This is a genomic window from Cohnella sp., from assembly GCF_041641335.1.
Classification (GTDB): Bacteria; Bacillota; Bacilli; order Paenibacillales; family Paenibacillaceae; genus Cohnella.
Genome location: NZ_JBEPYQ010000010.1, coordinates 57,672 through 100,380, shown reverse-complemented (window position 1 = coordinate 100,380; position 42,709 = coordinate 57,672). Strand labels below are relative to the sequence as shown.

The window sequence follows — 42,709 nt, the reverse complement described above, 5'->3', positions numbered from 1 at the left end:
TGATCAGAATGTCCGGTTGGAGCTTGCGCATCTCCTCCATCAATTCCACGCTTTGCAAATCGTCCGCGTTGCGGGGCCATACGCCGTCAAAGAAAAAGTGATCGATCCGCCCGTAGTTGGTCAGCAACTCCTTGACCTGGTTGTGCAAATAGGTTCTGACCGTCTCCCAGCCTTCGGGGTTGATTTGCGGACCTTCGAAATAGGCGGGAAGCCGCCAATCGATCCACGAATAATAGAGTCCGACGCGAAGACCTTCCTTGCGGAAAGCGTCCGCGACCTCGCGAACGAAATCCCGGCCGGCCGCTTGCCGCGCGCTGGAATAGTCGGTATAGGCGCTGTCCCACATGCAGAAGCCGTCGTGATGGCGAGTCGTAAAGCAGACGTATTTGAACCCGGCCTTGCGGGCGGTCTTCGCCCACAATTCGGCGTCGAAATGCTCGGGATTCCACGAGCAGGCCAGCGCTTCGTATTCTTGATGGTTCATGTGTTCCCGGAACAGCACCTGTTCTCCCCGCCCTAGCAGGGAGTAAGGCCCCCAGTGGATGAACAAGCCGTAACGGCTTTCCGTAAACCACTTCCAGCGGTCGGGCACCTGAAACTGCGATTGCGTCATTTCCCCATTCCTCCTGCCGGCCGGTTGCCGGTCAATTCCGTATCGTTTCACCCTGCATCAGTTCGACTGGATGGTCGTCTCCTCCGGCCTATACACCGCAATCAGGGCTCCTGTCCCGTCTGCGGCGAACAGCGCGGACCTCTCCGGCTCCAGGCCGAATCGATAGGTTCGTCCCGTCTCGGGGTCCTTCACCGTGATATCGAGCAGTTCGGAGCTTTCCGAGACGAAAATGAACAATGCGCCCTCGCGAAAACGCAGCTTTCTTCCGAAGACTCCCGGCTTATCCCCTCCGCTCAGCCATTCCAGCTCGGACGTCGGCTGCGCCAACTGAAGCGCAAAGCGGTACAGCGCTTCGACCGGCTCGGAGCGCCCGTTCAGCTCGACCGGCAGCGGACAGTGGATCAACTTGCCGCGTCCGATCTCGGCGACCGTCACCTTGCTGACGCCGTCCTCGGCGCCGGCTTCGACTTCCTTGGCCGCCTCCGCGATGCGCAGATTGCCGAATGCGACCGGGTAACGACGACCGTCCAGCTCCAGCGTCTCCTCTCTGCGCACGTTTGCCGGCCGGAGCCGGCCGCTGCCGTTCAGCCGGTCCGTCCGCCTCCAGTAGGCATCGAGCCCGAGCGGTCCCGTGAACAGCAGCACGCAGCCGCTCCTGGAAACATGGTCGAGCAGCTTCTCCAGCGCGGCATCCTCGAAGTTGTGCGCGCTTGGGACGATAATCAGCTTCAGCTCCCCGAATTCGTCCAGGTCGTCCAGATGATATTCGCCGAGCGCCCTGTACGGCTGTTTCAGGCCGTAGCCGAGAATGCGGGAAGCCGTCGTCGTCGCGTCCATCGCCAGCTTCCGGTTGGAGAAGTCGTTGGAATACGGATAGACGACCGCGACCTCCTCTAGCTTGCGCTCCTCGAACAGATGGCCGATTCGGCCCATGAAAGCTCCGAAATCGTACGAGACGTCGGCCTCCGGCTTCTCCGTTCCGTCCGCTCGAAGCGCTCCGATGTTGGACTCGTTGACGTTGTGCATGTAGAAATTCGTGTTCCAGATCCACTGCACCGCTCCCGCTCCGCCCGTCGCGAAGGCGTATGCGTATTTGCGCTCCAGAATCGCCTTCAGCTCCGTCTCGCTGCGCTTGGCTTTGCCCTCCGGCGTTTCCACGTACATGATCCCCGTCTCCTGGATGAGATTGGGCATGCGAGGCGTCTTCGTGAACACGCTGTCCCAGACGAGATGATCGTTCTGCCACCAGGTATGAACCGTCGTATAGTCTACGGCCTCGGCGTAGAAAAAGGGCGACGGCCGCTGGCTGCAGATGCCTTCGTCCTGACCGACGGTGACGAGCTGCTCCGGCCGGATGGAACGGATCGTCTCCACGAGCTCGCCCGCCCACCGATTGTGCATGGCCATCGTGAACAGCGTATAGTCCAGCCATTTGGCGCTTTTCTTCGGATGAATGCTCGTCGGACGGAAAGCCACCTCGTCCGCCTCCGGCGGAATCGCCGAAGCGAAGTCCGGCAGCTCGTCCGGCGTCATGTTCCACAGCTCCTGGAGCCTGCGGATATCTCCGCCGTGCCGTTTCTCCAGCCATTCGGAGAACAAGCGGCGCTCAAACCGGTCCCGCACCGTTTTCGGTCCCGCGAAGATGCGCTTTGGATCGAGCAGCGACGGCTCGTTGATCAAATCCCAATGCACGTGCGTCGAATTCCGATGACGCGAAACGACGGCCGAGATAAAGCGCTTTTGCGCCTCCACGCTCCGGGGGTCCAAATACGGATTAACGCCTTCCCACGCCTCCGGAGCAAAGGCGAAGAACGTAAAGTTCACTTCCAGCCCGTGCTTCTTCGCCGTCAGGAAAAACGCGTCGATCGCCCGCATCGCTTCTTCGTAGGGGTGGCCGTCCACGAACATCACCTTCCGCCACGCCGTCCAGATGCCGGTGCGCAGCAGGTTGATGCCCGCCCGCGCCATCTGCGCCATATCGCGATCCCAGACGGAGACGTTGGGCAGAAACAGGAATTTACGAGCGACGTCCGAGGTCATGTAAGTCATGCCGACGATCGGCATCGGCTTGCCGTCGCGCCGGAAGTAATCGCGGTCCGCGCCCAGAAAGCCGCCCGAGGACAGCAGCCGCTCGTCGAAGCCCCAGAAGCCTTGACGAAGAATGCGAACCTCTCCGTCCGGGGCCGTGACACGGCATTCCGCCTCGTAGTAGCCCGGCTCAACCGCCAATGGAACGTTAAACCGGACGAAGCCGAGCTCGCGCCCCGCCTCCTCCGTCCGTTCCGTCTCCCATAGCGACCGAGACCCGTCAGGATCGCCTGGACGCTTAACCGATAGCGCCAGGCTCCAGCGTCTCGACGGCGCGGGTGCTCCTGCAGACCCGGCTCGCCGGGCAAGAGACTGCATCTGCAGCGTAAACGCGGGCTGCTCCCCGGGATAATACGTCGCGAAATGCGGCTTCAGCCACATCTCCGTCACGCCCTTGGCGCAGAAGCGGCTCCATTCCGTCAACGCTCCGATGCCGTCCGACGACCACAGTTCCTCTTCCGGAGCAAGGTTAACGAACAGCCAGCGCCCGCCGGCGAAATCCCCTTTCGTATTTTCCAGCAGCACAGCCGGAGCGGCCACTTCGCGCCCCTGCGCGGACACCCCCTTCAGCAGGGCGTGAATATGAGCGTCCATCGGCCCGCTCGGACCGCCTTCGCCGGGATGGTCGTCCGCTTTCGTCGCGTGAAGCACGAAGCCGACGGTCGGCTGCACGCCGAACAGCGTCTCGCGGCCGGACAGCAGCGGAATTTGCTCCGACGCGGCGTACTTGACGATCGGCGACGGGTCAACGGGCAGCGCCTCGTGAATGTTCAGCTTCTGGTGATAGGCGGTCTGCTCGTGCTCGCACCGCCACTCCTCTCCGTCCCGATAGACGGGAATCCGCACGGGCGTACCGCCGATATGCAGCAGGTTGCCCCCGCGTCCCAGAAAGCCGAGCAGCGCCGTCCATGCCGACTTCGGAAAATAGGAGCCGTGCAGGTGGACGAGCGTGTCGGCCGTCTCCAGCGCTTCCGCCAGAGCGTCCGCGTTCACCGTCTTGCCGATGCCGCCCAGCGCTGCCGAAGCTTCGCCCTTCGGCCTGACGCCCGCAAACGGGAAGGAATCGTCGTAAAATACAATCGTTGTCATGCTCTGTCTCCTTTCGGTCCGGCCGCTTCCGCGGAGGCAACGGCGCGAAGCTCGACCTTATTCAGGCTGACCGAGCTGCCGCCGATGCCAATGACGAAGAGGCCGGGCTCCACTTCGCCTTCCTTGTCCGGATGGGTAATCTGGAGTGCCTCCTTCCCTAGCGGGAAGGACACTTCGGCGCTTTCGCCCGGCTCCAGGAACACTTTGCAGAAGCCCTTCAGTTCGCGTTCGGGACGCGTATAAGACGAGACGACGTCAGTTACGTACAGTTGAACGACTTCGGCTCCGGCTCTGTCGCCGGTATTCGTCACGGTCACGGCCGCATGGGTCGTTTCGTCCGCCGCGATGCTTTCAGTGCCGAGACGGACCGGACTGTAGGCGAAAGAAGTGTAGCTGAGCCCGTGGCCGAACGGATATTGAGGCGTCAGATCGTATTCGAGATACCTCTTGCCCCGCGTCCGCTTGTTGTTGTACACGAGAGGCAGCTGCCCTTCATGGCGCGGAATCGTAATCGTCAGCTTACCGGACGGATTGGAGTCTCCGAACAGCAGATCGGCGATGGCGTTACCGCCTTCCTGTCCGGGATACCACGCTTCGAGAATCGCGTCGGCGTGCCCGTCGATCCACGGCTCGACTATGGGGCGCCCGTTGATATACACGACGACAAGCGGCTTGCCAGCCTGCTTCAAATGCTGGGCAAGCTCAAGCTGCACGCCGGACAAGCGGAGCGTTACCCGGTCGATTCCTTCTCCGCAATCCATGTCGCTTTCGGCCGAGTCGCTGACCACGGAAGCGCCGGTCCGAAGATCGATGGTGCCTTCCCCGAAATCCCTGGCGCTGGAGCCGCCGAGGACGAGCACGGTCACATCCGCTTCTTCAGCCGCCGCGCGTGCCCGCTCGAAGCCTTCCCGAGACTGGCCGCGAACGCTGCAGCCCGGCGCGTACAGCACCTCCGACTCCGTCCCCTTCAGCTTCCCGACGATCCCGTCCAATACGGTCGCGACGCTTGCTCTGGCTTGCGGGGACGTATAATCGCCCAACTGATTGTACATTCGGTCGGCGTTCGGGCCGACGACGGCGATTTTGCGAATGACATCCGCGCGCAAGGGCAACGTCCCGCGCTCGTTCTTGAGCAGCACCGTTCCTTCCGTCGCCGCCCGCCGCGCCAGCTCCCGATGCTCCGCCCGGCCGATGATCGCGGCGCTCCCTTCCGGGTCGGCGTAGGGCCGCTCGAACAGACCGAGGCGGAACTTGGCCTTCAGCACGCGCAGAACGGCTTCGTCCAGTTCCTCGGACGACACGAGCCCTTTGTCCAGAGCGCTCTTCAGATGGCGCCCGAACATGCTCCCCGACATCTCCATGTCGATGCCGGCCCGCAGCGCAAGCGCCGAAGCTTTCGCTCCGTCCTCGGCCGATTGGTGTCCGTTCGCCAGCATATCGATGGCCCCGCAATCGGTAATGACAAAGCCGTCGAACCCCCACTGCCGGCGCAGCACATCGGTCAGCAAATAACGGTTCGACGTGCATGGCACGCCGTCGATTTCATTGTAAGCCGGCATGATGGACAAAGCCCCCGCCTGGACGCCCTTGCGAAACGGAGGAAGATCGATCTCGTGCAGCTCGCGCGGGCCGATCCGCGCGGGCGCTCCGTTGCGGCCGCCTTCGGAAGCGCCGTACGCCGCAAAATGCTTCAGCGTGACGCCAAGGCTGCCGGGATCGTCAAGACGCTCTCCCTGCATGGAAGTTACGGCCGCAGCGGCCATTTCGCCCGCCAGATAAGGATCTTCGCCGTAGCATTCCTCCGTTCTGCCCCATCTCGGGTCCCGAACGACGTCCAGCACCGGAGAATAGGTGACCGCTCCTCCCTGAACGCGCGTCTCCAGCGCCACCGCCCGGCAGATTCGCTTGTACAGCTGGACGTCCCACATGCTGCCCATCGACAGAGGAACGGGGAATACCGTTGCGCCGATCGCCATATGTCCGTGAGAGCATTCCTCCCCGAACAGAATCGGAATGCGGAGGCGAGAAGCCTCCATGGCGAATTTTTGAATAACGTTGACCGCTTCCGCGCCTTCTCGGGGCGACAGCCCCGTGCTCAGCGTGACTCCCGTCCACGGGTCCGCACGCAGCGTGCCGTACAGCGAGCCGACGCCCCGGCTGCGAACCTCCTCCTTGAAGGCGTCCGTCAGCTTAACCGGGCCTCCGTCCGGATTTTTATCGTACGTTTTCCAGCCGAACAGCTGAGTCAGCTGGCCGATTTTCTCGTCGACGTTCATGAGCTTGAGCAAGGTCGAGGCCCTGCTCTCCGGAGACAGCCCGCAATCCAAGTGCTCCACTCTACTCTCCCCTTTCGTTCGCTCTCCCTCAGCAAGCAAGGCCGTTCCCCCCTCTGGGAGACCGGCCTTGCTGGCGGACGGCGCTATCTTTTTTATCGGCTTGCCAGCCATTCCTTGAACTGCTTCTCGTACTCGGCGACAACTCTGTCCAGTCCCGCGGCCTTCATGTTGGCCAGCACCTTGTCGAACGCCTGCTCGTAGCTGACGACGCCGAAGCGGAGAGGCTCCACGCTGGTCTTCATCTCGGCTACCGTGTTGGCGTATTCCGCGGCCACGTTCGTCGGATCGAAATTAAAGCCGATCGTGATGCTGTTTAACGTATCCTCGGAAATCGTCGTTCTCCTCTCCAGCCGATCCTTGTCGTAATTGGTCGGATAGCGGTTCATCTCGACATGGCCCAGCAGCCAGTTGGCCAGCTCGTAGGAGGCTCCGCCGTTCTGGTTCTTCTTGAGCGTGTCCTTCAAATTGTCCCCGGTTTCCTTCCAGTGGACGTCTTTGATGCCGTAAGTGACGAGATCGAAGTTTTCCTGTTTGGCGTATACCCAGTTCAGAAATTGGATCGCCGCTTCCGGATGCTTAGTCGTGGACGACACGCCGTTGGAATTGCGGATCGCGTAAGAACGGAACTTCGGACTGTCGGTCAAGTAGTACACCTTGTTCTCCGCGTCCGGAAACCTCGCCTTGACGTCCTCGCTCAGTCCGACGTCGCCTTGACGGAACAAATATCGGCCTGCGATCTCTTCCTGGTTGATGACCTCGCCCGGCACGGTCAAAATATCCGGATGAACGAGCTTGCGCTCATACAGTTGTCGCATGAACGTAACGTCCTTCTTGAACTCCTCGGTCTCCAGCCACGATTTCACGTTGCCTTCCTGATCGACGTAAATCATGTTCTCGACGACCGTGAACGGATACGTCTCGTAGGTTGGATGCAAGTAGTAGGCCGGCTCGCTCAGCATTTTGACGTAGACGCTCTTATTGTCGTCCGGCCAATTTTCCTGGATTTTGGCTGCCGCCTCCAGCAGCTCCTCCGGAGATCTCGGCGGCTGCATCCCGGTGGCGGCAAGCAAATCGGAACGCATCGTCACCATGCCGTCGGAAAACGCGGTATCCGCCCAGAAGTTCGGAACGGAGATCGTCTGGCCTCCGATCTTGACCGAATCCCAAATCCAGTCGGGCATCGACTTTTTCAGATCGGGGCCGTATTTATCCAGCAAATCGTCGATCGGGATAATGCCGCCGTTCCCCGCCAACAGCTGTGGGCCTTTCGAATCATGCATAATGGCGATCAATTCGAATTCCTCGCCGGTCGTCAGCATCAGGTTGGAACGCTGATCCCAGACGTCCCAGGCCAAATAAATCGGCTGATAGACCAGGTTTAGGCCGTCTTCAGCCAGCTTCTTATTAATGGCTTCGACGACCACTGCGAGATCCTCCGGCTCGTTGCCGGGAAGCAGGAAGCGTACGGGAAGCTTCTCTCCGGAAGACTTGCTCTCTTCCGCCGCCCCTCCCGTTGCGCTTGGCGCGGAATTGCCGCCGCCGGACGAACACGCCGCCAGCAACGAGATCACTAACGCGAACGATACCGCCAGCATGGCGTACTTGCGAATTGCTTTCATCTGTTGACCATCTCCCTCTTCGGATTTGACCCAATGGCCGATTCGTCATCGGTCCACCCCAGCGTAACGGGGGAGATTCGGCCCCGTAAACTTCAATAATGGCAATAGCTCGGATTTGAAATCGCGCGGATTGTTCAATCTTCGGACTTCAAATTCGGGTACTCGTCCGTTCGGCTTCGAAATTGGGCAGGCGACAGGCGGTAGCGTTTTTTGAATAATGTGTAAAAATAGGTCGTATTAAAGATGCCCACCTTCTCGCTGATCGTCTGTATGGGAAGCTCGGTTTCCTGCAAAAGCTTGGCGGCCTCCTCGATGCGCACGCCGTTCAGAAAGTCGTTGAACGAGACGCCTTTATAGGATTTGAAAAGCTTGCCCAGGTAGCCCCGCGACAGATTGACCTCTCCGGCCATCCGTTCCAGCGACAGATCGGGATTCGGATAGTTGCGGTAGACGCGGTCGCACACGCTGTCGATCAGCTCCTGATGCTGAAGCTGCGTCGCCTCCTCCGGCTGCTCGCACAGACGGTTTACGATGTCGCGCAGCGCCTCGGCAATCCCCTCCAGCGTTTCGTACGCGGGCAGGCCCTTCATGAATTCCAGCAGCATTTCCGTATGGGCCGCTTCCTTGCGCGAGCCGGTTGCGAATTGCCTGTAGAGTCCCGTCACCAACTGATGCAGATGGAACAGCGATTGATGGTAATCCCCTCCAGAATCGAGCCGACCGACGAATTGCTCCAATTCGTCCGCAGCCTTCCGGCTGTTGCCCGCGCGAATCGCTTCGAGCAGCCGTTTCTCTTCGACCTGCGGGTATTGCGAATCCTCCTCCGGCTTGTCCTCGGCGTCTCCGTATTCGAAGATTTGCCCGCCTCCCCGGAAGAAGCGCAGCGCGGTGCACGCTTTGGCGCTCTGGTACGAAAGCCGAATCTCCTCGGGAGAAGACACGACCCGGCCAATTCCTACCGTAAGCGAGATCCAGAAGTACTTGCGGATATGGCTCTGGATTTCCATCAACAGGCCGATCAGCGACAGCGGGAGATTCGGCTCGTCCAGCTGCAGCAGCAGGCCGATCTCCCCTTCCTCGACGATCACGATCTTGATCTGGGCATGACTTTCCAGCACTTCCTGCGCTACGTTGCAAATCGCGTACTGGATGGCGGATTGCGTCTTGGCGGAATGCTTCAGCTGCATTTCCTTCAGCCCGTCGATTTCGAGAAGGACGACGGAAAAGCGGCTGCTCGCCCAGGAAACCGGAAATTTATGCAGCATATCCACCTGGCTTCCTTTCATATAGCGCAGCAAATCCGCCCTTCGGGCGACGGACAGCGCCGATTCCATGACGGATAGCCGCTCCGTGATCGCGGAGAAGGTCGAGTCGATCAGCTCGAATTCGTTGAGGTTGCCGGGACCTCTCTTGGACTGCTGCGGCGCGGTCATTTTGTCGAGCAGATTGCGCAGCGGATTAAACGTGCGGTTCGTCAGCCATACCGACGCGACGAAACACAATGCGAAAATCGTCAGAGCGATAAACAGCGTCCACTGCCTCAGCTGGGACATGTTCCTGAGAAGCGAATCGTAGCGGCTTGTGCTGATGAACACCCATTTCATGCTGTCCGACTTCACATAGCTGACGATATGCTTCTTTCCGTCGATCGGCGTCGTGAAATATCCGCTGTCCGCATTCGCGTTCAAAATGCTTCGTACGTAAGGCAAATCGGACAGGTTGTCCATAAATTGCGACGGATCGGTGTGCGTCATGACGGTGCCGTTGTCGTTAATAACGTACAGGTTGTCGGCGTTGCCGCTCTTGTAGCCGCCTATCAGTCTCTGCACGTAATCTTCGTCGATATTGATGACGATCATGCTCTTGGAAGGCAGACTCGGATACGCGCCCGGCGTCAGAACGAAAGTCAATACGTTCCGGGAGGCCTTCGATCGGAGAGGATCGCTCACCCTGCGCGGGAAAAAATCGAAATAAAGCCTGTTCCCGCTCTCTATGGCGCCGATCAGTTCAGCTTCATCCTTCGCCGTCAAACCGAGCGTATTGGTGTATTGCTTCGTAAAGCCGTTGTACAAGCCTATAAATTGAACGTAGGGAAACGTGGTCTGGATGCTGCGAAGCCTGGAATAGGCGCGGTATTCCTGCAGTCGATCCTGATCTTTGCCGTACATCGTGCGGATAATATCCGAATCGTTCAGCAGCTCGTCGCCCAGATTGCGGATTTGATCGCGAATGACGACCGACACGAAGCTATTCTGTCTCAGCGTCGATTCGGCGATCCGGCCGACCTCCTTCGCCGTACTGACGGAGAACAAAGCGTAGAGAACGCCGCATGCGACGGCGATGACGACGGCGGTCAGCAGCACGAACGTGAGGAACATTTGACGATATACGGAATAACGGATAATTCTTTGTCTGGCCTTCAACCCCCGCTCCTCCTGTCTTTATCTCGTTTGGATGTTCCCTAATTATATAGAAATTTTGAATTCGCGCAGCGGTCCGATGCTCAAAGTTGAAGTCAGTGCTCAAATTTGAAATGCCGATTGTTCATAATTCACAGCGAATTTCCCATTTTCGTAGTTTACCCCCGAATGCAGCAGCCTCTACACTTGCACTAAGCCCACATATTTATCGAGAGGACGTGCACAGCCATGTCAGACATTCGCAAGCGCAGGGGGGTTCTGGGAGAACTCCTTCAGAATAAGGCCGCTTATTTGCTTGCTCTTCCCGCTGCCGTCTATACGGTCATATTCGGATATTTGACAATGCCTTATCTACTGATCGCCTTCCAGAAGTTCAATTACAAGACCGGATTGTTCAATTCCCCCTGGATCGGCTTCGACAACTTCCGTTTTTTTTTCGCGTCGCCCCGAGCTTGGGAAATTACGTTCAACACGTTGAAGCTGAATACTCTGTTTATCGTTTTTGGCACGATAGCCGCGCTCTTGCTGGCGATTCTGTTCAACGAGCTGAAAAGCCGCCTGTTCTCGAGAATCGCGCAATCCACGATCTTGTTTCCGCACTTTCTGTCGTGGGTCATCGTCAGCTACGTGCTGTACAGTCTGCTGTCCACGGAATACGGCATGGTCAACCGGATACTCGAAGCGATCGGAATGGAGCCGATCAACTGGTATTCGTCGCCGGGATATTGGACTTCGATTCTGGTCGGCACGCATATCTGGAAGGATATCGGCATCTCGCTCGTCATCTATCTCGCCGCGATCGCGGGCATAGACGAAAGCTATTACGAAGCGGGGCGAATCGACGGCGCGACCCGCATGCAGCTTATTCGTTACATTACGCTGCCGCTGCTGCTGCCGACCGTCATTATTCTGTCTCTGCTGGCGCTCGGGAAAATTATGTACGGAGGCTTCGACATGATCTACGCCATCGTCAAGGACAACGGCCTGCTGTACCCGACGACGGAGGTCATCGATACGTACGTGTTCCGTTCCCTGCGCAACATCGGCAATCCCGCGCAAGCGATGGCCATCGGTTTGTATCAGGCTGTGGTCGGCTTCATTCTTGTCTACACGAGCAATAAGGTTGTTCGCAAAATCAATCCCGAGCACGCGTTATTTTAACGGAAGGAGGACTCGCCGCATGAAAAAAGTCACGTTGTTCGGCACGTTGAACACGATGTTTATCGCCTTATTTTCCCTGATTTGCACGATTCCGATGCTGCTTGTCCTGATGGTCTCCTTCACGGACGAAAAAGCCATTCAATTAAACGGCTACCAGCTCTTCCCCGAGAAGCTGTCGCTCGGAGCGTACAAGCTGCTGCTGCTCGGCAGCACGCCGCTGTACCAGAGCTATATGATATCCATTCTGATCACCGTCGCCGGCACGCTGCTCGCCGTCTTCATCACCGCAGCCGCCGGGTACACCCTGTCCAGCCGGCACGTCAAATACCGCAACCATCTGGCGATGTTTTTCTTCGTCACGATGGTGTTCAATACGGGCATCGTTCCGTGGTATTTGATCAGTACGGGACTCGGACTGAGAAACACGATCTGGGCGCTGATCATTCCGTCGATGATCTTCAATCCGTTTAACCTGTTTCTCGTACGGAATTATATGAAGCAGATTCCCGACACGCTGACCGAGGCGGCGCGCATCGACGGGGCCAACGATTTCTACATCGCGCTGAGAATTTTTTTCCCGCTCAGCTTGCCCGTGCTGGCCACCGTTACGCTGTTCTACGGCATCGGCTACTGGAACAACTGGTTCAACGCCATCATGCTTGTCGACAACAAGGATCTGTTCCCGCTGCAATTTCTGCTGTTCAAGCTAAATTCGGAGATCAGCATGATCCAGTCCATGCAGCGGACGATGAGCGAGGTAGCGACGACGCTCCCTGCCGAGTCGGTCAAGATGGCGACGGCCATTCTGACGATCGGACCGATCGTGTTTTTCTATCCCTTCTTGCAAAAGTATTTTATCAAGGGGCTCCTGATCGGTTCGGTGAAGGAGTAACATGGCGGTCCATAAGGGGCATAACGCGTGGGCGGATACCGAACGCGCGGCGATTCGGGGATCGTTGCCCGGCGATCAACCGGTTCGGGCAGGCTATTCGCCCGCCCGGTAGACGTCCTCTCTGGTATGAAAGCCGTCGGCGATAATCGTCTCGTCGATATTAGACCGGTCGACGGCGATCGGCGGAAGCAGTACGGACGGCACCTCGACTTTGCCGTTGTTGATTTTCCGGTCCGCGACCGCCCGCTCGCCCTTGGCGAGCCCGACCGCCAGCTCCGCCGCTTTGTCCGCCAGCGCCTGGATCGGCTTATACACGGTCATCGTCTGCGTGCCTTCGACGATCCGCTGCACGCCCGCGAGCTCCGCATCCTGTCCGGCGACCGGAATGCGGCCGGCCAGCCCCTGCTCGGCCAGCGCCTGGATGACGCTGCCCGCCGTGGCGTCGTTGGCGGCGATCACCGCGTCGATCCGGTTGCCGTTGGCTTCCAGCGCCGCCTTCACATTAGCCAGCGCGTTCGCCGGTGTCCAATCCTTCGTCCATTGGTCGTAGACGACGGTGATGTCGCCCTTATCGATGAGCGGCTGCAGCACATTGAACACGCCTTTCTTGACCAGATGGGCGTTGTTGTCGGTATCCGCTCCCCCAATGTACACGTACTTGCCCTTCGGGACAAGCTTCGTGATCGCTTGCGCCTGAAGCTCGCCGACCTTCTCGTTGTCGAAGGAGACGTACAGGTCGATGTCGGCGTTCTTGATCAAGCGGTCGTAGGACATGACCTTGATGCCTGACGAATGGGCCTTCTTGACGATGGCCGCCATCGCTTCCGCGTCGTGGGGGATCACGACGAGAATGTCGACACCTTGTCCGATCAGCGTCTCGGCCTGTTCGATCTGCTTCGCGTCGTCGCCGTTGGCGGACATCACGCTTACCTCCGCGCCGAGCGCCTCCGCCGCCTGCTTGAATAGATCCCGGTCCTTCTGCCAGCGCTCCTCGTTCAGCGAGTCCATGGAAAAACCGATTTGGATTTTGCGGCCGTCTCCCGATTGTTCGGGGGCAAGACCGCCTCCCGAATCCGCGACGGCCGAGGACGAAGACGACGGCTGCGCGGCATCTCCCGCTCCTCCGTTCCCCGTTCCTTCGCAAGCCGCAACGATGCAAGCCAACGCCAGCATCAGCGCCAATAGCGCTCCGTATGCCCGCCTCACCGACATCATCTCCTTATCCTCTTCGCGCCGGAAGCGTCCTGCGGTATTCCGTCGGCGATACGTCGCACATTTTTTTGAACACCTTGCTGAAGTAGTTCGGATCGTGATACCCGACCTCGTAAGTGATTTCCTTCAGGCTCTTGTCCGGATCGGCCATCAGCTTCTTCGCCTTGTCGATGCGGCACTCGGTCAGGAAATCGATATAGTTGACGCCGAGCTGCTCCTTGAACATTTTGCTGATGTAGAACGGGCTCAGACCGACCCGCTTCCCGATGGCGTCCAGCGTAATGTCTTCGTGCGAATGCTCGGCGATGTACATCTTGATCCGCTGTATCGCGTCCGGCTCCACCCGTTCCTGGTGCTCCGCGTGGGCCTGCCTCATCCGCTCCAGCAGCATTCCCGATTCGCCGCGCAGCTGCCGATAATCGTGGGCCTGGAACGAATAGATCGGCGTGTCCGTCTCGACGCCCATTTCCAGCATGACCCGCGCGGCGATCCAGAGCAGCTCCAGCACGCGCTGCTGCGCCTGCAGCAGATCGACGCCCTCGTTCTCGCAGCCGCGAATGAAATCCGCGACGTCCGCTTCGATCTGATCCCATTGGCCGAGACGGATCCGGTCGAAAAACAGTCTCTCGCGCTGCTTCGCGAGAGACGTGTCGCGCGAGGTTCCGAGCATGGGCACATCTTCGTAGAAACGGTATTTGACCGGAAGGCTCGGGTCCATGGAGGCGATCAGCGCCTCCTGATACGATTGGCGAATGTGGTCCAGCGACTCGCAGACGCCGCCGATGCCGACGAACCAGCCCTCCTCCGCGCCCGGCTTGGCGACGGACAGCAGGTCGCGGGCGAGACCGATCGCCTGGGAACGGAACGAACGGCCCGGTTCGCGGAACGCGACGATCGGAATTTGCCGGCCGTACATCGCTCCCATCCAGCCGCTGCCCACCTGTCTGAGCTTCTCCTTGACCGCGGGATACAGGCTTTCCGAACCGGACGGCAGCAGGACGATCATCGAGAACGTCTCGTTCGTCGTCCTCGCACCGAGCAGCCCGACCAATTCGTCCAGATGAACTTCGTGCACGTGATCGAACAGCAGCTGCGTGACGACGTCGGTCTCGACGAGCGGCAGCGTCTTGCGCAGCGCGTCCCGTTGCAGCCGGCCCGTTTCCCGCGCGGCCCGCTCGTCCTCGATCTCCTTCAGTACCTTGCCGACCGTCGTTACGATCTCCGCGGCTTTGCTCGGCTTGAGCAAATAGTCTTTGACGCCCAGCTTGATCGCCGACCGGGCGTATTCGAACGTATCGTAAGCCGTCACCATCACGAACTTGATGTCCGGATAGTCCGCGCGAATTCGTTCGACCGCTTCCAGTCCGCTCATCCCCGGCATTTTGATGTCCATCAGGATCGCGTCCGGCTGCAGCTCCTCGGCCATTCTGACGGCCGTCTTCCCGTTCTTCGCCTCGGCGATGTCCAGATCGGGAAAGCTTCTTCCCAATATGGCCCGCAGGCCGTCCCGTTCGATCTGTTCGTCATCCACGATCAGAAGCTTGATCTTGCTTTCCGCTCTCCCTTGCTTTCGGTATGCTTAATCTCACTTTCGTCCCGCGCTCCCGGCCGCTCTCGATGGCGATGACGTCATCGCATCCGTAAAACAAACTCAGCCTCCTGACGACGTTGCCCAAGCCGATTCCGGTCGTATGACCGCCTTCCGATTCGACGGGGCGCTCCTCGAGAATTTGCCGGATTCTTTCCTCCGCCATGCCGGGACCGTCGTCTTCGATCTCCACCGTCACCCGATCCGCGCCGTCGACGATGCGAAACCAGATCTCGCCGCCGTCCTCCTCCGGTTCGATCGCGTAGATGACGGCGTTCTCGACGATCGGCTGAAGCGTAAGGCCGGGAAGCTGCACGTACAGGCAGCTTTCGTCGATGTCCGTGTGGAACCGTAAGCGCTCCGTAAACCGGGCTTTCTGAATTTCGATATACTGGCGCAGCACCCGAACTTCGTCGTAGAGCGTGACGGAGCGGTCGAGCCGTTTCAGATTGTAGCGCAGCAGCGCCGCGACGCTCGCCAGCAGATCGCTTGTCTCCTCCGAGCCTTCCAGATAAGCCTTCTTGGAAAGCGTATTCAACGTGTTGAACAGAAAATGCGGATTGATCTGGCTCTGCAGGCTGCGCAGCTGGCTCTCCTGGAGCAGCAGCTTGCTCTGCTGCAGCTCGTGCTCGAGCTGGGCTTTCTGCTGGATTTCCGAAATCAGGTTGTTGATGTTGATGCGCATCCGGTCGAACATCTTGGCGAGGAACGAAATCTCGTCGTTGGACTCCACTTCGATCCGCAGGTCGAACCGGCCTCTGGACAGCTCCTTGGCCGCCTGCGTCAGCTTCAGCACCGGTCTCGTAATGCTGAGCGAGAAGGCGTAAGTAAACAGCAGGAGCAGGAACGTGATCAGCAGCAGCAGCCAGATCCCGAGCTTCTTCAGCTCCGCCGACTGTTCGATGATGCCGCGGTAAAACCGGTCGTACGTCTTCAGCTCCGCGTCGAGCAGCGTAAGCGACATCTCGGAGATGTATTTGGAGATGCGGTCCGCTTCGGAGAAAGCATTGCCGGAAGCCTCGGTCTCCTTCTCGGACTGGAAGGTCAGCGAGCGTTCCGTCGTCTCGACGAGGCTGTCGATCAGGTTCATATAGTTGGTCAGCGCGAACTCGTTGCCCGGGTTGCGCAGTTCGATGACGTCGATTCTTGCCTTGCGAAGCTTCTCCTTGCTCTGCTCCAGCTGCGACAGATTGTCCCGGGACGGCAAGAGCAAATAGTTGTTCAGGGAAGTGACCGTCTGCTGACTCGCGGTCGTCACTTCGTTCATGCGCAAATAGCGCTGCAAAATATCGTTGTACTGGTCTTGGGTTTTCTGATTGTAGTAGGTGAGGGCAATCCAGATTGCCGCCATGATGAAAAGAACGACCGCAGCCAGCGTCCATATTTTCTTCTGGATGCCGTTCATCGCGCGTCGGCCGCTTTCAGCATGCGAATTTCGGTGAAGTATCCGTTGGAGTCGAGGGGAACCGTCTCTCCGCTCAGCCATTCGGTCATCAAGTTCACGCTGATCCTTCCCATCGTCTCGGGAGATTGCTCGATCACGCCGTCGAGCTTGCCTTGCTTAAGCAGCGACATCGAATCGTGACTGTCGTCGAACGAGTAGATATGGTACGGCTCGACCCGGGTACGCCTGCCGATCTCCTGGATCATCGCCTCCGCCGTATTGGCGTTGACGGCGACGAACGCCTGCACGTCCGGCAGCCGGTTCATCAAATCCTGCGTCGCCGAGATGACCTGCTCCCTTGCATCCGTCGTCTCCGCGTATTCCGTCCGAACGTTCGGATACTCCTTCAGCACGTCGTATATGCCGTTAATCCGCTGCTGCTGGTAATATTCCCCGCGACTGTCTCCGAGCAGGACGACTTTGCCCGTCGATCCCATGTCGCTCAGCAATTGCCTGGCGATCAGCTGTCCGGCCAAATATTGATTGGAGCCGACATAAGTCCGCCTAAGACTGTCCGCCATCGGCACGTCGTTGGCCACGGTGACGATCGGAATGCCGTAGAACGCGGCCTTGACCTTCGTCAGCTGCTTGAACTCCTCCGTATCCAGCCCCTGCACGATGATGCCGTCCACCTTGGAGTCGATGGCGATCTCGATTTTCTTCAGGAAATCCTCCCGGTTTTTGCCGTAGCTGCCCCACACCTCGATGCTGGCCCCGACCCGTTCGGCCTCCTCCAGCGCCCCAGCTCCGACCTTGCCCCAGAACGGCGTCTCCAGCTCCTGCGTAATCAGGACAAGACGGTACCGGGCCTGCTTCTCCCCCGGGGATTGCGGCAGCTGCCAATCCGAACGGAACACTTTGCCCGCCGATACGAACGTAAAATAGAAGAGGGCGACTCCTGCGAGTCCGAGCACGAGGATCACTGTTTTGCGCAAGTGGACCGCTCCGTTTCTTCATGAAATGCCGGATAAGGTATTCTGTTTTCGACAACCTCCGGCCATTTCCCTCTTTTCCCGGCGGCGCGCGAAGGCGACGGTCGTGCGCTTCGCGCACGCCGCCGCCTCGTCTATTGCGATTAGTTCGCGTAAATATGCGGAGCGTCCACATACCGGAGATAGTTTGTTTGGCTCTGTTCCAATTGACTCTCGGTTACATTGGACACGTCGTGAAGCGAAAAAGGAGGCAAATAGTCTGCGTTAATATAACGGGCAAGCGCCTCTAACGGCCTTAGAAGCTCGTCAATCGTGAAGCGGTTGGCTCCAGCCGGACTATAGGACGCCGCCGTACCGTAGGTCGATACGGCAGCGCCAATCTCTTTCCCTTGCAGCTTATCGCCGCCGGGTCCGTATGCAAAGCCTGCTTGAAGCACGGTGTCAAACCATTCTTTCAGCAGAGGCGGAGTACTGTACCAGTACAAGGGAAATTGGAAAACGATGCGATCATGCTGCTCCAGCAGCGATTGTTCATGAGCGGCATCGATGTTTCCGGACGGATACGCTTGATATAAGTCGTGTACGGTTACACGACCGTGCCTCTGCAATTCTCGCATCCAAGCCTTGTTAATCCGTGACGAGGCCAGATCAGGGTGCGCTACGATAACCAATATTTTCATTTGAATCTCTCCAATCTGCAGGTAGTTGGTTTACAACTCACATCATAGCCAGTTAACTTTAGAAAAGTAAGTACGCACTTTTTAGGCGAATACTAACGAAATGGAGAGCGAGCAACGACCTGACTATATCCATCTACAAGAAAACGGCAGCTCCGCATGTTGTTCATGCGCAAGGCTGCCGTTTGGCTATCATCCACCGTTGAAGCGAAGAGGGTCTAGCGATCCGCCGAAGACTGGGCGGAGACGGGAGACTCGCTGTCGACGGAAACAGGGATTTGAAATTGCCTCCCCCATTGCTGCAATAGTTGAATAGCCGGCTTTAATTGTTCTCCCAGCTCGGTTAATGCATATTCAACCTTGGGAGGGACGACGGGATAGACCTCTCTGCTAATAATACCCGCATCTTCGAGCTCGCGCAGCTGCTCGGCAAGCATTTTATGATTAATGCCGACGATTAGCTTCTTCAACTCTCCGTACCGTTTCTTTCCCTCCATCAATTTGCAAATAATCGTCGTTTTCCATTTGCCGGAGAAGAGAGAGACTGCCAGCTCGATCGGACACTGGTACTGCTTCCCATTAAATTCATATCGAATGACTCGGGGTTCCATAATGATACTTCCCTTCCGGTAAGTATTAAACAAAAAAGTGCGAACTTATCTTTTGTAAGTATATTTTGTATGATTAGCGCTGTAAATAAAACAGATGTGCCGAGGTGAAAGAAATGCGCAAAACGTTTTTGGTTTACCTAGTTTCAATGGCGGCGTTTTTTGGCCCCTTCACGCAAACCCTCTATTCGCCGTTGCTGCCGGAGTTAGCCAAACAGCTTCAAGCCTCTCAAGATGCCGTGAATTTAACGATTTCCATTTATCCGATTTTTTTCGCCTGTATGCAGCTCGTATACGGTCCGTTAATCGATAGGTACGGCAGGAGAAAAATCTTGTTAATCGGGTTCATGTTCTATGTATGCGCAACGATTGGCGCAGCCATGTCCGAAACGGTAGAGCAGTTGATTTTGTTCCGGGCGCTGCAGGCGATGGGAGTTGCCGTCGGGTCGGTAGCCGCCATTACCATTATCGGGGATTTGTTTGAAGGGGACGGACGCGGACGCTCGATGGGGATCTATCAGATGCTGGTTGCGTTGGGTCCTGGGCTGGGACCTGTCGCAGGAGGCATCATAGGGCAGCATTACGGCGTCGATCGCTTGTTTTGGCTGCTGTTTGCATTCAGTTTGGCGTTCTGGCTGGTGTTGTTCCTCTGTCTGCCGGAGACCAAATCTGCACATGTCCGAAGCGGTCAATTCCGACTTCGGCAGATGACCGCGGTTCTGACTCATCGAGTCGGACTAGCCATTGTCGCACTGGGCTCCATTCAATATGCCGTGTTCTATACTTTGCTTGTTCTGCTTCCGAGCATCGTTGTCGATGTATACGCACTGACGCCAAGCCGCATCGGGTGGATGTTTCTTCCCATATCAGCCTGCATCGTTATCGGCAGCATCATTGGCGGACGGTTGCAGGAACATCTTGAAGCCAAAAAGCTGTTGCTGCTGCTAGCCACGTTAAACATGATGTCCGTGCTGCTGTTTGCGCTGACCGCATCGATATCCGTGCCTCTGTTAAACGTCAGTCTGTCCATGTTCGGCCTGAGCCTCGGGTTATCGCTGCCGGTGCAGCTCACCCTGCTAGCCAATGAACTTCCCAATCATCGGGCCAGCTCGACGGGAGTCTATAACTTCTTCCGCTATATTTGGATGACGATTGGACCCGTGGCTGGCACCGTCTTTTACAGATTCGGATATAAGGCGGAATTTTACGTGTTCATGTTCATCTTTATATGCGTGCTGCTCTTCATTTATCTTCGCTTCTTCGGAACAAGCTTCTCGTCGCAATCTTCGGAGGAACGGCGGTCCTTGTAATCTTCCGCCCTACCCGAGCTCTCTCCCCCTCCGCCCGCTCTCCGCCTTGCCGCGGGAGTGGCGGACCAGTTCCGCGTAATATCCGTGCAGCTCCAGCAGCCGAGCATGCGTGCCTTCCTCGACGATGCGCCCGCCGCGCATGACGATGATCCGGTCGGCGTGCACAATCGTCGACAGCCGGTGCGCGATGACGATCGTCGTGCGATGCTCCGAGACGACGCGCAGCGCGTTCTGGACAAGCTGCTCGGTATAGGAGTCGAGGTTGGCGGTCGCTTCGTCCAGAATGAGGATTTTCGGCTGGAACACGATAATTCTCGCGAACGAGATGAGCTGCCGCTCCCCGGCGGACAATCCGCTCCCCCGCTCCGACAGCCGGGTATCGTAGCCGTCCTTCATTCTGCCGATCAGTTCGTCCGCTCCGACGAACCGGCAGGCGCGCACGACCTCTTCCCGGGAGATCGATTCGTCGAACATCCGCACGTTGTCGACGATGCTTCCCGAGTACAAGTACGGCTCTTGCTGAACGAGTCCGATCAGCCTGTGCAGCTGCTCCTGGGGGATATCGCGTACGTCCGTCCCGTCGATCGTCACGCTCCCTTGGCGGACGTCGTAGAACCGGCACAGCAAGCCGATCAGCGTGCTCTTCCCGGCCCCCGTCGCGCCGACGACTCCGATCATCTCTCCCGGCGAGATTCGCACGGTGAGATCGTGAATGACCGGCTGCCCTTCCTCATAGTAAAAACGCACGCGGTTGAATTCGATCCGGCCGAGCACCGATCGGGGATCCACATTCACCGGATCGTCGGCGTCCTTCACTTCCGGCTTCGCGGAAAAGATGGTCCAGATGCGCTGCGCGGATACGGTCGCCGACTGAAGAGTATTCCACTGCTGGGTAATCGCGCTGATCGGCTGAAAAAACAGGCGGATGTACGTAATGAACGCATACATGACGCCGAACTCGATATTCCCGTGAAACACCGCGTTGCCGCCCAGCCAAGCGACGAAGGCGACGGCCAGGCCGCCAAGGATGTCGAAGGAGCGGTTAAACAGGACGTTGGTGCTCACTTCCTTGAGGTTAGCGCCGAAATACGCGCGGTTGCGGTCCGCGAACCGGTTCTTCTGCTCCTTCTCCTGATGGAACGCCTGGATCAGGCTCATCCCCGCCAAGTTTTCGGCCGCGAAGGAAATCAACCGGGACAACGCCGTGCGGGCGTTCTGGTACGTCTTCCTCATGTACCGCCGGAAGCCGATCGCGATCAGGAACAGGATCGGAACCAGGATCAGGCAGTACAGCGTCAGCTCCACGTCGAGATGGAACATGACGGCGACGATAAAGATCAGCGTCATGCCGTCGCGCATCAGGCTCAGCAGCACCTGCGAGAAAAATTGGTTAAGCGATTCGGTATCGCTGGAGACGTGGGTAATCAGGCTCCCGCTCGGCGTCCGGTCGAAATACGACATCGACAGCCGGGAGATGTGCCGGAACAGGTCTTGGCGAATGCGGGCGATAATGCTCTGGGAGGCGAACTGGAGCACGTTGTTCATCAAATAGCTGAACACGAACCCGAGCACGGACAGCAGCAAATACACTCCGCAGATGATCATCAGCATCCGGAAATCGTTCTTCCCGGCCATAATGTTGTCGTCGATGGCGATCTTCACCAAATACGGCTGGAGCAATTCGGCCACGACCGCGAGCAGCGACAGGAAGAAGACGAGCGCGAATTGCCGGCGGTGAGGTTTGCCGTAGGCGAGCAGCGAGCGAAAAGCCGTCTTCTTCCCCGCGGCTTGAGCTTTATTCCGCATCCCGGCTTCCCTCCTCCTGAATGGCGTGCAGCGAAGCGTACAGCCCCGGCTCGCTTACGAGCCGGTCGTGGGTGCCCCGCTGCACGATCCGTCCTTCGTCCAGCACGAAGATCTCGTCGGCGTGCTTCAGCGCGCTGATCCGGTGCGCGATCACGATCGTCGTCAGCCCCTGGCGCTCGGCCGAGATCGTATCGATGATTTTCTGCTCCGTCACCGCGTCGACCGCGCTTACGCTGTCATCCAGAATCATGATCGGCGCGTTCTTGATCAAACCGCGCGCAAGGCTCGTGCGCTGGCGCTGTCCCCCGGACAGCGTAACGCCGCGCTCTCCCAGCTTCGTCTCGAACCGCTCGGGAAACTCGACGATGTTGCCGTAGATTTGCGCCTGCCTGGCGGCTTCTTCGATTCGGCTCATCGCCGAGTCCCTGCGGTAGAAAGCGATGTTGTCGCGGATCGTCGTACTGAACAGGAAGCCCTCCTGAGGCACGTAAGCGATCTGGCCGCGCAAGCTCTCCAGCGTCAAATCCCGGATGTCGGCGCCGCCGATCGTAATCGTCCCCTCCGGCGGATCGTACATCCGCAGCAGCAGCTTCATAAGCGTCGTCTTGCCGCTGCCCGTCTTCCCCAGAATGCCGGCGGTTGTGCCTGGAGGAATGTCCAGACTCAGATCGTGCAGCGCCTCCAGATCCGAATCGGGATAGGAGAAAGTCAGATGGCGGACCCGGATTCCGGCGTATCGAAGATCGCGCGCCTGAGCCTGTTCCGCCTCTTGAATCTCCCCCGCCCTGGACAGCAGCTCGTTGATTCTGTCGAGAGAAGCGCGGGATCGCTGCATCGTATTGATGACGCCTCCGATCTGCTGCAAGGGATTGACCATCATTCGAATGTAAAGGGTAAGCGCGACGAAGTTGCCGATCGTGAGGCGCTGGTGAATCGTCAGGTAGCCGCCGTACATGATCGCGATAATGAGCGACAGCGTGCCCAGAAAAGGGATAAGCGCCTGAAACAGCGAGGAGACGCGCACCAGCTTAAGCTGCTTGCCGTGAACGCGGTCGACCTCGGCGCCGAAGCGTGCGCTCATGATTCGCTCGGCCGCGAACTTTTTGGTCACCCGAATGCCGCCGAACTGCTCCTCCGCCGACTCCGTCATTTTCCCGAGCGCCTCCTGCACGGACAACGACCGGGTGCGGATGACCGGTCCGAATACGCTTACGATCCAGGGAATGGCAAGCAGCGGAAGCACGCTGACCGCGATCAGATGCAGAGGGATGTCGCTCAGCAGCATCATCGACACCGCCGATAGGATCAGGATGCCGGAGTTGGTCGACTGGTTGATGCCCCGGGCAATCGCTTCGCGAACCGCGGTCACGTCGTTCATGACGTAGCTGAGCAGCTTGCCTACGCCGTTCTTGGAATAGAAATGCTCGCCCAGCGTCATGAAATGGTCGAACAGCCGGCCGCGCGTAAAAAACTCGAACAACCGTCCGAGTCTCATCACGATATATTGTCCCAGACCGGCCAGGACGCCGAAGGCGACGCCCACTCCCAGCAGCAGCAAGCCGTAGTCGACGATATGCGCTTCCGTCAGCTGATCCTGCTTCAGTTGATCCGCGAAGCTGCCGATGATGCGCGGATAGAACGATTGAATGACGTTGCCGGCAGCCATGAACGCGATCGCGAGAAGGTAATACGGCCATTTTCCTTGCAAGTATTCGACGAGCACGCGTTGCGACTTCAAGCGGCATCACTTCCCGTACGTATTTCCTTCACCGCCATTGTAGACGTTTTCCGAAAGGGGAACAAGGAAAGAACGAAGGAACAATCGGGAGGGATCGCGAGAAAAACGGGCATCGTCCGGCGAGAGCAGCACCATAGCGCTACTCTTGCGAATCGGCGAGCGGTTCTGCGGAAACGTTCTTGTCGACGATAAAAGAGATCGAGGTTCCCCGGCCCGGCAGACTCTTGATCCGCAGGCCTTTGCCGTACATGCGCTTAAGTCTGCGATCCGTGTTGATGAGGCCGACGCCCGCCTCCATGTACGGGTCGTCCTCCCGTTGGCGCACGAGCGGATTCTCGTCCATCCCGACCCCGTCGTCCTCGACCGCGATTTCCGCGTAAGTCGCGAAGTCGGACACCCGGATCGCGATCTTCCCTCCGTCGGAACGCTTCATGACGCCGTGGCGAATGGCGTTCTCGACCAGCGGTTGAATGGTCAGCAGCGGAATTCGCAAATCCTTGCATTCGTCGATCTCCCATGACACGGCCAGACGCTCCTCGTACCGTTCCTGCTCGATATGCAGGTAGGACCGGACGATGCTGAGCTCCTCTTCGATCGGCACGGGTCCGTCGATATTCTGAAGCTTGAATTTGTCGCGAAGATGGTTGCCGAACGCTTCGAGCATGTTGCGCATCCGGTCGAGATCGATCTCGCTCAGAGCCCGAATCGCCGTCAGCGTGTTAAACAGGAAATGAGGCTGGATCTGCGCTTGCAGCCACGCCGATTCCATCCGCAGCCGTTCGCGGACGGACTTCTTCACATCGGTCAGCGCCTTCACCCGGGAACGCAGCTCCAGCGCCTCTACCGGCTTCGTCACGTATTCGTTGGCTCCCGCCTGGAAGCCGTAGGAGATATCCTCGGGCTGGCTTCTGGCGGTAAGAAGCAGGATCGGCAGCTCCGAGATCGAATACCGGGCGCGGATCGCGCGCGCGAGCTCGTAGCCGGACATTCTAGGCAGCATGACGTCCGACACGACCAGGTCCCATTCCTTCTCGTCCAGCACTTCGAGCGCTTGATTGGCGCTCGTGACCGACGTCATCTCGTAGCTCTCGTAGGAAAGAATCGATTCGAGCACCTTCAGGTTGACCGGATCGTCGTCGATCAGCAATATTCTGGGCCGGTCCGCGGAAGACGGCCGTTCCTCCGGCCTCGTCGGTTCGTCCCTGGAATCGCCGTACAAGGACGCGGCGGCTTCCGCCATGGCGATCGCCGCGGCGGAAGCCGCTTCCTTCTCTGTCCCGGCATCGACCGAATCGGCCAGCGGCAGCGTGAACACGAACTCCGTGCCCTTGCCCGGTGTCGAGCTGACCTGCAGCGACTGCCCGTGCAGCTCCAGCAGCTGCTTGCAGATGCTGAGCCCGAGACCGAATCCTCCCTCGACCATCGTCTGCTCGGCTCCGGCCTGCTCGTACGAATCGAAGATGCGCTTCATCGTCTCCTCGTCCATGCCGATTCCCGTGTCCGTAACCGACACGAACGCCATCCCGCCCTCGGCCCGCGCCCGAATGGCCACTTCGCCTTCGCTCGTAAACTTCACCGCGTTGTGAAGCAGGTTAAAGACGATCTGAACGACTCTGTTCTCGTCCGCGCGCACCCGGGGAAAATGATCCGGAATGCCGTTCACGAGCTTAACCGGCGTGCCTTCTCTCATCGATTGCAGCATATCCAGCACGCCCGTCGCGACGGAATGGATGGAGAAGCTGCCGTAGTGAAGACGCGGCGCGTTCTCCTTCAAGGTCATCGCGTACAGCAAATCGTTCAGAATTAGCGACATCCTTCGCCCTACGGACAGAACGACTTCCAGATCCTTGACGCTTCTGGCCTGGAGCGAATGCCTCTCCCGATCCAACACGCCTTGCGAAATATTCAATATGCCGTGCAGCGGATTGCGAAGCTCATGGGACGTATTGGCGAGGAAGCTGTCCTTCTGCTTGTCCGTTCTCTGCAGCTTGGCGGCCAGGCTTTTCGTTTCCGCATGGGCTTGGAAATAGCGGCTGAACCATATGGATGCGTAACAAGCGGTGGCGACGATCAGATCGAACGGATAATACATGACGCTGATGCCCAGCACCATCTGGACGCCCCACCAGGCGAAGTTGCTTGCGAACGCGATCAGGGCAAGCAGCAGCGGGGCGTTCTCTTTGACATCCTTCGCGGACGTGCGGATCATGGAGAAGATCGCGACGAATACGGAGATCGCGGCCACGCCTCCGTACAAGGCCTGTATCGTCAATAGGTGACGCGCGGGCAGTACAAGCGCCAGCAAGGCGGCGGCCCCGCACAGCCGGGAAAACCAGGGGGAGATCTTGTGCCACACCCCCGGCAACTGGTTCGACACGCACTGAAGCAACGAATACGCGGTGCCGGCCATGGCCAGATGGACAAGCTTGAAGCTCCAATCGTAATCCATCTGCCAATATTGATGCAGCACCTTCTCGTTGCTGCCAAGCGAATCCATGACCGTCGCGCTGAAGGTGAGCAAGGAAAAGTAAAGCAGCTTTCTCTCGCGGGTTCCGATCAAATACAAGATAAGGGCGTATCCGGAATGAAGCAAAAACACGACGACGGCCAACTGCTGCATAGAGACGGACAGATGAGTCTCGCGCGCGATCGCTTCCTCCGTCCCGAACTTGACGGAGCGGACGATCCCGCCTTCGCGAATGTCCTTGTAATTAGCCGCCCGGATGATCAGCTCGATCCGCCCGGAGCGATCGGCGGCGAACGAAGTGCCATAAGGCAGATTCCACGCTTCATACGTGTCTTCGCTATCCGACGGAACTCCGGACCTGGCCAGCAACCGGCCGTTGGCGTACAGCGACGACGAGCTGCGCACGCTGGGAATGCGAACCGCGAAGTTCGCGTCCGTCCCCGGGTCGACCTGGATGACAAGCCGATAAGAGCCGTATCCGAAGGACCGGACGCCCCGGTCCCCATCCTCGTCTCCGTCTCCGCGCACATAAGCGTTCCAGCCCCCCGGCACCGATAGAATCGAGCCTCCCGGCCGCGAGCTCTCTCCGCCCGCCAGCAACGCTCCGGGATAAAACTCCCACTCCCCGTCGAGAGCGATCGTCCCTTTCTCCCAGCTCCAGCCTCGCAGATCGAGCAGCCCGTCCGCCGCGCGCGGCTGATCCGCCTGATGGAAATGCGAGATCCACGCCAAGCGCGCCCCCGCAAGCGCGAGCGCAAACAGAACGACCGCTATCACGATATACTGTTGCGACATTCGCTTCATTATCGTTGCCAAGATAAACGAGCTCCCTCATGCTCTCTATCTTTTTTACTATACAGACCGCATCTGAAATATTTCTAAAATCGCGGGACCTGGCGCGGGCGAGTGCAGGCGTCCTGCTTCCCTGGTCCGCAAAGAAAAAGAGACTGTCCGAGGTCATCTAAAAGATGATTTGCGGGACAGCCTCTGCGTCAGAGGTGCAGGAGCAAAGCGATGACAAGGAGCACGCACGCAAAAACGAGCATGATCGGAAAAAGGAGGGGCGCGGAGGGACGATCCGGAAGAACGAGGGAGGCCGGCAGCGTGAAAATGGCGTTCCCGATCTGCGCCGCTTGGCCGACGATCGGGAAGGCGACTTCGAAGGTCTCATCGTCCGCCCCGAAGCCGAGCCCGAGCACCTTATCCGTGTCGCTGCCCCTGGCGCTCAGAATCAGAATCGGCGTAACGCACGTCTCCCGAATCTGTCGACGCTCCCCACCCGCGAGCTCCATGGCTCCGTTCGTCAATCTAGTATGGAGTACATTATACCATAATCAGGAAGAGAGGCGGCGCGATCCGCTAGAAACGGAAGCGGTCGTGTCCGGCCGCCGACATCGAGGTCACGCCCTCCAGAGCCAAAATATCGCGCTTCATCTGCAATCCGCCCCTGAAGCCCGTCAGCGTGCCGTTCGAGCCGACAACCCGGTGGCACGGAAGCACGACCGGCAGGGGGTTGCGCCCGATCGCCGTGCCGACCGCCCGCACCGCCGCCGAGGACTTGCCGAGCGCATCGGAGAACTGCTTGTAGGTCAGCGTCTTGCCGTATGGAATTTGGCTTAAGCCCGTCCATACGCTTGTCTGGAATAGCGTCCCCCGCACGTCGAGCGGGATGCCTTCGAAGCTGACGGGCTCCCCCGCGAAATACCGCTCCAGCCGTTCGACAATGCCGAATTGCTCGAACAGGCCGGGCGCTTCGGCAAGCTGCGCGTAATCTTCCGTGAATCCGGCCTGGGCCGCGACCTCCGGAGGATAGATCAGCTCGCTGACGCCCCGCTCGGTCGCAACAAGCGTCCAGGGCCGGTTAAAGCCGACGATCGTCTGTCTGTATCTTTTATTTTCACCCATCGTTGTTTCCTCCTCTATGTCCGCTGCGGTATTCCGTTGGCAAGACGCCCGTTCTCTTGCAAAACCACGCCGTGAAATGCGGGGGACTGGCGTACCCGACCGATTCGCCGATGTCCGCGACGGAGGCCGAGGAGTCCCGCAGCAGCTTCTTCGCCTGCTCCAGCCTTACGCGCTCCGTCTTCTCTTGGGGAGAGTAGCCTCTCACCTGCTTGTACACCCGCTGCAGATGATAAGGGCTGATCGCCAGCGAGTCGGCCAATACTTGCAAAGTCAGCTTCTCGCGGTAGCGCTGCCCGATGATCGCATCCGTCTGCTCCGCCAGCACCGCATCCGGCCGAAGCGGCCCGTTCTCCTCGGGCTTGCACCGCTTGCACGGCCGATAACCGGCGCGAACGGCCGCCTCGAGAGAGGGATAAAACGTCACGTTGACGGCGAGCGGGGTTTTGGCCCGGCAAGTCGGACGGCATACGATCTTCGTCGACCTGACCGCAGTATAATAAATTCCTTCATAGGTCGTCTCGCGATTCACTACGGCTTCGTACACGCGATCGAACAATTGCCGCTCCATTCTATCGCCTCGCTTTCCTCTTTAGTATAAGGCAAACCGCCGTCCCATAGTATGGTGCGGCAATAGGAGCGCAACATTTCGACAGCGTTCGGATACCGGGTCGGCCGCCTTCGCCGCGCCATATTTTTTACAGATCCCGAGCATTGGAGTAGAATACAGGTATTCATACAAGTCATAACAAGAAAAGCAGTGATGGCACATTGAAGCGCACCGCATCGGCCCTGAGAGGACGAGCCGACTTCTGGCTGAACAAGCATTTTACCGGCAAGTCGATGGATTACAAGCAAGTGTTCGGCATTACTCTGCCGATCTTCGTCGATACTTCGTTCATCGTTCTGATGGCCATCTTGAATACAGCGATGATCAGTTCCTCGGGCGTCGCCGCGATCAGCGCCGTCAGCACGGTGGATACGCTCAACATTTTCATCATTAGCGTATTTATCGCCGTGGCGACCGGGGGAACGGTCATCGTCGCGCAATACAAGGGCAGCGGCAACCGCGACATGGTGTGCCGCGCGGCAGCCCAAGCGATCTCCGCGGTCACGGCCTTCGCCTTGCTGATCAGCGTCGCCGTCATCCTCTTTCACAAGCAGACGCTGGGCCTGCTGTTCGGCGGCGTGGACGAGGACGTGTTCCATAAGGCGACGATCTTCTTGGTGGGAAGCTGTATTTCGTTTCCGTTTCTGGCCGTGCAGCAAGCCGTGGGAGGCGTGCTCCGAGGAGTCGGAGAGACAAAAGCGAGTCTGGTCATCTCGGTGATCATGAACCTCGCTTATTTTCTGCTGAACTTCGTGCTGATCAAAGGCTTCGACATGGGCGTCGTCGGCCTCTCCGTCTCTTTAATCGCGGCCCGGGCGATCGGCGCGGCCGCTTCGTTCGTCTACCTGCTCAAATACAATCACACTTTGCATTTTACGATGAAGCGGCTGTTCAAGCTGGATGTCGGCATTCTGAAAAAAATACTATTCATCGGGCTGCCGTTCGCGGCCGAGCAGATGTTCTTCAACGGCGGCAAGCTGCTGACGCAGACGTTCATCGTCCAGCTCGGCACGCTGGCGCTGACCGCCAACGCCATCGCGGGCTCGATCTCCATGCTCCTGCAGATCGGCGGCAGCACGCTCAGCGTCGCGATCGTCACCGTCGTCGGGCAGTGCATCGGGAGCAGGGACATCGAGGACGCCCGGAAGTTCATCAAGTCGTTCCTGGGCTTCTCCGTCGTTCTCTTTCTGCTGCTCACCGGCATCATTTTGCCTTTGTTCCCGTTGCTGATGAATTTGTACGCCGCGCCGGATGAAATCGTGCCCTCGATCTTCCATCTGGTGTTGCTGATCTCGATCGCGCAGCCGCTCATGTGGGCGCTGAGCTTCGTGCTGCCTTCCGCCCTGCGCGCGGCCGGGGATTCGAAGTTTACGTCGTTCTCCTCGCTGCTGACGATGTGGCTGTTCCGGATCATCCTGGGCTATATTTTGGGCATTACCTTCGGCATGGGGATTCTCGGCATCTGGATCGCCATGGTCGCCGAATGGGGCGTGCGCGGCGTCATCTTCGGCTTGCGGTTCAAGGGGGACAAGTGGTATAAGCATAAGCTGGTGTAGCCGAAACGTTCGTCCTGCCTGGCGGATGGTTCCTTCGATTCATTGATTTCCTGCCGATCGATTGGTAGAATATCCCTTTACAGGCTTTGATTTCTCATGGTCGAGGAGAGGAAAAAATGACGGTTCAGCGGCAAGCGGCTATGGAGTCGATGATTGCCTGGCTATCCGACGAACGCGAGCTCGGACAGAAGCCCAGCAAAATCGAGATGGCCGGCCAGTTCGATCTGCACGACATGCGCTATTATATGTTTAAGTACAAAGAGAGCCTGTTCGGCAAATGGCTCCTAGGCGTCTGCGGAGGTTATGAGCATCCGGCGGATACCGAGCATTGCGGACACGTGTTCAGCGAGATGCAGCCTTACGATCCGGCCACGGCGGAACGGGACGCTGTCGCAATGGTCGAGGCGATCCGCGAATATTGGATGAAGCAGGCGGCGGAGCTTTCGTCCTCGCAAGCGGAGGAGAACGACTCGCGTTCATCCGGCGTGTTCAACGGATTCGTTCTGCTGAACAGCCGCGAGTGCGATCTGGAGTTGATCAAGTCTAATCTGTTGAACGATTGGAACATTTCCGGTTCGCCGGAAGAGAATGAGGAAGAAACGGAAGGCACGCTCGTGTTCGAAGCGGGAGGCTGCATGCTGGCGGTCAGCTTCGTCGACGCCCCGGTTCCGGACGGGGAAGCCGAGCGAAACGCCCAGTTCATCTATATGTGGCGGGAAGCGGAGGAGGTCGCCAAGACGCACGTGGCCCAGATCATTCTGGCCGTCTTCGACCGGTCCGGCTCTCCGCTTGACAGCGGCAAAATGTACGCCAAGCTGGCGACGAGCTGCTTAAAGCTGCCCAATGCGGTCGGCATCTACACGTCCGGCACCATCTTTCAGCCCGAGCTGTTCGTCGAGATGGCCGTAACGGCGCTGAGAGACGACGACTTTCCCCTGTTGAACCTGGTGCACTTCGGACTCGTGGCGGGGGAGTCCGGCATCAGCGGATACACCTGCGGACTGAACGCTTTCGGCAAGGATGAGATTGAAGTGCTGGACAGCCAAGCGAGTCCCGCCGAGCTGCGCGACTTCCTCATCGACATTTCGGATTATATCGTCGTACAGGACGTCACGCTTCGCGACGGGGAGACGATCGGTTTCTCGGCGGAACAGAAGCTCCCGATCACCCGATCGGAAGGCGTATACGTCGGAGGAGACAGCCTCAAGATCGGATTTTAAGCGGAAGGGACTGCTCTGTAAGTATACAGAGGCGTACCGAACGTTTATCGATGGATGAATGTTCATGGGCATCTATCTCCCTCCGATGCTATACGATCCTGAAATGGGAACGGTAAACCCGTGAATAGGTGATTTCAGGACCGTATGAGGCAGTCTCCAGGAGATAGATGCCCTTCTTTTTTCATCGATAATCTTGTACGCCCTTACTTATAGGGCAGTCCCTTGCTATGGAAAGCAAGGGGGAAGCGACCCGCATATCCGAGATTCCTCCAGACCCATACCGGGGCGTATAACCTCTGAATATAGATGAACCATTCTCCGCTATCTTTGGCCTCGCCGAGCTTTTCCATTTGCCGATCCAGCTTATCCGCTTCGTAAATAGTTAATTCCTGCAAAGTGTGCAGCACTCCGGGATCGAAGCTCTTGCAATAATGAATTCAGCCAATTGCGCCCACATCACGTTTCTCTCCCATTCTTCACGAAAGTCGCTATGAGGACATATTCGCTAATTCTCCAGTATCCCCCTCCTTTCGACTGAACGATGCTCGAACGATTGGGCAGTTATGATAAAATACCTCAAGAACATTGAAATTCTTCGCAAAGCGAGTTGTTCTAAAAAGTCGTGTAACGTCTCCCCCATGGTGCTCAAACGAGAGGCGTTGTTCTAAAAAAACGCGCATCGGCACTCCAGACTAGGCCCTGTCGAAGGCTGTATGCCAATTAAGCAGTGTTAGTTTTTTTACCGAAACCGGGCAAGATTCCGCCCGCGCTCACCATTGACAATCCGTGTGCAATGATGGACGATATGAGGAAATGAACGATCCGCGGACAAGTCCGAAAAAAGGATTGGAGGAAAGACGAAGCGATGGATAGACGAACCGGGGATCAAGAGAGATTGCTTGTGCTGCCCGTCCCTATGATGGACGAATACGCCTCCCATCCGCTCGTTCGGCCGCTGCACATTACGGACATCGGCTGGTTCCCGAAAGCGCGCAACCATTACTGGAGAAGGACGGAAGGCATCGAAGCCTACGTGATCATGTATTGCACGGAAGGTTCCGGATGGGTCAGACTGGACGGCGAGCGACGGCACGAGGTCCGCAAGGGAGAGCTTACGGTCATCCCTGCAGGCGCTCCCCACGAGTACGGCTCCTCGGAAGAGTCTCCCTGGACGATCTACTGGTTTCATATGAAGGGGGAGCTCGCCTCCTCCTTCTTCGGCCTGGAACGCAGCGCCGAGCCCTTCCCTGTTCCGGTGGAGCGCTCGGCCGCGATCATCGGCTTGTTCAACGAATGCTACGAGTTTCTGAGCCAGGGCCATTCGCTGGAGCACGTCATTTACGCCTCGCAGCTCGCCGGCCATCTGGCCGCCATTATCCGTCTGGCTTACGCCGGAAGGCAGGAGACGCCGAATCCGCGCAGACAGCCCAACATCGAGCAGGCGCTGAGGTATATGACGGAGCATCTGGAGGACAACGTCTCGCTGGCCGAACTCGCGGCGCAGGCGGCGCTGTCGATCCCTCATTTCACCCAATTGTTCAAAAAGAGAACCGGCTATTCGCCGATCGATTATTATTTGCGATTAAAAATCCAGTCGGCCAGCCAGTACCTCGCCCTGACCGATCAGAGCGTAAAGGCGGTCAGCCTGCGGACCGGCTTCCAGGACCCCTACTACTTCTCTCGCCTATTTAAAAAGATAATGGGGAAGTCCCCCTCCGCGTACCGAAGCGCGCATCAGGATTAACTCCCCCCTGCCGGAACGGACGTTACCGCCGTTCCCGAATAGGGTACATCAAGCTGTCGAAGTCGCCGCGCAGCGGCAGCTCCACGCCGATCCGCATGAGCGCCCGGCCGCTGTGCCCGCCAGCGACGCCTTCGATCTCGTAGACGGCGTCGGGCTTCAGCCCTTGCAGACACAGCCGCGGCAGTCGGTCGCCGAGCTTCTGCGAGTACAGGAAGGCGAACAACACGCTCTCCTCGCTTTTCCCGCCGACATATTGCACCGCGTCCACTCCCTTATGCTTCAGCGCATCCAAACGGTACTGCCGGCCGCCCTGCACGAGCGGGCGAACCGCCTTATACTGCGCCACCAGGCCGGCTGCTTCCGCAATCTGCTCTTCGCTCCATTCATTCAGGTTCGCGCCAATGCCGAGCGTGCCCGTCATCGCGCTGTGGAACCGATACGACAGCGACGTCACCCGCTTGTTCATCCCGCTTACCGCCTCGGTCACCCAGCAAGTCATCAGCTTCGGCGCATAAACGTAGGAGAAGCCTTCCTGAATGCTGAGCCGATCGAAGGCGTCGGTATTGTCGCTCGGCCACGCCTGGTCGGCGTAGCGCAGCATGCCTAGGTCGATGCGCGAGCCGCCGCCCGCGCATGTCTCGAACGCGACGTTCGGGAACTTCCCGCGCAGCTCCGCCCAAATTTCGTATAGGCTGCGCACATGGCGAATCCATAGCTCCTTCTGCCGGTTGAGCGGATGATCCTGCATGCCCGGCTCGGTGATCGTCCGGTTCATGTCCCATTTTACGAAAGAAATGTCATTCCCGCCGAGCAGCTTGGACATAAAACCGACGATGTAACGCTTCACCTCGGGCTTCGAGATGTTGAGCACCAGTTGGTTGCGCAGCTCGGTCCGCGAACGCGTCGGGAAGTGGTACACCCAGTCCGGGTGGCTGCGGTACAAGTCGCTGTCGGGGTTGACGGCCTCCGGCTCGACCCAGATGCCGAAGTCCATGCCCAGCTCGCGCACCTTGCCGATCAGCTCGCCAAGCCCGCTTGGGAACTTGTCCGGATTGACGTGCCAGTCGCCCAGACCCGCGCGGTCGTGATTGCGCTGGCCGAACCAGCCGTCGTCGATGACGAACAGCTCCACGCCAAGCTTCGCCGCGCGCTCCGCCAAAGCCGTCTGGTCCTTGACGTTGACGTCGAAGTAGGTCGCCTCCCACGAATTGTACAGCACCTTGCGCCATTCCCCGGAAGGCGATACGTAATCGTACTGATACCGATGCAGCTGGCGGCTCATCGAGCCGAAGCCCGCCGAGGAATACCCGCCGACGAAAGTCGGCGTCTCGAAGCTCTCGCCGGCGGCCAGCGTCCACTCGCTGTCGAAATCGTTGATGCCGCCCGTTACCCGCACGCGATTAAATGCCGTCTTCTCCGCGGCGATCTTCCAGTTGCCGCTCCAGCCGAGCGCGCCGAACCAGACTTTGCCGGCCGCTTCGCTCGCGCTTCCGTCGTCGATCGCGAACCACGGATTGGCATGTCCGTCGGTAAACCCTCTCCGCGATTCCAACACCTTCTTGCCTTCCGAGAGAATCGTGTTCCGCAGTTGAAACTCTCCGGACCATTTGCCCGTCACATGCGTCAGCCGGTAAGCGGGAAGCTCGGGCAGCGACCAGGCGGCCGACTGCGCGCTCTCCAGCACGATGTCGCGGTCGCCGGTATTGACGAGGACGACCGAGCGCTCGATCAGGTCGAGGCCGGGCAGAACGGAATAAGTCAGACGCGCTTCGAGCGGATACGATTCGTCCTTCAGCACGATCGTCAGCGTTTCTTTGCCGTTCGCCTCCGCATCGATGCGATAGTAGTCGTAGACTAGGCGCAAGTCGCGCACGCCGTCGTGCCATCGCACTTTAAGCGAAGGCTCCATATACGATAGCCCGCCCCAGCCGGCGTACTCCTCGACCTCGCGATCCAGAGCGGCGTCGAACGAGCTGTGGGAACCGGAGCCGAGCAGCGGAGCGCAATCGGCCGCCGCGACCGGGTCTCCCCAGTACAGATGCTGGATCGTGCCTTTGTCGTTCAGGCCGAACACGTAAGAGCTGCTTGCCGTGGCAATCGAGAACAGCCGTTGATCCGAATAAAATTGTATGCTCATAAGCTCACCTCGTTTTCTCATGCGCTTATCGTACGGAATATCGCCGCCCGAGGCCATTGACGATCTCATGATAATCATGGACGATATGATGATTCCGCGTCGCCTACGAGAACTTGTGCCATTTCTACCCCCTGTTCAAGGACGCTTACGGCGTCGCTCCGGGGCGAATCCGCAGCGCCGATCCATTTTGAGCGAGGTTGAGCAAATGGAAGCACGGACGAAACGAATCGAGAGAAACTAAGATTGCGTCGTTGCCCGGACTCGTCTTCGTTCAATTTGCCCTTGTATCCGCTTTTCTCCCGTTTTATCCCCGATAGCTTTCTTGCCAAGCGTGATATAATCTCCATAGTTTGCTTAAATCGGGAGGGAGCCCTTCCTCGGCTCTCCGACACCTTGAGATGCGAACTCCCCTACAACCTACAAGAGCCGGTGATGGAATGTTTCAGCTTAAATGGCTATGGCACAACTTGAAAGGAGATCGGGTACGCTACGTTCTCGCCCTATTGCTCTCGGTCGTCGGCTCCTCGCTCACGATCGTGAACCCGTACATCGGCCAGCTCATCGTCGATACGTTCATCACAGGGGCAGATGCGGCGCAGAAACTGACGGACGAGCGGGCGCTGCTCATCGGGCTGTGTTTTGGCATGATCGGCTTTTCCCTGCTGCGTACGGGCATGGCTTATTTCACGACTCTGATGTACGAGCGCGCTTCGCAGAACATGCTCTACCGCATCCGAATTTACCTGTACAACAAAATTCAAGGCCAGGACATGCACTATTACGACCGCCATCGCACAGGCGACCTCATGACCAGAATGACGGGCGACCTCGATATGGTTCGGCATACGGTGGCCTGGATTTTCAAAACGATCATCGAATCGTTAACGGTGTTTATCGCTGCGGTCGCCTATTTCTTCTATATCGATGCGGCGCTGACCTGGTGGCTGCTGCTGCTGTCCCCGCCCATTTTTATCGTCACTTTTTTATTCGCCAGACGCGTTCGCCCTATGTACACCGATCTCAGGGAGCGTCTGTCGCAGTTGAATACGACCACTCAGGAGAACATTGCGGGCAATCGCGTCGTTAAGGCGTTCGCCAGAGAAGAGTACGAGGTCGAGAAATTCAACGAAAAAAACGTCAACTACGCCAAAGCGAACAAAGCCGCAGCCCTGGTGTGGCTCGATTATTTTCCGTATTTGGAAACGTTGGCCCAAGGCTTCACCGTCATTCTAATGATCGTCGGAGGACTGTTCGTCATGGACGGACGCATCACCTTCGGGGAGTTCTCCGCCTTCTCCGCGCTGATCTGGGGGCTGTCCAACCCGATGCGCAACATCGGCATCATCATTAACGATATTCAGCGCTTCTTCGCCAGCCTGAACAAAATCGTCGAGGTGTACTACGCCCAGCCGAAAATCGTCAACGAGCACAAGGGCGGCGTAAAGCGGCGCTACAAGGGCCGAATTCAATTCGACCAAGTGAGCTTTAAGTACGACAATGCGATAGTGTTGGAGAATATCAGCTTCACGGTCGAGCCTGGGGAGACGATCGCCATTATGGGCGCCACGGGTTCGGGAAAAACGACGCTGATCAGCCTGATCCCCCGCTTCTACGACGTCGCGAAGGGACGCGTTCTGGTCGACGGGACCGATGTGCGCGAGCTGGAGCTGGATGAGCTGCGCGGCAACATCGGCGTAGCGACGCAGGATGTTCTGCTGTTCTCCGACACGATCGACGGCAATATCGCCTTCGGCAATCCGGACATGCCGGAGGAGGATGTGGAGAAGTTCGCCCGGCTGGCCGCCGCGCACGACTTCATCCGCAAAATGCCGGAAGGCTACAATACGATCGTCGGAGAACGCGGCGTCGGCCTGTCGGGCGGACAGAAGCAGCGTATCGCTCTGGCGCGAGCGATGGCTGTGCAGCCGCCGATTCTCATTCTCGACGATACGACTTCGGCGGTGGATCTGGAGACGGAAGAGCATATTCAGAAGAGCTTGCGCGAGCTGGACTATTCCTGCACGAAAATCATCATCGCGCAGCGGGTATCCACGACGGCGCAGGCCGACCGCATCCTCATTCTGGATAACGGACGCGTAATCGAAGAAGGAACCCACGCGGAGCTGCTTGCCAAGCGGGGCTATTATTACGAAGTATTCATGCTGCAGAACGAAGGCATCGGAAGGCAGGCGACAGCGAATGGCCAGAAATAAATTCGACATCGACGAAGAGCTGGAATCGCCGTTTAATATTCGGCATTTCCGACGCGCGCTCGTCTATATTAAGCGGCAGAAGAATCCGATGATCGTCGCTTTCGTCATGAGCGCGCTGTCGGCCGGCATCGGGCTCTCCGCGCCGCTCATTATTCAGCATGTCGTCGACGTTACGATTCCCGCCAAGGACAAGACGGGACTGGTCGGCTGGTCGTTGCTTGTTCTCGCCACCATTGTCGTCAGCGTCATTTTCGCCACTATCCGTTCGCGCATCATGACGCGCGTCGGCCAGGACATCATTTTCGAGATTCGCCACGATCTGTTTAAACACTTGCAGAAGCTGCCGTTCCAATATTACGACGATCGGCCGCAGGGCAAAATTCTCATCCGCGTCGTCAACTACGTCAATTCCGTGTCGGATGTGCTGTCCAACGGGATCATTAACTTTATACTCGAAATTATGAACCTGCTGTTTATCGCCGCCTTCATGTTTGCGGTGGATGCACGGCTTTCGCTGATCATTCTCGGCGGACTGCCGATTTTCCTCGCCATTATCATGCTCATCAAGACCAAGCAGCGCCGGGCCTGGCAGGCGATATCCAACAAAAGCTCCAACCTGAACGCTTATACGCAGGAGAGCATCAGCGGCATTCGCGTCACGCAAATTTTCACCCGCGAGGAGCGCAACGAAGGCCTATTCACTCGCTTGTCCGGCAATGCCCGCCAAGCGTGGATGAAGGCGATGTATTTGAACTTCCTCGTGCCGTTCACAGTAGACAACCTGACGACGATCGTCACGACTGCGCTTTTCTTCGTCGGGCTGCTGTGGATGGGACCGGCCGAGGTGACCTTCGGCGTCATTCTCGCCATGAGCGGCTATGCGGCGCGCTTCTGGCAGCCGATTCTCAACCTGTCGAACCTGTACAACAGCTTCATCAACGCCGTCGCCTATCTGGAGCGTATTTTCGAGACGCTTGACGAGCCGGTTACCGTAACCGACGTTCCCGATGCGCGCAAGCTGCCGACGCTGCAAGGCCGGGTCACGTTTGACGACGTTACGTTCGCTTATGAACCGGGATACAACATTTTGGAACATCTGAGCTTCGATATTAAGCCCGGCGAGAGCGTGGCCCTTGTCGGCCCGACGGGTGCGGGCAAGACGACGGTCGTCAACCTGATCTCCCGCTTCTATAATGTAACGGGGGGCCGGATTCTCGTCGACGGTCAAGATATCGCGGATGCGACGCTGCAGTCGCTGCGCAGTCAGATGGGTATCATGCTGCAGGACAGCTTTATTTTCTCTGGTACGATTATGGACAATATCCGTTACGGCAAGCTTGACGCTACCGAGGAGGAAGTGATCGCCGCCGCCAAAACGGTGCGCGCCGACGATTTTATTCGCGAGTTCGAGCGGGGCTACTTGACGGAAGTCAACGAACGAGGCTCGAAGCTGTCCCAGGGGCAGCGCCAGCTGATCTCGTTCGCCAGAACGCTGCTCGCCAATCCGCGCATTCTCATCCTGGACGAGGCGACTTCGTCCATCGATGCCCGGACGGAGCGTCTGCTTCAGCAAGGGTTGAACGAGCTGCTCAAAGGAAGAACGTCGTTCATCATCGCGCACCGTCTCTCCACCGTCAAAAACTGCGACCGCATTATGTACATCTCCGACAAAGGCGTTGCCGAGTCCGGTTCGCACGACGAGCTGCTCGCCTTGCGGGGCCGTTACTACAAGCTGTACAGCGCTCAGAAGATGGAGGCTTAAGCTCGATCATCCGGAGGAACGCCGTTAATAAGGCCGGGGCACAGCTCCTGCCGGAAAAAAAGATCGCCCCCTATCCGGCCTTAGAAGGCGGACGGAGGGCGATCTTTTTTCCTTGCTTTATTCGTACTCCTTCGACTTGGCGACGATTTCCTCCCAAGCCTGTTCCGGAGTGATCTGCTTGTACATGAGCTTATCGGCGATCAGCTGGTAATCCTTGCTGCGGAAATTCGGCCAGCCTCTCGGTTCGGTCTTGAACGGCTGGGCGATCGGCGCCGTCTCGCGAATGAGCTCGATGCCCATTTTATCCGCGTCCGACATATTCGGCTCCATCGCCGCCAGAATCTCGTTGTTGACGGGCACGCCGCGCGTCGTTCCGAGTATCGAACCGGCATCCTGGCTGTTGATGAACCAGTCGATAAAGCGCTTGGATTCCTCCGCGTGCTTCGTATCCGCCGAGACGCTCCAGAACATCGACGATTTCAGCCAGCCGGATCCTTCCGGACCTCTCGGCATCGTAACCATCGCCATGCCTCCGGGATTCAGGCTGTCCAGAGCGGTCGCCTGCGCCGCGTGAAGCCGGCGGATCACTACGGTCCCTTTGGCCATCAGGTCCAGGTTCGGGTCGAGCTCTTTATCGGTGATCTGAATGTCGGCCGGCGGCAAGACGCCTTCCTCTCTTAATTCGGAGAGCGTCGTTACCCACTCCATCCAGGTATCCCGATCCATGTTAAACTTGCCGTCGTCGGTAATATAGTAACCTTTGCCCTTGCTCATCTGATAGAGTCCGTACAAATCGAGTTCGCGCGTCATATCCAGCAGCGCATAGCCGCCGTCGCCGATTTTCGCCTTCGCCTCGCGCCCGAACGCCCAGTACTCCTCCCACGTCCAGCCGCTCTTCGGAGGGGTTAAGCCCAGCTTCTCGATCGCTTCTTTGTTGTAGGCGATTCCGTACGCGTTGTTGCCAAGAGAGATCGCGTACAGCTTATCCTGGTATTTTCCCGTGCCCACCAAAGATGGATCCATCTTGGACGTATCGATTCCCGAGGACAGCTCCAGCAGTTGATTGCGTCCGGCGTATTCGGCCAAGTAAGAGGAGTCCATCTGGATAATGTCGGGCGCGTTCTTGGCGGCGGATTGGGTGGACAGCTTATCCCAGTAACCGTCCCATCCCGAAAACTCCGGCTCGAAGGCGACATGGGGATTCTGCTCGGTGTACAGCTTTAACGCTTCCAGCGTAGCGTCGTGCCGCTGCTGCGATCCCCACCAGAGGATGCGCAGCTTGATCTGCTCCTTGCTCCCGGCGTTCGGAACCTTCGAGGCGCTCGCGGCGTTTTCTCCGCCGCTGCCGTTCGCGGTACCGGAGCTCGGTCCTCCCCCGCCGTTGCATGCGGCAACGATCAGACTCAGAATGCCGATAGCGACAATCGCCTTAAACGAGATTGCATTGCGTTTCATCATCGTTTACCCCTCTCAAAACAACCATTGTTATCGCTTACATCCCCATAATAGCAAGCCTCGAAAAAAGTCAGTATAAGAGAGATGCACAATGTGTTATAAAAAATTACGAATGTCTCTTGACCAGATCGGAAGGGTTGTATCCGGTATATTTCTTGAACAGCGTGCTGAAATACGGTACGTTCTTGTACCCTACCTTATCCGCCACCTCGTAGATCAGACAACCCCCGTCCACGATCATGCTTTTCGCTTTTTCCATGCGGACTCGGGTCAGGTAGACGTTAAAGGTTTCCCCCGTAACGTTACGGAAAATATTGCTTAAATGGTTGCGGGAAATGAACAGCTTCTCGGCCAAATCTTGCAGCGTAATATCCTCGGAATAATGATCTTGGATGTAATCGAGAATGAATTGGATAGCCTGCTTGTGCTTCACGTTCTCATACCAACCGTGATGGCCGCAGATTTGGCGCACCATCCGTTCGAGCCAGCGGCCGAAATCTTCGGCGCCGGCGACCGCGGACAGCGACTTGTGCCACGCCTCGTCGGGGAAGATCTCCTCGAGAGACATGCCTACATCGTATAAGACATAGCTAAGGATCGCCCAAATCTCCTCGCCGATCTTGTGCAGCTCGCTCGGTTTATGAATGCCGCTCCCCTCGAGCTCCCTGACCGCTTCCCCAACGACGCTGAGCGCCTTGCTCTCCTGTCCTTGACGGACAAAATCGGCCAATTGCTGGTACATATGAATCGGCCTCGATGCCGGAAGAAGCCCCGAGCGCGACAAGGGATCGAAAATATAAACCTCCATCTCCCGGCTGACGGCGGCCTGGCGCGCCCGCAGCGCGTGAAAAGCCTCCTCAGCGGAAGCGGAGATCTCCGTGTAGCCTTGGCGAACGCTGCCCAGCCCGATCCGAATCTGAAGCCGCAAAAATTGATTCATGCACGAAATGATCCGCTTGGCCAACGACAACAGAAGTTCCCGGGCCGTTCCGTCCTCTTCGTCCGCCGGAATCGGAACGATAATCCCGGCATGATGGCCGAGCATTTCACTGTAAGCCGCATCCGGGCAGTCCTCGTCCAAAATTTCCTGCAGCACGTTGCCGATCATAAAGCGATACAGATGCCAATCCGAAATGCGGATGTCCGTTACCCTGATCGTGGGTATGAGTTCGATGCCCATGACGGCGAAACCGGAGTAGCCGTGCAACTTCGGGAGCTGTTCCCAGAGGGAGGAGGGCAGCTTGCCGATCTCGGAGCCGGACAGCAGCGATTTGACGGACTGCTTGTGCACGTAAGGCTCGTAAAGCTCCAGCTTCTGCTTAAGCTTGTCATGCTCGATCTTCGACAGAGCGGACTGCTCCAGCTCGCCGATCGCCTTCTTTAGCACCGTCTGGATCGTCTGCAGCGAAACGGGTTTAGACAGGTAGTCGTCCACGTCCAGCCTTAGCGCCTTGCGAACGTATTCAAAGTCGGAGTATCCGCTTAAAATGATGATTTTGCCATCGTAGCCTTCGTCGCGAAGCCGCTCGATCATCTCGAGCCCGTCCATGACCGGCATATAGATGTCTGTGATGACGATGTCGGGCCGGCACTTCAGAATCAGGTCGAGCCCCTGCAGGCCGTCCAACGCTTCGACTGCGCATTCCGCGCCCAACTCCTGCAGCGGAATTAGCTTTCTCATACTTCTCAGTACTTGTCTGTCGTCATCGATCAGCGCGATTTTCCACATTCCGCTCGCCTCCCGTCGGATCGTCGATATGGTCTATTCGGGGCAGGGTCACCGTTACGACGGTGCCGCCTTCCGGCCGGGGCTTGATGACCACGCCGTAAGGAGCGCCGAAGTAGGCGTCCAATCGCTCCTTCACGTTTTTGACGCCGTATCCCCCGCGTTTACGGCTGGAAGGCAGGACACCGTTCTCCGGAACGCCGGACCCATCGTCTTCAATCGTGAATTCAAGCATTTTGGCTTCTGCGACGCAGCGAATTCGAATGGTTCCCGTCAATTTTCCATGTAAACCGTGCAAAACTGCATTCTCCACGAACGGCTGCAAAGTCAGCTTCGGAATCCAGGCCTGCCGACAGCTCTCGTCCGCGTCGATCTCGAACTCCA

General features: G+C 58.0%; 28 protein-coding genes and 1 pseudogene (1 of these 29 running past the window's edge). 8 read left to right on the top strand and 21 right to left on the bottom strand.

Going from position 1 to position 42,709, the window contains the following annotated elements:
* The 5 genes from ACESLM_RS05135 to ACESLM_RS05115 all read right to left on the bottom strand — a co-directional run.
* On the bottom strand, positions 1-613 hold a 613-nt coding region (locus ACESLM_RS05135), incomplete at its 3' end, for an alpha-L-fucosidase (protein WP_372630309.1).
* A gap of 57 nt (positions 614-670) precedes the next feature.
* The gene (locus ACESLM_RS05130; protein WP_372630307.1) at positions 671-3,790 is read right to left on the bottom strand and encodes a beta-galactosidase; all 3,120 of its coding nucleotides are present in this window, start codon (positions 3,788-3,790) and stop codon (positions 671-673) included.
* Positions 3,787-6,126 (bottom strand): glycoside hydrolase family 3 N-terminal domain-containing protein, encoded by a 2,340-nt coding sequence (locus ACESLM_RS05125; protein ID WP_372630305.1) that lies wholly within the window; start codon positions 6,124-6,126, stop codon positions 3,787-3,789. Before ACESLM_RS05125 ends, ACESLM_RS05130 begins: the two co-directional genes overlap by 4 nt.
* A gap of 92 nt (positions 6,127-6,218) precedes the next feature.
* Positions 6,219-7,745 (bottom strand): extracellular solute-binding protein, encoded by a 1,527-nt coding sequence (locus tag ACESLM_RS05120; RefSeq protein WP_372630303.1) that lies wholly within the window; start codon positions 7,743-7,745, stop codon positions 6,219-6,221.
* Between the two features lie 134 nt (positions 7,746-7,879).
* A complete protein-coding gene (locus ACESLM_RS05115) occupies positions 7,880-10,168 on the bottom strand; it encodes a helix-turn-helix domain-containing protein (protein WP_372630301.1) in 2,289 nt (762 codons plus the stop codon).
* 225 nt (positions 10,169-10,393) lie between these two features.
* On the opposite strand from ACESLM_RS05115, the gene ACESLM_RS05110 reads away from it, so the two are divergent.
* Together ACESLM_RS05110 and ACESLM_RS05105 are read left to right on the top strand one after the other, a co-directional pair.
* Positions 10,394-11,326, top strand: coding sequence for an ABC transporter permease (locus tag ACESLM_RS05110; RefSeq protein ID WP_372630299.1), 933 nt, complete (start codon positions 10,394-10,396; stop codon positions 11,324-11,326).
* A gap of 19 nt (positions 11,327-11,345) precedes the next feature.
* Positions 11,346-12,218, top strand: coding sequence for a carbohydrate ABC transporter permease (locus tag ACESLM_RS05105; protein WP_372630298.1), 873 nt, complete (start codon positions 11,346-11,348; stop codon positions 12,216-12,218).
* Positions 12,219-12,311: 93 nt separating this feature from the next.
* On the opposite strand, the gene xylF is transcribed toward ACESLM_RS05105, so the two are convergent.
* The 6 genes from xylF to ACESLM_RS05075 all read right to left on the bottom strand — a co-directional run bounded on the left by xylF (position 12,312) and on the right by ACESLM_RS05075 (position 18,682).
* Positions 12,312-13,433: a D-xylose ABC transporter substrate-binding protein gene (gene xylF, locus ACESLM_RS05100; RefSeq protein ID WP_372630297.1), complete on the bottom strand. Its 1,122-nt coding sequence runs from the start codon at positions 13,431-13,433 to the stop codon at positions 12,312-12,314.
* 4 nt (positions 13,434-13,437) lie between these two features.
* A complete protein-coding gene (locus ACESLM_RS05095; RefSeq protein ID WP_372630296.1) occupies positions 13,438-14,961 on the bottom strand; it encodes a response regulator in 1,524 nt (507 codons plus the stop codon).
* The gene (locus tag ACESLM_RS05090; RefSeq protein WP_372630295.1) at positions 14,954-16,423 is read right to left on the bottom strand and encodes a sensor histidine kinase; all 1,470 of its coding nucleotides are present in this window, start codon (positions 16,421-16,423) and stop codon (positions 14,954-14,956) included. The genes ACESLM_RS05095 and ACESLM_RS05090 overlap by 8 nt, the downstream gene beginning before the upstream one ends.
* A complete protein-coding gene (locus tag ACESLM_RS05085; RefSeq protein WP_372630294.1) occupies positions 16,420-17,397 on the bottom strand; it encodes a sugar ABC transporter substrate-binding protein in 978 nt (325 codons plus the stop codon). Before ACESLM_RS05085 ends, ACESLM_RS05090 begins: the two co-directional genes overlap by 4 nt.
* A gap of 140 nt (positions 17,398-17,537) precedes the next feature.
* A complete protein-coding gene (locus ACESLM_RS05080; RefSeq protein WP_372630293.1) occupies positions 17,538-18,074 on the bottom strand; it encodes an NAD(P)H-dependent oxidoreductase in 537 nt (178 codons plus the stop codon).
* A 215-nt stretch (positions 18,075-18,289) separates the two neighbouring features.
* A complete protein-coding gene (locus tag ACESLM_RS05075) occupies positions 18,290-18,682 on the bottom strand; it encodes a winged helix-turn-helix transcriptional regulator (RefSeq protein WP_372630292.1) in 393 nt (130 codons plus the stop codon).
* A 113-nt stretch (positions 18,683-18,795) separates the two neighbouring features.
* Between ACESLM_RS05075 and ACESLM_RS05070 the strand changes: the two genes are divergently transcribed.
* A complete protein-coding gene (locus ACESLM_RS05070; protein WP_372630291.1) occupies positions 18,796-19,989 on the top strand; it encodes an MFS transporter in 1,194 nt (397 codons plus the stop codon).
* Between the two features lie 9 nt (positions 19,990-19,998).
* Here the strand turns inward: ACESLM_RS05070 and ACESLM_RS05065 are convergent, their stop codons facing one another.
* The 6 genes and pseudogenes from ACESLM_RS05065 to ACESLM_RS05040 all read right to left on the bottom strand — a co-directional run bounded on the left by ACESLM_RS05065 (position 19,999) and on the right by ACESLM_RS05040 (position 28,473).
* Positions 19,999-21,795 (bottom strand): ABC transporter ATP-binding protein, encoded by a 1,797-nt coding sequence (locus tag ACESLM_RS05065; RefSeq protein ID WP_372630290.1) that lies wholly within the window; start codon positions 21,793-21,795, stop codon positions 19,999-20,001.
* The gene (locus ACESLM_RS05060; protein WP_372630289.1) at positions 21,785-23,533 is read right to left on the bottom strand and encodes an ABC transporter ATP-binding protein; all 1,749 of its coding nucleotides are present in this window, start codon (positions 23,531-23,533) and stop codon (positions 21,785-21,787) included. Before ACESLM_RS05060 ends, ACESLM_RS05065 begins: the two co-directional genes overlap by 11 nt.
* Positions 23,534-23,672: 139 nt before the next feature.
* On the bottom strand, positions 23,673-26,816 hold the full coding sequence (locus ACESLM_RS05055) for an ATP-binding protein (RefSeq protein WP_372630288.1): 3,144 nt from the start codon (positions 26,814-26,816) through the stop codon (positions 23,673-23,675).
* A 353-nt stretch (positions 26,817-27,169) separates the two neighbouring features.
* Positions 27,170-27,244, bottom strand: a pseudogene (locus ACESLM_RS05050) (DNA-binding response regulator); the annotation flags it as partial.
* A gap of 115 nt (positions 27,245-27,359) precedes the next feature.
* Positions 27,360-27,905, bottom strand: coding sequence for a methylated-DNA--[protein]-cysteine S-methyltransferase (locus ACESLM_RS05045; RefSeq protein WP_372630287.1), 546 nt, complete (start codon positions 27,903-27,905; stop codon positions 27,360-27,362).
* Positions 27,898-28,473 (bottom strand): bifunctional transcriptional activator/DNA repair enzyme AdaA, encoded by a 576-nt coding sequence (locus tag ACESLM_RS05040; RefSeq protein ID WP_372630286.1) that lies wholly within the window; start codon positions 28,471-28,473, stop codon positions 27,898-27,900. Before ACESLM_RS05040 ends, ACESLM_RS05045 begins: the two co-directional genes overlap by 8 nt.
* A gap of 200 nt (positions 28,474-28,673) precedes the next feature.
* Between ACESLM_RS05040 and ACESLM_RS05035 the strand changes: the two genes are divergently transcribed.
* The 3 genes from ACESLM_RS05035 to ACESLM_RS05025 all read left to right on the top strand — a co-directional run bounded on the left by ACESLM_RS05035 (position 28,674) and on the right by ACESLM_RS05025 (position 33,032).
* The gene (locus tag ACESLM_RS05035; RefSeq protein ID WP_372630285.1) at positions 28,674-30,068 is read left to right on the top strand and encodes an MATE family efflux transporter; all 1,395 of its coding nucleotides are present in this window, start codon (positions 28,674-28,676) and stop codon (positions 30,066-30,068) included.
* 116 nt (positions 30,069-30,184) lie between these two features.
* Positions 30,185-31,288, top strand: a complete 1,104-nt coding sequence (locus ACESLM_RS05030; protein ID WP_372630284.1) for a DUF4261 domain-containing protein — start codon at positions 30,185-30,187, stop codon at positions 31,286-31,288.
* Positions 31,289-32,153: 865 nt separating this feature from the next.
* Positions 32,154-33,032 carry an AraC family transcriptional regulator gene (locus ACESLM_RS05025; RefSeq protein WP_372630283.1) on the top strand — a complete coding sequence of 293 codons (879 nt, stop codon included), beginning with the start codon at positions 32,154-32,156 and terminating at the stop codon, positions 33,030-33,032.
* A gap of 22 nt (positions 33,033-33,054) precedes the next feature.
* On the opposite strand, the gene ACESLM_RS05020 is transcribed toward ACESLM_RS05025, so the two are convergent.
* On the bottom strand, positions 33,055-35,169 hold the full coding sequence (locus ACESLM_RS05020; RefSeq protein WP_372630282.1) for an alpha-galactosidase: 2,115 nt from the start codon (positions 35,167-35,169) through the stop codon (positions 33,055-33,057).
* 437 nt (positions 35,170-35,606) lie between these two features.
* On the opposite strand from ACESLM_RS05020, the gene ACESLM_RS05015 reads away from it, so the two are divergent.
* Positions 35,607-37,382: an ABC transporter ATP-binding protein gene (locus ACESLM_RS05015; protein WP_372630281.1), complete on the top strand. Its 1,776-nt coding sequence runs from the start codon at positions 35,607-35,609 to the stop codon at positions 37,380-37,382.
* Positions 37,369-39,144: an ABC transporter ATP-binding protein gene (locus tag ACESLM_RS05010; protein WP_372630280.1), complete on the top strand. Its 1,776-nt coding sequence runs from the start codon at positions 37,369-37,371 to the stop codon at positions 39,142-39,144. The genes ACESLM_RS05015 and ACESLM_RS05010 overlap by 14 nt, the downstream gene beginning before the upstream one ends.
* A 117-nt stretch (positions 39,145-39,261) precedes the next feature.
* Here the strand turns inward: ACESLM_RS05010 and ACESLM_RS05005 are convergent, their stop codons facing one another.
* The 3 genes from ACESLM_RS05005 to ACESLM_RS04995 all read right to left on the bottom strand — a co-directional run.
* Positions 39,262-40,602: an ABC transporter substrate-binding protein gene (locus ACESLM_RS05005; protein WP_372630279.1), complete on the bottom strand. Its 1,341-nt coding sequence runs from the start codon at positions 40,600-40,602 to the stop codon at positions 39,262-39,264.
* A gap of 103 nt (positions 40,603-40,705) precedes the next feature.
* A complete protein-coding gene (locus tag ACESLM_RS05000; RefSeq protein ID WP_372630278.1) occupies positions 40,706-42,328 on the bottom strand; it encodes a response regulator in 1,623 nt (540 codons plus the stop codon).
* Positions 42,303-42,709, bottom strand: partial view of a cache domain-containing sensor histidine kinase gene (locus tag ACESLM_RS04995; RefSeq protein WP_372630277.1) — the end only. Its footprint extends 1,390 nt past the window's final position; 407 of the gene's 1,797 nt are visible here — the last part of the coding sequence; the start codon falls outside the window, past its right edge — the gene reads right to left on this strand; its stop codon occupies positions 42,303-42,305. The genes ACESLM_RS05000 and ACESLM_RS04995 overlap by 26 nt, the downstream gene beginning before the upstream one ends.

Excerpts from the sequence above, each read along its gene's own strand:
- ACESLM_RS05130 (WP_372630307.1), bottom strand. The coding sequence starts at position 3,790 with ATGACAACGATTGTATTTTACGACGATTCCTTCCCGTTTGCGGGCGTC.
- ACESLM_RS05120 (WP_372630303.1), bottom strand. The coding sequence starts at position 7,745 with ATGAAAGCAATTCGCAAGTACGCCATGCTGGCGGTATCGTTCGCGTTA.
- ACESLM_RS05110 (WP_372630299.1), top strand. The coding sequence starts at position 10,394 with ATGTCAGACATTCGCAAGCGCAGGGGGGTTCTGGGAGAACTCCTTCAG.
- ACESLM_RS05105 (WP_372630298.1), top strand. The coding sequence starts at position 11,346 with ATGAAAAAAGTCACGTTGTTCGGCACGTTGAACACGATGTTTATCGCC.
- xylF (WP_372630297.1), bottom strand. The coding sequence starts at position 13,433 with ATGATGTCGGTGAGGCGGGCATACGGAGCGCTATTGGCGCTGATGCTG.
- ACESLM_RS05090 (WP_372630295.1), bottom strand. The coding sequence starts at position 16,423 with ATGAACGGCATCCAGAAGAAAATATGGACGCTGGCTGCGGTCGTTCTT.
- ACESLM_RS05080 (WP_372630293.1), bottom strand. The coding sequence starts at position 18,074 with ATGAAAATATTGGTTATCGTAGCGCACCCTGATCTGGCCTCGTCACGG.
- ACESLM_RS05075 (WP_372630292.1), bottom strand. The coding sequence starts at position 18,682 with ATGGAACCCCGAGTCATTCGATATGAATTTAATGGGAAGCAGTACCAG.
- ACESLM_RS05070 (WP_372630291.1), top strand. The coding sequence starts at position 18,796 with ATGCGCAAAACGTTTTTGGTTTACCTAGTTTCAATGGCGGCGTTTTTT.
- ACESLM_RS05065 (WP_372630290.1), bottom strand. The coding sequence starts at position 21,795 with ATGCGGAATAAAGCTCAAGCCGCGGGGAAGAAGACGGCTTTTCGCTCG.
- ACESLM_RS05045 (WP_372630287.1), bottom strand. The coding sequence starts at position 27,905 with ATGGGTGAAAATAAAAGATACAGACAGACGATCGTCGGCTTTAACCGG.
- ACESLM_RS05040 (WP_372630286.1), bottom strand. The coding sequence starts at position 28,473 with ATGGAGCGGCAATTGTTCGATCGCGTGTACGAAGCCGTAGTGAATCGC.
- ACESLM_RS05030 (WP_372630284.1), top strand. The coding sequence starts at position 30,185 with ATGACGGTTCAGCGGCAAGCGGCTATGGAGTCGATGATTGCCTGGCTA.
- ACESLM_RS05025 (WP_372630283.1), top strand. The coding sequence starts at position 32,154 with ATGGATAGACGAACCGGGGATCAAGAGAGATTGCTTGTGCTGCCCGTC.
- ACESLM_RS05020 (WP_372630282.1), bottom strand. The coding sequence starts at position 35,169 with ATGAGCATACAATTTTATTCGGATCAACGGCTGTTCTCGATTGCCACG.
- ACESLM_RS05015 (WP_372630281.1), top strand. The coding sequence starts at position 35,607 with ATGTTTCAGCTTAAATGGCTATGGCACAACTTGAAAGGAGATCGGGTA.
- ACESLM_RS05010 (WP_372630280.1), top strand. The coding sequence starts at position 37,369 with ATGGCCAGAAATAAATTCGACATCGACGAAGAGCTGGAATCGCCGTTT.
- ACESLM_RS05005 (WP_372630279.1), bottom strand. The coding sequence starts at position 40,602 with ATGATGAAACGCAATGCAATCTCGTTTAAGGCGATTGTCGCTATCGGC.
- ACESLM_RS05000 (WP_372630278.1), bottom strand. The coding sequence starts at position 42,328 with ATGTGGAAAATCGCGCTGATCGATGACGACAGACAAGTACTGAGAAGT.